49 protein-coding genes and 1 pseudogene (1 of these 50 running past the window's edge) are annotated in these 57,671 nt (G+C 61.9%); 17 read left to right on the top strand and 33 right to left on the bottom strand.

Annotated features, from left to right (window positions below; genetic code table 11):
• The 16 genes from tssH to F8N96_RS19980 form a co-directional block, all read right to left on the bottom strand.
• Positions 1-1,276: the beginning of a type VI secretion system ATPase TssH gene (gene tssH / locus F8N96_RS20055; RefSeq protein ID WP_150799280.1), read on the bottom strand. 1,391 nt of this gene lie to the left of the window's left edge; only the first 1,276 of its 2,667 coding nucleotides appear in the window; the start codon lies at positions 1,274-1,276; its stop codon lies beyond the left edge, outside the window.
• A gap of 152 nt (positions 1,277-1,428) precedes the next feature.
• Positions 1,429-1,920, bottom strand: coding sequence for a type VI secretion system tube protein TssD (tssD, locus tag F8N96_RS20050; RefSeq protein ID WP_150799279.1), 492 nt, complete (start codon positions 1,918-1,920; stop codon positions 1,429-1,431).
• A complete protein-coding gene (locus tag F8N96_RS20045; RefSeq protein ID WP_150799278.1) occupies positions 1,886-3,676 on the bottom strand; it encodes an OmpA family protein in 1,791 nt (596 codons plus the stop codon). Before F8N96_RS20045 ends, tssD begins: the two co-directional genes overlap by 35 nt.
• Positions 3,677-3,686: 10 nt before the next feature.
• The gene (gene tssL / locus F8N96_RS20040; RefSeq protein WP_150799277.1) at positions 3,687-4,370 is read right to left on the bottom strand and encodes a type VI secretion system protein TssL, short form; all 684 of its coding nucleotides are present in this window, start codon (positions 4,368-4,370) and stop codon (positions 3,687-3,689) included.
• Positions 4,367-5,722: a type VI secretion system baseplate subunit TssK gene (tssK, locus tag F8N96_RS20035; RefSeq protein WP_150799276.1), complete on the bottom strand. Its 1,356-nt coding sequence runs from the start codon at positions 5,720-5,722 to the stop codon at positions 4,367-4,369. The genes tssL and tssK overlap by 4 nt, the downstream gene beginning before the upstream one ends.
• A 24-nt stretch (positions 5,723-5,746) precedes the next feature.
• Positions 5,747-7,285, bottom strand: a complete 1,539-nt coding sequence (gene tssC / locus F8N96_RS20030; protein ID WP_150799275.1) for a type VI secretion system contractile sheath large subunit — start codon at positions 7,283-7,285, stop codon at positions 5,747-5,749.
• Between the two features lie 34 nt (positions 7,286-7,319).
• Complete coding sequence (gene tssB, locus F8N96_RS20025; RefSeq protein WP_150799274.1) at positions 7,320-7,823, bottom strand: type VI secretion system contractile sheath small subunit; 504 nt, start codon at positions 7,821-7,823, stop codon at positions 7,320-7,322.
• A gap of 328 nt (positions 7,824-8,151) precedes the next feature.
• Positions 8,152-8,553 (bottom strand): ExbD/TolR family protein, encoded by a 402-nt coding sequence (locus tag F8N96_RS20020; RefSeq protein ID WP_150799273.1) that lies wholly within the window; start codon positions 8,551-8,553, stop codon positions 8,152-8,154.
• 1 nt (position 8,554) lies between these two features.
• Positions 8,555-9,277 carry a MotA/TolQ/ExbB proton channel family protein gene (locus F8N96_RS20015; RefSeq protein ID WP_128869505.1) on the bottom strand — a complete coding sequence of 241 codons (723 nt, stop codon included), beginning with the start codon at positions 9,275-9,277 and terminating at the stop codon, positions 8,555-8,557.
• 86 nt (positions 9,278-9,363) lie between these two features.
• The gene (locus F8N96_RS20010; protein ID WP_150799272.1) at positions 9,364-10,185 is read right to left on the bottom strand and encodes an energy transducer TonB; all 822 of its coding nucleotides are present in this window, start codon (positions 10,183-10,185) and stop codon (positions 9,364-9,366) included.
• Positions 10,186-10,317: 132 nt separating this feature from the next.
• Positions 10,318-13,074: a cystathionine beta-lyase gene (gene metC, locus F8N96_RS20005; protein WP_150799271.1), complete on the bottom strand. Its 2,757-nt coding sequence runs from the start codon at positions 13,072-13,074 to the stop codon at positions 10,318-10,320.
• A 43-nt stretch (positions 13,075-13,117) separates the two neighbouring features.
• Positions 13,118-13,714, bottom strand: coding sequence for a cysteine dioxygenase family protein (locus F8N96_RS20000; RefSeq protein WP_150799270.1), 597 nt, complete (start codon positions 13,712-13,714; stop codon positions 13,118-13,120).
• A 17-nt stretch (positions 13,715-13,731) separates the two neighbouring features.
• Positions 13,732-14,568: an amino acid ABC transporter ATP-binding protein gene (locus F8N96_RS19995; RefSeq protein ID WP_150799269.1), complete on the bottom strand. Its 837-nt coding sequence runs from the start codon at positions 14,566-14,568 to the stop codon at positions 13,732-13,734.
• A complete protein-coding gene (locus F8N96_RS19990) occupies positions 14,555-15,343 on the bottom strand; it encodes an amino acid ABC transporter permease (RefSeq protein ID WP_150799268.1) in 789 nt (262 codons plus the stop codon). Before F8N96_RS19990 ends, F8N96_RS19995 begins: the two co-directional genes overlap by 14 nt.
• A complete protein-coding gene (locus tag F8N96_RS19985; protein WP_150799267.1) occupies positions 15,333-16,067 on the bottom strand; it encodes an amino acid ABC transporter permease in 735 nt (244 codons plus the stop codon). The genes F8N96_RS19990 and F8N96_RS19985 overlap by 11 nt, the downstream gene beginning before the upstream one ends.
• A gap of 11 nt (positions 16,068-16,078) precedes the next feature.
• Positions 16,079-16,921, bottom strand: coding sequence for a transporter substrate-binding domain-containing protein (locus tag F8N96_RS19980; protein WP_150799266.1), 843 nt, complete (start codon positions 16,919-16,921; stop codon positions 16,079-16,081).
• 253 nt (positions 16,922-17,174) lie between these two features.
• On the opposite strand from F8N96_RS19980, the gene F8N96_RS19975 reads away from it, so the two are divergent.
• Positions 17,175-18,035: a LysR substrate-binding domain-containing protein gene (locus tag F8N96_RS19975; protein WP_150799265.1), complete on the top strand. Its 861-nt coding sequence runs from the start codon at positions 17,175-17,177 to the stop codon at positions 18,033-18,035.
• Position 18,036: 1 nt separating this feature from the next.
• Here F8N96_RS19975 and F8N96_RS19970 read toward each other — a convergent pair.
• From F8N96_RS19970 to F8N96_RS19955, 4 genes and pseudogenes are all read right to left on the bottom strand, one after another.
• Positions 18,037-18,144, bottom strand: a pseudogene (locus F8N96_RS19970) (peptide-methionine (S)-S-oxide reductase); the annotation flags it as partial.
• Between the two features lie 14 nt (positions 18,145-18,158).
• Positions 18,159-19,079, bottom strand: a complete 921-nt coding sequence (locus F8N96_RS19965) for a homocysteine S-methyltransferase family protein (RefSeq protein WP_150799264.1) — start codon at positions 19,077-19,079, stop codon at positions 18,159-18,161.
• On the bottom strand, positions 19,076-20,053 hold the full coding sequence (locus F8N96_RS19960) for a glycine betaine ABC transporter substrate-binding protein (RefSeq protein WP_224794116.1): 978 nt from the start codon (positions 20,051-20,053) through the stop codon (positions 19,076-19,078). The genes F8N96_RS19965 and F8N96_RS19960 overlap by 4 nt, the downstream gene beginning before the upstream one ends.
• An 87-nt stretch (positions 20,054-20,140) precedes the next feature.
• Positions 20,141-22,204, bottom strand: coding sequence for an ATP-binding cassette domain-containing protein (locus F8N96_RS19955; protein WP_224794115.1), 2,064 nt, complete (start codon positions 22,202-22,204; stop codon positions 20,141-20,143).
• Between the two features lie 380 nt (positions 22,205-22,584).
• Here F8N96_RS19955 and F8N96_RS35090 point away from each other — a divergent pair, with 380 nt between their 5' ends.
• On the top strand, positions 22,585-22,743 hold the full coding sequence (locus F8N96_RS35090; protein WP_191635376.1) for a hypothetical protein: 159 nt from the start codon (positions 22,585-22,587) through the stop codon (positions 22,741-22,743).
• 47 nt (positions 22,744-22,790) lie between these two features.
• Positions 22,791-23,387 (top strand): helix-turn-helix domain-containing protein, encoded by a 597-nt coding sequence (locus F8N96_RS19950; RefSeq protein ID WP_191630759.1) that lies wholly within the window; start codon positions 22,791-22,793, stop codon positions 23,385-23,387.
• Positions 23,388-23,514: 127 nt separating this feature from the next.
• Here the strand turns inward: F8N96_RS19950 and F8N96_RS19945 are convergent, their stop codons facing one another.
• The 4 genes from F8N96_RS19945 to F8N96_RS19930 form a co-directional block, all read right to left on the bottom strand.
• A complete protein-coding gene (locus F8N96_RS19945) occupies positions 23,515-24,018 on the bottom strand; it encodes a hypothetical protein (protein ID WP_191635375.1) in 504 nt (167 codons plus the stop codon).
• 305 nt (positions 24,019-24,323) lie between these two features.
• Positions 24,324-25,334 (bottom strand): ABC transporter substrate-binding protein, encoded by a 1,011-nt coding sequence (locus tag F8N96_RS19940; protein WP_150799260.1) that lies wholly within the window; start codon positions 25,332-25,334, stop codon positions 24,324-24,326.
• A gap of 37 nt (positions 25,335-25,371) precedes the next feature.
• Entirely contained in the window at positions 25,372-26,172 is an 801-nt protein-coding gene (locus F8N96_RS19935) for an ABC transporter ATP-binding protein (protein WP_150799259.1), read from the bottom strand.
• Position 26,173: 1 nt separating this feature from the next.
• A complete protein-coding gene (locus tag F8N96_RS19930; protein WP_150799258.1) occupies positions 26,174-27,055 on the bottom strand; it encodes an ABC transporter permease in 882 nt (293 codons plus the stop codon).
• A gap of 382 nt (positions 27,056-27,437) precedes the next feature.
• Here F8N96_RS19930 and F8N96_RS19925 point away from each other — a divergent pair, with 382 nt between their 5' ends.
• Positions 27,438-28,526 (top strand): LLM class flavin-dependent oxidoreductase, encoded by a 1,089-nt coding sequence (locus F8N96_RS19925; RefSeq protein WP_150799257.1) that lies wholly within the window; start codon positions 27,438-27,440, stop codon positions 28,524-28,526.
• Between the two features lie 444 nt (positions 28,527-28,970).
• Here the strand turns inward: F8N96_RS19925 and F8N96_RS19910 are convergent, their stop codons facing one another.
• Both F8N96_RS19910 and F8N96_RS19905 read right to left on the bottom strand, forming a co-directional pair.
• Positions 28,971-29,765 carry a class II aldolase/adducin family protein gene (locus F8N96_RS19910; protein ID WP_150799256.1) on the bottom strand — a complete coding sequence of 265 codons (795 nt, stop codon included), beginning with the start codon at positions 29,763-29,765 and terminating at the stop codon, positions 28,971-28,973.
• A gap of 122 nt (positions 29,766-29,887) precedes the next feature.
• Positions 29,888-30,793: a LysR family transcriptional regulator gene (locus F8N96_RS19905; protein WP_150799255.1), complete on the bottom strand. Its 906-nt coding sequence runs from the start codon at positions 30,791-30,793 to the stop codon at positions 29,888-29,890.
• A 230-nt stretch (positions 30,794-31,023) separates the two neighbouring features.
• Here F8N96_RS19905 and F8N96_RS19900 point away from each other — a divergent pair, with 230 nt between their 5' ends.
• The 13 genes from F8N96_RS19900 to F8N96_RS19840 all read left to right on the top strand — a co-directional run bounded on the left by F8N96_RS19900 (position 31,024) and on the right by F8N96_RS19840 (position 48,699).
• Positions 31,024-31,632: a cysteine dioxygenase gene (locus tag F8N96_RS19900; protein WP_150799254.1), complete on the top strand. Its 609-nt coding sequence runs from the start codon at positions 31,024-31,026 to the stop codon at positions 31,630-31,632.
• Positions 31,629-33,212, top strand: a complete 1,584-nt coding sequence (locus tag F8N96_RS19895) for a rhodanese homology domain-containing protein (protein ID WP_150799253.1) — start codon at positions 31,629-31,631, stop codon at positions 33,210-33,212. Before F8N96_RS19900 ends, F8N96_RS19895 begins: the two co-directional genes overlap by 4 nt.
• A gap of 183 nt (positions 33,213-33,395) precedes the next feature.
• Complete coding sequence (locus tag F8N96_RS19890; protein WP_150799252.1) at positions 33,396-34,265, top strand: TauD/TfdA dioxygenase family protein; 870 nt, start codon at positions 33,396-33,398, stop codon at positions 34,263-34,265.
• Positions 34,266-34,457: 192 nt separating this feature from the next.
• Complete coding sequence (locus F8N96_RS19885) at positions 34,458-36,932, top strand: TonB-dependent receptor plug domain-containing protein (RefSeq protein WP_150799251.1); 2,475 nt, start codon at positions 34,458-34,460, stop codon at positions 36,930-36,932.
• A gap of 277 nt (positions 36,933-37,209) precedes the next feature.
• Complete coding sequence (locus F8N96_RS19880) at positions 37,210-38,172, top strand: ABC transporter substrate-binding protein (RefSeq protein ID WP_150799250.1); 963 nt, start codon at positions 37,210-37,212, stop codon at positions 38,170-38,172.
• Positions 38,173-38,199: 27 nt separating this feature from the next.
• Entirely contained in the window at positions 38,200-39,546 is a 1,347-nt protein-coding gene (locus F8N96_RS19875; RefSeq protein WP_150799249.1) for an LLM class flavin-dependent oxidoreductase, read from the top strand.
• A complete protein-coding gene (locus tag F8N96_RS19870) occupies positions 39,543-40,226 on the top strand; it encodes a peroxiredoxin-like family protein (protein ID WP_150799248.1) in 684 nt (227 codons plus the stop codon). Before F8N96_RS19875 ends, F8N96_RS19870 begins: the two co-directional genes overlap by 4 nt.
• A 13-nt stretch (positions 40,227-40,239) precedes the next feature.
• On the top strand, positions 40,240-41,250 hold the full coding sequence (locus F8N96_RS19865) for an ABC transporter substrate-binding protein (RefSeq protein WP_150799247.1): 1,011 nt from the start codon (positions 40,240-40,242) through the stop codon (positions 41,248-41,250).
• Positions 41,251-41,441: 191 nt separating this feature from the next.
• Entirely contained in the window at positions 41,442-42,629 is a 1,188-nt protein-coding gene (locus F8N96_RS19860) for an acyl-CoA dehydrogenase family protein (RefSeq protein ID WP_150799246.1), read from the top strand.
• A complete protein-coding gene (locus F8N96_RS19855) occupies positions 42,626-43,585 on the top strand; it encodes a D-isomer specific 2-hydroxyacid dehydrogenase family protein (protein WP_150799245.1) in 960 nt (319 codons plus the stop codon). The genes F8N96_RS19860 and F8N96_RS19855 overlap by 4 nt, the downstream gene beginning before the upstream one ends.
• A gap of 491 nt (positions 43,586-44,076) precedes the next feature.
• Positions 44,077-45,651 (top strand): flavin monoamine oxidase family protein, encoded by a 1,575-nt coding sequence (locus tag F8N96_RS19850; protein WP_150799244.1) that lies wholly within the window; start codon positions 44,077-44,079, stop codon positions 45,649-45,651.
• Between the two features lie 24 nt (positions 45,652-45,675).
• Positions 45,676-46,173 (top strand): RidA family protein, encoded by a 498-nt coding sequence (locus F8N96_RS19845; RefSeq protein ID WP_150799243.1) that lies wholly within the window; start codon positions 45,676-45,678, stop codon positions 46,171-46,173.
• Between the two features lie 36 nt (positions 46,174-46,209).
• Positions 46,210-48,699 carry a TonB-dependent receptor plug domain-containing protein gene (locus tag F8N96_RS19840; protein WP_150799242.1) on the top strand — a complete coding sequence of 830 codons (2,490 nt, stop codon included), beginning with the start codon at positions 46,210-46,212 and terminating at the stop codon, positions 48,697-48,699.
• 823 nt (positions 48,700-49,522) lie between these two features.
• Here the strand turns inward: F8N96_RS19840 and F8N96_RS19835 are convergent.
• The 7 genes from F8N96_RS19835 to F8N96_RS19805 form a co-directional block, all read right to left on the bottom strand.
• Positions 49,523-51,793 (bottom strand): molybdopterin guanine dinucleotide-containing S/N-oxide reductase, encoded by a 2,271-nt coding sequence (locus tag F8N96_RS19835; RefSeq protein WP_150799241.1) that lies wholly within the window; start codon positions 51,791-51,793, stop codon positions 49,523-49,525.
• 217 nt (positions 51,794-52,010) lie between these two features.
• Complete coding sequence (locus tag F8N96_RS19830; protein ID WP_150799240.1) at positions 52,011-52,805, bottom strand: ABC transporter ATP-binding protein; 795 nt, start codon at positions 52,803-52,805, stop codon at positions 52,011-52,013.
• Complete coding sequence (locus F8N96_RS19825) at positions 52,799-53,797, bottom strand: ABC transporter permease (RefSeq protein WP_150799239.1); 999 nt, start codon at positions 53,795-53,797, stop codon at positions 52,799-52,801. Before F8N96_RS19825 ends, F8N96_RS19830 begins: the two co-directional genes overlap by 7 nt.
• Positions 53,784-54,857, bottom strand: a complete 1,074-nt coding sequence (locus F8N96_RS19820; protein ID WP_150799238.1) for an ABC transporter substrate-binding protein — start codon at positions 54,855-54,857, stop codon at positions 53,784-53,786. The genes F8N96_RS19825 and F8N96_RS19820 overlap by 14 nt, the downstream gene beginning before the upstream one ends.
• Positions 54,858-54,885: 28 nt before the next feature.
• Positions 54,886-56,211: an LLM class flavin-dependent oxidoreductase gene (locus F8N96_RS19815; protein WP_150799237.1), complete on the bottom strand. Its 1,326-nt coding sequence runs from the start codon at positions 56,209-56,211 to the stop codon at positions 54,886-54,888.
• A gap of 9 nt (positions 56,212-56,220) precedes the next feature.
• Positions 56,221-57,162, bottom strand: coding sequence for an aliphatic sulfonate ABC transporter substrate-binding protein (locus F8N96_RS19810; RefSeq protein WP_150799236.1), 942 nt, complete (start codon positions 57,160-57,162; stop codon positions 56,221-56,223).
• Between the two features lie 242 nt (positions 57,163-57,404).
• Complete coding sequence (locus F8N96_RS19805; protein WP_059404251.1) at positions 57,405-57,620, bottom strand: TOBE domain-containing protein; 216 nt, start codon at positions 57,618-57,620, stop codon at positions 57,405-57,407.
• Positions 57,621-57,671: the final 51 nt, after the last annotated feature.

Raw genomic sequence — 57,671 nt, 5'->3', positions numbered from 1 at the left:
GCAGGTCGACGGCTTTGTCCGGCAGTTGCCGGCCGGTCAGGTAGCGCCGCGACAAGCTGACCGCGGCCTGGACCGCCGTGTCCTGGATGTGCACGCCATGGTGACTGGCGTAGCGCGCCTTGAGGCCCCGCAGCATGAGGCAGGCGCCGGCATCGTCCGGCTCGTCCACCTTGACGGTCTGGAAGCGTCGCTCCAGGGCGGCATCGCGCTCGAAGTATTGCTTGTACTCGCTCCAGGTGGTGGCAGCGATGGTGCGCAGTTCCCCGCGGGCCAGGGCCGGTTTGAGCAGATTCGCCGCGTCGGCGCCGCCCGCCTGGTTGCCGGTGCCGATCAGGGTGTGGGCTTCGTCGATAAACAGCAGCACCGGGCTGGCTGATTGCTGCACGGCGTCGATGATGTTTTTCAGGCGCTGTTCGAATTCGCCTTTGACCCCGGCGCCCGCTTGCAACAGCCCCAGGTCGAGGGTGCGCAAGCTGACCGGCTTGAGACTGTCGGGGACATTGCCCTGGGCGATGCGCAAGGCCAGGCCTTCGACCAGAGCGGTCTTGCCGACCCCGGGTTCGCCGACCAGCATCGGATTGTTCTTGCGTCGGCGACTGAGGATGTCGATGACCTGGCGGATCTCATCGTCACGGCCGAACACCGGGTCGATCCGCCCTGCCCTGGCCTTGGCGGTGATGTCCTGGGTGAATTTGTCCAGCACCGCCTGCAGGGCATCCTGCATGTCGGCACCGGATGGCGGGGTAATCGGTTGGCCAGCAGACACGTCCATCTGGCCCAAGGCAGCTTCTCGCTGAACTTGCGGACGCTCTTCGGAGTGTTGATCGAGCAGCGCAGACAAACGCTGCAATTGAACATCACTGAGGCTGAGCAGCGGCCAGGCGGCGTCGCACGCGAGCAGGCCTGGAGTGTCCAGCAACGCACCGAGCAGATGCGCGGAACGCAGGCGCTCGTGGTCGTCGTCCAGGGAGGCGCGCAGCCACGCGTTACTGATCAGTTGCTGCAACTTGCCACACAGCTGCGGCTTGCCCTGCACACTGCGTGGCAGGCTGTCGAGATGGTCGAGCAGCCCACGCCAGAGCGCGTCCATATCCCATTCGTAGCGACGGGCGATGAGGGTCAGGTCGCCCTCGCCCTGCTCCAGCAGCTTAAGCAGCCAATGCTCGATGCTGATCTGTCCATGGCCGCGGCTTTGGCACAACGAAGCCGCCGCGCTCAGCGCCTGGGCGCAATAGGGGTTGAGGCGGCGGAGCAAACGGGTGGGATTGGGGGCCATGGGGGCGCGTCCTTGTTCTTGAGACTCGGTGTGTTCGATGGCGCAGGCGATGGGCCTGTAACTTGATGTAGTTGGATGAACGTCCGCGAACAGACGCTCAGCCAAACACGGCGGGTGCCGGCAGACAGAAGCCCGTCCGCCGGCTTTTCAGGTCAACCTGATTTGCGCTCGCTCCAGGAATCCGAGTGCATGATGTTGCCCTCACTGAAGGTCCAGGTGATCTTCTCGTAGCGCAACTCAACCTCCTCCAAGTGATCGCGTTTGCTATTGCTGGGGTCCTTGATGTCGTACATTTTCGAAGCGACATTCACCACTTTGACGTTCTCAAGCAAAGCGCTGTATTTCACACCTTCCAGGCCATTTTCGCCGGTGTGGTACCACTTGAACTCGGCACTCTTGAGGGTCTGGCCCGTGGTCGCGGCCTTGAACAAGTAGACAGTGGAAGAATCGACGCTCTTGGTGAACATAAACGGGGAATGAATCCGCGTGCCTGTCAACTTGCCTGTGTTGTCGTCGGTGGGGATGGACACTTCATGATCCAGGGATAGCACCTCGACGCTGCCCTCACGTTGATACACATCCACCGAACCTTTGATTTTCGCGCCGCCGTCATCTTGCAGCCATAGGTAAACGGGATTTGCCATGTAAAGCTCCTTCTCTCAAAACATGAATGTCGCGCAATGCGACAGGGGGTTGTACGTCCGGCCCCGGCATGGGCAGCACGCAGGCCCCCACTTCCGGCACCAGACGGATATCGACGCGACGGTTGGCCGCGCGCCCGGCCTCGGTGTCATTGCTGGCAACCGGCTGGCTGGCGCCAAAACCCTGCACCGCAAAACAGCTGTCAGGGATGTCGCCCATATGCTTCATCCAGTCATGCACCGCGGCCGCCCGGGCCCGGGACAACTGCAGGTTGTGCCCGGCATTGCCCGTGGCATCGGTATGCCCGGCAATGACGATCAGCCAGCCGGGCTGGGCCTTGATGCCGACCAGGGCATTGACCAGCACCTTGGTCGAACCCGGCTTGAGCCGGGCGCTTCCGGTACCGAACAGCGACAGGCTGTCCAGGCGCACCGGCCTGGGGCTCCCGGCGGGGATCGGCGCCGTCGCCGGATGACGGTGACCGGCAATCGTCGCCAGCACCTGCGTGCGCAAAGGCTCACCGCGATACAGGCCCAGGCCCAGCGCCAGCGGTGCGCCTTGTCGGTAGTAGTGATCCAGTCGCAGGGCGTCCTGGCGCAGTTGCGCAAATGCTTCCTCGCGCAGGGCGAATTCGGGCCGGTCACGTTGCCCTGTCGGGGGAATCGAGGTGTACCGCCGCAGGTCATCGGTGATCTGGCGCACCAGCAAGGTGTTCTGCCAGGCCGAGCTGGCCAGGGCGACGACGCCGGCCAGTGCGAACAACCAGGACGCGATGACACTGGCACGGCGTAAGGGGGTAAACCGTCCCTGGACCGGCAGCAGATGCAGCAAGGGATCAGGGAACGGCAAGCGCGTGCCCTCCCCGGGCTCCGCCTGCCTGGTGTCCACCAGCGCCACTTTGTTACGCAGCCATTGTTGCCACAGGTTGCCCGCCACGGCCTGAGGCAGTACCGGTACCAGCGTCATGGCGCAGACCCACGGCAGGCTGCCGCAATGACGGGTTTCACCGCGGGCGAAATGGGGCAGTACCGCTTCATTCAGCCAGGCTGCAACGCTGTTCAGCTGGACGCTGGTGTGCAACCGGCCAGCACGCGTTGCGCTGTCGGCGGACTGCTGCTGCCAATCCGCCAGGCTGACGCACGCTCCCGCCGCGCGCACGCTGGGGCTGCCCTCGCCGGCCTGCCAGCTGAACCAGGGACCCTCGCCCCGCGAGGCTTGCAGGTAACTCGCCAGCAGTAGCGGCAACACCACGCCGCGCTTGCGAACCAGCCCGACCTGATAACTGAAGGCACGTATCTGTCCAGCCAGCACGGCGGTGTCGGTATGCTCGGCGGGGTTGACGACGAACATGACGCTGAGCTGCGCGCCCCATTCCGGACGCAGGGCCATCAAGCCCGCGGTCACCGACGGCAGCTGTTCCAGCTCGGGTACCCGCACATAGCAACCGTCTTTAGTGAGGTGCAGGGTCAATTGTTCGACGGCCGTTGCGCCAAACAGACTCGCCAGACCATCACCACACACCAGGACCACCGGCTTAGGGTAGGCCGCAGGCGGCAAGGAAGCATGACCGGCCAGCGTCAGTGATTCGCCCAGCGCCGCCGCACGTCGTCCCGCCCGACGCCAGGCAAGGGCGACAAGACTCAGGAGGGTAAGGACCGCGATTGCACGGGTCCCGGCGGTCAACGGAAAAACCGCCAGCAGCGCAAGGGCGAGCGAACCCGCCCACAGCCAAAGACCCCGTGTCAGCTTGAGCGCCATCGGCCTCATCTCAGGCTGCACCGGGCAAGAGTGTAGTGATCAGACCGCCCAACAGACGGTCCAGCCCCCACCAGACAGCGACGAGCAACAAGCCCACCGCCAGCACATGCGGCAGCGGTGATCGCAGCCCGCGCAGGCGGCCGATCCGGTGAGCGCCACTGGCTTGGGTCTTGATGCCAAGGCGCAGCTCCATCGGCGCGACGTGCCCATTCAGAACTGTCAGCAGTTGCTCGCGCTCGGGATCATTCAGTTCGCGATATCGACCTTTGAAGCCCAGCATCAGCACCCGGTGGAAGGCCGTCAGCACCTGCGGATCGGGCGCCGGTTCGCGCAGCACTTCGCGCATGTCTTCATACAAAAACTCACCGGCCTGGTGACGATTGAAGAACCTGGCCTGCAGCGGTTCGCGGGCCCATTTGGCATGGGCATCGGGTTTGGCGCAGCTGAGCACGGTCTCGTCGAGCAAGGCACATTGGGCGTGGCTGATGTGGTCGATGCTGCGCTGGCCCAGGCCGGCCTGCTCGAGCATCTGGCGAACGAACTCGATCTGTCCGGCGCAACGATCCCACAGTTGCTCGGCATTCTGCGCCGAAGCCCCTTGGCGCAGCTCTACCACCAGCAGGAAGCTGTCCTGCAACAGCGCGTCGACATCCGTTGCAGTGGCGGTCGGTGTGTTGGCGATAACCCGGTTCATGTGCGCAGCACCGCGAACAGTTCCAGCTTCACATCGGCCAGCGTGCTCGGAACATAGAAGGCACAGACCCCTTGGGCCAACACGGCCTGGCCCTTGGCATGCCTGAGATCGAGGGCGAAATACTGGTTTTCCAGACGTAGCGGAATGGCTGCCGGCACGTGGCTGAGCGACTGCAACGGAACACCGTCCAGTGCGGCGTTGACCAGGTGATCGACATCATCCGGTGTACCGACCTTGCACAGGCGCGGGAACTGGCTTTGCAACTGTGCGGCCGGCATACGGCAACGCACCGACAGATAGAAGTCGGCACCGTCATCCTCACGCAGGCGCGCATCATTGATCGTGACCTGCCAGCGATTGGTACTGATCTCCTGCAGTTCCAGGGCAATGACCCGCGACGGCAGGCTGGCCTCCAGCAAGGTGGAAATCATGCGCATCAACGGCGGGAACACGGTCTCCAGCTGTTCGTGTCGATACGCCGGAATCTGATCGATATCGTGTTCCAGCGAAAAGGTCAGCAGGCTGCCGGCCAACTTGGCCAGTTCCAGATAGACCTGCTCTGGATGTCGCGCAGGATAGGCCTTGAGATCAGCCAACACCGGTTGGTAAGTGTTCAAGGCATTGAGCAGCCAGAACAGCGAGACATCGGCCACGGCGAAGTCGGCCATGCGCTGGTTGCTCTCGCGGCGCATGCCCATCAGCCGTTGCCGCTTGGCGGACAACTGCGTCAACAGGTTATCAAGCTGTGACAGCAGGCCGGGATGAGCCGCGAAGTCGAGCAGCGGCGGCACATAATCCGGATCGAGGCTCCAGCCGCCCTGCCCGTCACGCACCAGGCGCGCAATCGGGCAGGTCAGGTAATCGCCGTTTTCGTCGTGATCAAAACGCAGACTCAGCATGTGCTCGAGAACGCCGATCGATTGCACCTCGTCGGCGTAGACGTCCTGGACGTCACGCCAATCCTGGCGATAGCGGGTCGGCCGTTCAGCCTTGCCAGCGTCGAACAGGCAGTTGTTGCCATTGGCCTGTTCCAGCGGCAACGCCAGGACCAAGGTGGCGCCCTGGACGTCATCCGCCAGCAGGCGGGCCAACTCCAGGGCAGAGGGCAGTCGATCCACCTGATCGGTATCGATCAAGGTACCGTCAGGCATGCGCAGGCGCAGCTGGGTGGCCTTGAGCTTGCCCAGCCGCAGGGCTTGCGGGTCGAACCCCACCCCCTGGACACCCCAGGGGTGCACCATGGACAGGCGGGCCAGACTTTCGTTGGCCCAGGCCTCCCAGCGCGCCTGCTGTTGGAATTGCTGCGGGCACAGCAAGGCTCCCGCGGCCCACAGGGGGCGGTCGATTTTCATGACGTTGTTTCCCTAGGGGTTGATTCAGGCTTTCGCTTTGGGCATCTGCGACACCAGCGACAGGTTGACGTCCATGCCTTCCACCTGGAAGTGCGGCACGGCGTACAGCTTGACGCGGAAGAAGCCCGGGTTGTCTTCGATGTCTTCCACTGTCACCTTCGCCTCACGCAAGGGATGCGACGCCTGCAGATCGTCGCCCGGATCGGTCATTTCGGTCACCAGCCCACCGACCCACTTGTTCAACTCCAGCTCGAGCAAACGACGGTCCTTGGTCGTTCCGATGTTCTCGCGCTGGATCATTTTCAGATAATGCGCAATGCGCGAAAGCAGGAAGATGTAGGGCAACCGTGAATTGATACGGCTGTTGGCGGTGGCATCGGCGGTGTCATACAACGCCGGTTTCTGAGCCGAGTTGGCGGAGAAAAAACACGCGTAGTCGCGGTTCTTGTAGTACGACAATGGAATGAATCCGAGGTTGGCGAATTCGAATTCACGGGTCTCCGGAATCATCACTTCCGAAGGGATCTTCACCTGGCTGCCCGTGCCCAGATCGTACAAGTGAATCGGCAGCTCGGTGACCGCACCGCCCGACTGCGGTCCGCGAATCTGCACGCACCAGCCGTTGGCGATGAAGCTCTTGACCATGTTTGCCGCGAAGGCGAACGAGGCGTTGGTCCACAGGTACTTGTGATGATCAGGTCCCTTGACGCTTTCGATATAGTTGAAACTGCGCACTGGCACCGTGTCCGGGCCGTAGGGCAAGCGCCCCAGCACCCGCGGCATGGTCAGGCCGATGTAACGGGCATCGTCACTGTCGCGGAATGACTTCCACTTGAGGTATTCGGCGCGGTCGAAGTAATTGCCGATGTCCTTGATCGCAGCCACCTCCTCCATCGACTCCTTGCCGAAAAACGCCGGGCCGACAGCACCAATGAAAGGCATGTGCGCCGCTGCTGCAACTTTGGAGATATTGCGCAGCAGGGTGATGTCCTGCGGGCTGCGATCGAACTCATAGTTGGAAACGGCCGCCGCGATCGGTTCACCACCGGGGGTGTCGTACTCCTGGGTGTAGGTATGCACATACAGCCCGCTCTGGGCGATCTCCGGTGCATCTTCGAAATCCTGGATCAAGTGATCCTTGCTCAGATCCAGCAGTTCAATGCGCACGTTCTGGCGGAAGTCGGTCTGATCGATCAACGATTTGACGCCGCGCCAGGTCGACTCGACGCGCTGAAAATCCGGATGGTGCATGACCGCATCCAGTTGACGACTGATCTGTGCATCCAGCGACGCAATGTGTTCATCCAACAGTGTCTTGTCCAGGCGCTCGACTTTCTTCGACGATTGCTTGAGCAACTTCAGGAATACACTGACGGCGGCGGTCACTCGCTCATCGGTGGACGCCTCGGACAATGCTTCAGTATTCTGAAAAACGTCTATTGCACCCAGCTCTTTAACCGGACTGAGGTTGATCTTGCTAAACAAGCCACTGTATACAGTTTTATTTTCTTCAGACAACACTGCAGCGCCACGCGATTGCGCGGAAGAGTTTTCTACGGACATTGTGCAAACTTCCCTTTAAACCAACCGAGGTGAATTAACGATTTTGTTCTGGCGCCAGAGCGGCCAATTCGGCTCTCAACTCGTCACTCAGCGCGTCATCCTTGAGAATGCGCTCCAGTTCGTGGCGAAAGGTGACGTTGTCCAACAGGTTCGACTTGAGGTCGCGCAACAGGTTACGCATCGCCAACAGCGCACGTAGTTGCGGTATCTGCCGCGCCACTTGCTCCGGTTCAAAATCCTTCATGCTCTGGAATTGCAGCTTGACGCTGGCATCGGAGCCATCGTTGACCAAGGTATTTTCCACGGCCAGCGTCAGGCGTGGCGAGAACTCGGCCAGCACGCTGTCGAAGTTGTTCTTGTTGACATCGACCTTGCTTCTTTCCGACAGAGAACGCTGTTCCCTACCGTTACTGTAATCCCCCATCACCATCAACTTCAGCGGCAATTCGACTTTCTTCTGTGCACCACCGGTGTGCAGATCGAGCTTGATATTGACCCGAGCCTTGGGTACTTCGTTTTGAAAACTGCTTGAAGCCATAATCCCTCCAGACACTTCAAGTAACAGCATGCGCCATCACCCAAAATAATAACGACTGGAATCCACGCCATTAGCCGATTCGATAGTTTCCGCCAGCAGCCTGTAAATTCCCTTTTGATACCACGAGTAATGCGTGTGCGGTACAGCTGTAGTTCAGCAACCTACAAACATACTGAATCATCTCAGGCTGCTATTCCATACCTCGAGGCATCATTAGGACGTTTCCGACGCATTTACAGAAACTGCCTACAAACTGAAACATACAGCCATAAAAAAGGCCGCTCGAGAGCGGCCGGAAGAAACAAGCAGGGTCTTGCCGTAACATTTCCTACTTCGCCGTAATCACCGACAACTTGGTAATCCCCGCCCGCTCAATCGATGCCATCGCCCGGGCTACCTCGCCATAATTCACCCCATTGTCCGCCTGCAGCTGCACCCGCACGTCAGGGTTTTTCGCCTTGGCCGCCTGCAGGTTGAACTCGAGCAGCTCCGCCTGGATCTCGTCCTTGTTGATGAACACCTTGCCCTTGTCGTCGATGCTCACCACCAGCGGATCCTTCTGTTCCACTGGCGCCACCGACTCGGTCTTGGGCAGGTTGATCGGGATCGCGTTGGTCAGCAGCGGCGCGGTGACGATGAACACCACCAGCAGCACCAGCATCACGTCCACCAGGGGCGTGACGTTGATCTCGCTGAGCACTTCATCGCTGTCTTGTGTGGAGAAGGCCATATCAGGACGCCTCCTTGACTTTCTGCCCGGCGACGGTGGCGCCGGACTTGCTCAGCACCGGGTGCAGCAGCACGCGGAACGCGTTTTTCTGCGCCAGGCTGTAGAAGTCGTGGGCGAAGTCGTCGAGGTCGGCGGCGGTCAGTTTCAGGCGCCGCAGGAAGTAGTTGTAGACCAGCACCGCCGGCACCGCGACGGCGATGCCGACGCCGGTGGCGACCAGTGCCGCGCCGATCGGCCCGGCCACGGTTTCCAGGCTCGCCGAGCCAGCCGCGCTGATGCCTTTCAAGGCCGACATGATGCCCCAGACGGTACCGAACAAACCGATGAAGGGTGAGGTGCTGCCAATACTGGCCAGGATCGCCAGGCCGCTTTCCAGCGAGCGCCGTTCACGCACGATCTGCTGGCGCAGTGCACGCTCGAGGCGGTCCTGGTGGTTGATCGACTGACTGAGGTCAGTGCCCGGCTGATCGCTGACCTGGATCGCGGCGTAACCGGCCAGTGCGACGCGAGCGGCGGCGCCCGGTTGGCTGTGGGCCAGTTCAGCGGCGGAATCGAGACTGGAGGCGGCCCAGAAGTGTTTGTGGAATTTGCGGTCCTGGGTCTTCAGGCGGGTGAACTGCACGCCCTTGAGCAAGGCGAGGCCCCAGGTCGCGACGGAGAAGATAATCAACAGCCAGATGACGGCGTGTTCGATGGATTCGAAGGGGGATGCGATCAGGTTCATGGTCAGGCTCTCCAACAAGGCATGGAATCGGTTGTAGCGATGCGCCTTTTGTCAGGTGGCCCGCGGTCTGTTTCGATAGGGTTGAGTTACTTGATCTTGAAGTCGATGGGCACGCTGACCCAGCCGTCCTGGGCGACATTGCCCTGCTTGGCCGGGACGAAACTCCAACGCTTGACCGCCGCCAGGGCGGCGTCGTCGAGTTGATCGCGGCCACTGCTTTTCTGGACCTGGATCTCGCCGGGTTTGCCGCTCGCCAGGACATGCACCCGCAACAACACCGTGCCTTCCCAGCCGCGACGCATCGCCAGGGACGGGTATTCCGGTGCCGGGTTCTTCAGGTACCCGGCGCTGGCCGATGCCGGGGTCACCGGCTGCGGTGCGGGTGGTGCGGGTGGTGCAGGTGGCGCTGGCGCGGCGACCGGTTGTGGCGGCGCAGGAGGCGCAGGCGGCTGCTCCACCGGTTTGGCCACAGGTTTAGGCACCGGTTTAACCACGGGTTTGGGTTTGGGGACGGGTTTGGGTGGCGGTGGTTTCACAGCCAGCTCATCCTCGACCGGCGGTGGCGGTTCGACCACTGGCTGGGGAATCGGCTCGGGGGGTGGCGGCACCACCACCGGTGGTGCCGGCTGCGAAAACTCGATGGTCATCGGCGGAATTTCCGGTGGCACCACTGGCAATGCCGGCGGTGGTGTCTGGTTGACCCAGACAATCACCGCGCCATGCAGCACCAGCGCGAACACGCCCAGCAAGACCCCTTCGCGGCGACTCAACACCCGCTTGGGCGTGCTGTGCAGCCGCGACAGCGCCAGGGGCTCGCGGAAAACCCGGCCAAGGTCGAGCAGCTCGCCACCGGGTGCCGGGTGCCGAAACACCTCTAGGGCACTTGCGGCGCTCTGGACATTGCCCATTCATTAACTCCTGTAGACTTTGAATTTATCTGCCTACAGGCATCATCAACGAAAGTTTTTATCTCTTAAAAGAATATTTAATTATCCTGATATGCAATTAGTGCATAAACCACATCACGCGAGGGCGTGAGTTCAGGTTGCAGCCGCGAATCCGCGCTGCAAATCTTCGATCAACGCTTCGACATCCTCGAGCCCGACGTGCAGGCGCAGCACCGGGTTCAATGCCCGATCCACAGCGCTGTGGCGATCCTGGGTATCGGCAACGGTAATCAGACTTTCGTAGCCACCCCAGGACGCGCCCAAGCCGAACAACTGCAATGCATCGATGAAGCGCTCGACATACGTTGCGTCTGCGTCGCGCAGTTCGAACGAGAGCAAGCCGTTGCTGCCGTTGAAGTCCCGTTGCCACAGAAGGTGACCGGGATGATCGGGCAAGGCTGGATGGAAAACCCGTTTGACTTGCGGTTGCGCCTGCAGCCAATGGGCGACTTGCAGCGCCTGGCGTTCGTGCACTTCCAGGCGTGGCGCCAGGGTCCGGGCACCGCGCAGCACCAGGTAAGCGTCGTCGGGACTGACGGCACTGCCGAAGGTGTCGCTCATGGCCGCCAGTGCCGGCCAGACCTCTTGCCGGGTGCAGACACTGCCCATGACCACGTCGCTGTGGCCGCACAGGTATTTGGTCAATGCCATGATCGAAATGTCCGCGCCCAGGGTCAGCGGTCGATACAGGTAGCCCGAGCCCCAGGTGTTGTCCACCGCCAGCAGAATGCCGCGTGGCTGGCACAGCGCCGCGATGGCCGGCAAGTCGCAGAGCTCATATAGCAAGGAACCCGGGACTTCGGTGTAGACCATTTTCGTATTGGCTTGCAGTAGCGCTGGCAGGTCGTTGCCGTCCGGCGCGAAGTAGCCGACCTGAATGCCGAAGGGCTCGAGGAATTCCCGGGCCAGACGCCGCACCGGTGCGTACACCGCATCGGTGATCAACACCTGATCGCCGGGACGCAGGCAGGCCAGGAAGGTCTGCGCCACCGCGGCCAGCCCGGTGCCGAACAGGCGGGTGCGATAACCGCCCTCCAGCTCCGTCACCAGATCTTCCAGGGCGAAGCCCGTCGGGTTGCCCCGGGCGCCATAGCTCAAGACCCGTTCGCTGTCGCGACGGGCACGGGCGTCGCGCATCTGCGCCAGGTTGTCGAACAGCACCGTGCTCAAGCGGCTGACCGGTACGTTGACCGACCGCGCGCCGCTGCCTTTTTCGCTGCGCGCCGAATGGACCAGACGGGTGCGGACCCGCGCATGTGCAGTGGTTTCAGGTTGCGCGCGCAGCGGCTTGAGACTGGCGATTTCATCCTCGTTCATCTGCGCCAGCAAGCCGATTTCCCAGGTCAGGTACTGGCGCGCCGCGTCCTTGTTGCCGGAATGACGATCGTGGGTGAAGAACAGAAAATCGATGCACCGCTCATTGGCCAATGTGTTGCCCTCCTCCTGCAGCGCCAGGCCTGCCGCGCGCCAGGCCCCCAGTCCGCCGTCCAGCAGGCGGACCTGCGCGCGCTGAGTGTCGGGCAACTCCAGTGCCGCAAAAGCCGCCAGCAACGGATCATCGGCTAGCAGCACCAGCGGCCGCTGTTCGTCCGCCACTTCGCTCGCCAGCGTTGATCGGATCGACCAACGTGCCCCGGCAATATGACCCTTGCGATAAGCCATGCTCGGGCGCAGATCGATCAGTGCTACCGCGTCGTCCTTCAACGCATCGGCCAAGGCTAGCACCGTGATCAATGATAGCGTTTCCGGTACCGCGATCTCAGGCGCGGGCAACGCCAGACCACTGCTTACGCCCCCCGCCAGCACATACGCCTCATGCCCCAGCTGTCGCAGCCAACTGGCAATGATCGGTGCGCGCACGCCATCACTGTCGATCAACACCAGTCGCGCCTGGCGCACGCCGACGTACAGGTCGGTGGATTGAATCAATTGCCCGCCCGGCGTGTGCTGTGCGCCCGGCAGACTGCCTGCGGCAAACTCCTCGGCAGTGCGCACATCACACACAAACAGGCTGCGCCCGGCGTCCCTGGCCCACTGCTCGACCTGCCCGGCCTCGACGGCTTTCACTCCGGCGCGCTCGGCCAATTGCGCGGCGGCCAGACGTTGCGCCGGCAATGTCGCCGTCGAGACCTCATCGGCATAGCGGCGGTTGCTGCCATGCTCCAGTTGAAAGTCTTCCAGGTACCAGCCCTGGGTACCGTTTTCCAGGGCATAGACCGGGTTCTTCAGCCCCAGATCAATCAGCGTCTGAGCGCCGATAATGCTGCGGGTGCGGCCGGCGCAATTGACCACGATCGGCGTGTGCGCGTCCGGTACCAGATCATGCACGCGATAGCCCAGTTCGCCATTCGGGCAGCAGACCGAACCGGGTATGGTCATCTTGCGGTACTCATCGAACGGGCGCCCGTCGAGCACCACCAGCGGCTCGCCACGGGCTTGCCATTCGGCCAACTGCCGAGCAGTGACATGGGGCGTATGGCTGGCCTGTTCGACCAACTCCCCGAAAGCTTTCGAGGGTACGTGCACCCCGGCAAACAGCTGCAAACCAGCGGCCTGCCAACCCTCGGCGCCCCCTTGGAGAATATGCACCTGGCGGTAACCCAGTGCCTGCAGGCGCCGGGCCGAACGCGTCGCGACGTCCCCACCGTCCTGGTCATAAATCACCAGCCGCACCTGAGGATTCGGCGCCAGACGCCGGACCTCCAGCTCCAGGCGGCTATAGGGCAGGTTCACCCCGAAAAACAGGTGCGCTTCGCCATACTGGCCATGCTCGCGCACGTCAAACAGGGCAATTTCCTGCCCGTCGAACAGCCACTGCTGCAGTTGCCCTGGGGTTACGGTCTGGCTCATGGGAGTCCCGTTGGAAAGATGGAAAACCAAACGTGCAGTTCGATCACGCGTAAGCCTTGATCGACGGCGCCATTTGCGAGGCGTTGTAATTGAGAATGCGCCCGTCGGCCTCGACGCCGTAACGGCCGTCGAGCGATTCCAGCGGCAAGCCGTAGAGGTGGAAATGCAGGGTCGGTTGCTCGCCGTCGACCCGAATGCCATGCAGGTCTTCGCCGAGGAACGAGATGGAAGTGCCAGGCTGCACGATCACTTCGTGCTCCAGGTGCAAGGTGGTGAAGCCAGGTTCGCGACCTTCGTCATCACGACGGTAGACGTAGTTGATTTCCTGGCCTTCGACGGCACTGATGATCGCCCAGGTTTCGTGGTTGTGGGGAATGGTGCTTTTGCCCGGCAACAGCGAATTCAGGTACAGCGTCGGCGTGTCGCCGTCGTCGTTGAGACGGTAGCGGAACGCGGTGCCGCCCTGCCCCGGCACCGGGGCCGGGAACTGGTCGAAATTGAACAGATCGCGGCGCTCGGCCAGGGCTTCGAGCAAGGCAACGATGTCCGCCAGCGCGGCGCGGTCGACGCCCCGTTGATGGATGACGCGGATTTTCTTCAGGAAATCCTCAATGACAGCGGCACGGTTAACGGTACTCATGGACAGGCTCCTTGGTATCAGACGGACAGGCTGTAGCGACTCAGGTTGCTCAACAGATACGGATCATTGGCGAGGGGCGGCCGGCGGCCCGGATCGCCCAGGGCATGGCGCAGAAACTCGCGGGTCCGCTCGCTGGTCGGGTGCTGGAAGATCTGCGCGGCGCTGCCATGCTCGACAATCACACCGTTCTCGGTGAAGTAGACGATGTCGCTGATCTCTTCGGCGAAGCGCATTTCGTGGGTGACCAGCACGCAGGTCATGCCCTCCTCGGTCAACTCGCGAATCACCGTCAACACCTCGCCGACGGTTTCCGGATCCAGGGCCGACGTCACCTCGTCAAACAGAATCAATTCCGGACGCATGGCCAGGGCGCGGGCAATCGCCACCCGTTGTTGCTGGCCGCCGGAGAGTTGCCCCGGCCAGGCATCGGCCTTGTGCTCCATGCGCACCTTGGCCAACAGGGCCCGGGCGTCTTTCTCGGCGTCGATGCGGTTGCGCCCCAGCACCTTGCGCGGGGCAATCACCAGGTTTTCCAGCACCGACAGATGCGGGAACAGGTTGTACTGCTGGAACACAAACCCCACGCGTTTGCGCAACTCGATGCGCTGGGCTTCCCGTGCCAGGGTGTGGACCTCGGTACCGCCGACGCGGATGCTGCCGCGTTGCGGCTGCAACAGGCCGGTGATGCAGCGCAGGATGGTCGACTTGCCGGAGCCGGACGGGCCGATGATCGACACGGCCTGGCCGCGGTGCACGTCGAGGTCGATGCCCTTGAGCACCGGGTTGGTGCCGAACGACAGGTGCAGGTCGCGCAGGCTGACCAGGGGCTCGGCGACGGTTTCAGTAGAAGGCATAACGTCGCTCCAGGCATTGGGTGAGTCGGGAAATCGGGTAGCAGTAAGCAAAGAACAGCACCAGCAGGCTCAGGTAAATCACCACGGTGAAGCCGGTCAGGTTCACGGTGTTGCTGGCGATCTGCGCGGTGTCGATCACGTCGTGCACACCCACCAGGGACGCCAGCGCAGTGCCCATGGTGATCACCGCATAGAGGTTCATCCACGGCGGCAACATGCGCTTGAAGCACTGCGGCAGGATGATCGAACGGAAAATCTGCCCGCGGGTGAATGCCAGGGAACGCGCCGCTTCCCATTGAGTGCTGGGGATCGAGGCGATGGCCCCACGAAAGATCTCCGCGACGTTGGCACTGGCCGGCAACGCCAGGCCGATGGTGACCTTGACCCAGTCCGGGAACGGGACATAGGTGCTGCCGACGTGGATCTCGAACGGGAACACGTAGGTGGTGAAATAGATCAGCACCAGCCACGGCGCGTTACGGAACACCTGAACCCAGATCCGCGCCGGCAAGCGCATCAAACCCAGGGGCGACAGCGCCAGGGCACCCACCAACAGCCCCAGGAACGAGCCCAGGCCGATGGCGACCAGACTGATCAGAATGTTCTGGCCAAAGCCTGCGGCCAGCGCCGGCGACCATTGCAACAAGGCCTTTGACACCGGGCTTTGCGGGGCGAACCAGAGCAGCCAGAGCACGGTGCAGAGCAACAGCAACAACTTGCCGACATGCCGCCGGGGCCAGGCCAGCGTTGCGCCGACGGACGATTCAATGGCCATAGCCGGGCATCCTCAGGCGCGCTTCAAGGTAGCGCCCCACACAGTTGACGATAAAACTCAGCAGTCCGAAAAAGCTCAGGATCAGAATCATCAGCTCCAGCACGTTGTCGCTCTGGGTCCAGATCATGATCGCCGCGTAGGTGATATCGCCCACGGCAATGGCCGAGGCCACGGCGGTCATCTTCACCAGGTCGATCAGGTTGTTGATCAGCGACGGCAGGGCGAAGCGCAGGGCCAGTGGCAGTTGCACATTCCATAACAACTGGCGGCTGCTGAAGGCCAGGGAACTGGCGGCTTCCATCGTCACGCTCGGCACCGCCTCGATCCCGGCACGCAAGGCTTCCGCGTGAAATGCCCCCTTGTGCAGCGAGATCACGATCACCACCCAGGCGAACGGCGTCAGCGGGTTCGCCGCGCCGACGGCCTGGGTCAGCAGCATGTTCAGCACCAGAAACGCGCAATACAACTGCACCAGGGTCGGCGTATTGCGGGTGACTTCGATGAACACCCGTGCAGGTTTCGCCAGCCAGGGTTTGCCCGAGGTCAACATCGCCGCCAGGCCGACCCCGGCCAGCAGGCTGCCGACGATGGTGAACAGGCACAACAGCAGCGTGGTCAGCGCGCCCTGCTCCAGGCTGCCGCGTTGATAGGCGTCGAGCACAAAGCCGTAGTTCAGGCCAACCCCGGCAGTCCAGTGGACAAAAAGCTCCAGCCAATGACTCATGGCTCGCTCCGTCAGGCGCCATTGGCCTGGAACTGTTTCTGCAACTCCACCAAGGCCGGTGACGCGGGGGTGATGCGGTTGCGGGTCTGGGCGTCGATCAGCCAGCCGCTGCGATGCAGCTCCTTGACGATGGAATCGAGCCTGGCCTGGGTATCGCCTTCGCCACGGCGGGTCCAGATCACCGACGGGGCCGGGTTGAGTTCCGGGCTGAGCGCGCGATAACCCTGCCATTCGGCGGTGTCGGCGAGCAACGGGTTGATCAGCGTGGCGTCGTGCACCGCCGCGACGCAGTTGTTGCCACGCAACGCCAGCAAGGATTCCGACGAGCTCTTAAAGGCCTTGATCTCGACGCCCAGCTCAGTGAGCGGCTTGACGTAGCTGCTGCCCTGGGAGGTGCAGACCGGTTGATCTTTCAAGTCTTCCCAACGGCTGATCTTGCTGTCTTTCAACACTGCAGCGGTACCGCCGACACGGTAGAACGGCGTCGGCACAAAGCCGAGGATCTCGCCGCGTTCGGCGGTCCATTCCATGTTGGCGATCAGCAAATCGACTTTGCCCTGCTGCAGGAATTGCACGCGGTTGGCAGGCAAGACCGGCACCAGTTGCACCTCGGCACCCAGTTGCCGTCCCAGCTCCTGGGCGAGGTCGACGTTCAGGCCCCGGGGTTTTTGGGTGGTCGGGTCGATCCCGCCGAACGGGCCGCCGGACAGCAACACACCCACCACCAGCACATGGCGCTGCTGGATCTTGTCCAGGGTGGCATCGGCCTGGGCGCTGGTCATGCCGACCATCGAGATCAAGGCGCCCAGCATCACAGGCAACAATCTTTTAACAGGCGAGCGCTCGAGCAACATGTTTTTCCCCTCATGGAATGGTCGGCGTACCCCGACCTGATGGGTGGGCATCCTAGGTACAGCGCCGAAGTAACGGAAATTCAAATATCTAATATCGTTATAACTTGCAGTGTCAAAATTGACAGGCGCGCTCCTAATACCCCGTATTTATGTGGTATTACGTGGGAGCCGAGAAAACCCCTCGAAAAATACATAAAGAACTGTGATATTTATGTTTGCAGTCTTGATGTAAAAACAACGATGGGAATGGCCAATGTCGACCTCACCTACCCTCGACCTCGAATTACTGCGCACCTTCATCGCCGTGGTGGATCACCACAGTTTTGCCGAAGCCGGCGCGCAACTGGCCCGCACGCAATCGTCGGTCACCCAACACATGCAACGCCTGGAACAACTGGTCGGGGTCAGCCTGTTCGAAAAACGCGGGCGGCACAAACAACTCACCGAAGCGGGCCTGCAGTTGCTGCGTCATGCGCGGCAAATGCTCTCGCTCAACGACGACGCCCTGAACTCATTGCGTGAAAGCAGCTTGAGCGGCGTGCTGCGCATCGGCTCGCCCCATGACATCGCCGACACCATCCTGCCGCCGATCCTCAGCCACATCGCCCGCTCGGCACCGCGCCTGCGCCTGGAGATCGATGTCGGCCGCAGCCCGTTCCTGATGGACGACCTGCACCGGGGCAAGGTCGACATGGTGATCTCCACCCGCGAAGACCCCAGCCTGGAAGGCTTTGCCTTGCGCACCTCACCGGTGTGGTGGATCTGCTCGGCGCAGTACATTCACAACCCCGGCGAACCCTTGCCGCTGATCCTGGTGGATGAGCCCAGCATCTATCGCCGCTATGCCCTCGAGGCCCTGGAGCGCGCCAACATTCCCTGGCGCCAGGCGTACCTGGCGTCGAACCTGATCGGCATCAAGGCAGCCACCCGTGCAGGCCTCGGCGTTACCCCGCGAAGCATGGAGATGCTCGGCCCGGACATGCGCGTGCTCGGCGAAAACGATGGCTTGCCGCGACTGCCGGACGTGACCTATCACCTGTGGATCAGGCCCAATACCGTCAATCCGCTGGTGCGTCGGGCTTATGAGTTGATCAAGAGCAGTCGCGGGCACTGAGTCAGAGTGAGCAGCTGCTTGCCCCGTGCTTTTCCAGGTATCGCTGCTGTCCTTCTTCCGCCAGTTGAAACGCCCCCAGCGGCACGATCACCGTGGCAACCGGTTTGTGTTGTTGAAGATCACTCATATTCCAGCAACCTCTCTGTGCGGCAATAGATGCCGGCGTAATTGCGCGATGTGTTCTGGCCCGATACCGCAGCATCCGCCAACAATACTTGCACCTGCCGCGACCCAGGAGCGAGACCAGTGCAAATACGCCTCGGGGCCCAGATCGCGACGAATCTGCAACAGCGTGCTATTTGCCTTGGCTTCGGTACTGACCGGGGGAAACGCGTTGGCGTACACCCCCAGCTCAATGGTTTGAGCAAGGCTCTGGATGACACTTCGGGCCTCGGCCAGCGCCGCCGCCATCACTTCCGGTTGGCTGCAATTGAACAGCACCGCGCTCGCCCCCAGCTCGACCGCCACGCGAACCGCGTCGGCCACCGGCTCGGATGAACGCAGTCGCGGTGGCTCGCCGAGGTCATCAAGCAGGGTAAAGGACACCCACAACGGCTTGGAATCCTGCCCCAATGCTTCGACCACTGCCCGGACTTCATCAGTGGAACTCTGGGTTTCCGCCAACCAAAGGTCCACATGCTCCTGCAGGCCAGCGATAAGCACGCGATGGATGTCGACAGAGCGCTGATGATCGAACAGGTCCGGACGATAGGACCCGAGCGCTGGCGGCAACGAACCGGCCACCGTGACCGGTTCGACGCTATCGCTCGCAGCCTGACGAGCCAGGTGCCCCGCCCGTTCGGCCAGCGAGCGCCCCTGCTCGGCAAATCGCTCGTCACCGATATGAAAGGGCACCACCGCGTAGCTGTTGGTGGTGATGATCCGGGCACCGGCATCGATGAACGCCCGATGCGCCTGCAGCACGAACTGCGGCGCTTCGATCAGCGCCAGCGCGGACCATTCCGGTTGGCGAAAAGGCGCACCGATACGCTGCAGCTCGCGCCCCATGCCGCCATCGAGCAAACGCAAGGAAGCCTGGCTCATTGGCTGGAACTCACTGTCGGTGCCGACGCCGCGAGCCATTGATCGACGGTGGCGCTGTTCGCCTGGACCCACGCCTTGGCGGCCACGTCAGCCGGCAGTTTTTCCTTTTCGATTTTCAGGATCAGCTCATTGAGCTGCGCCGGCTCGATCGCGACATTGCGCAAGAACCCGGCAATTTTCGGCGCACGTTTCTGCAAGGCAGCCGAGGCCAGGACATGGACTTTGGCGTCCGGGAAGGCGCAGGTAATCCGGCTCTTGTTCAACCAGTCCGGGTCGACCGTCGGGCTGATGAACTTCCAGCAGCCATCGGCCTTGTACAGCGGGTCATCTTTTTTGTTGTCTTGGGCATAACCGTCGAACGCGGGCTCTTCCAGTCGACGCAGGTCAAAGGCCGAAAAAATCCAGTCCGGCGTATAGGCATAGAACACCACACCGCGCTGCGCCTTGTAAGCCGCGGCCAGTTTGGCGTAAGTGACGGCGGCCTCGGTCGAAACCGCCTCAAATTTATCGGCGAATCCGTAATCCTTGGCCTTGATCTGGCCAATGTAGGTCGACTCCCAGCCTGCCGGCCCGACCAGCAGATGCGCCTTGCCACCCCCCAGCGGTTCAAAGAGCTTGGCCACTTCCGGCTTTTTCAGGTCGTAGATGGATTTGACGCCGTATTTGTCCTGCAAATACCCCGGGATATAAAACCCTTGCTCGCCCGCATAGGCGTGAATATTCGGGACCAACGACCGGGTGCCGCCGGTGACGTACTTGGCCCAGGCAGCCGACTGATTCGGCAGCCAGATGTCGGTCAGCACATCAACCGAACCATCGCCTTTCGCCGCGGCACTGAACAGCACCGGGACATCCCCCGCCAGATACGACACATCGCCATCCAGACGGGTTTTGATCACTTCGCCGAGGATGTGCTGGATGGCGATAGCCCCCGTCCAGTTCTGCTCGCCAATGACGATTTTGTCCTTGGCCATTACCGTTGCGGGAAGCGTCAGGGAGGCCAGCAGCGCGGCTGCGCCCAGGGTGCGCGACAAGTGGGTTTTCACGATAATTGTCTCTGTTTAGTTAGGCAGGTGATCTTGCTTGCGCAAGCTCGATTGAATGATTCGATCCGGAATCAGCGCGCACAGCACGATCGCCGCGCCGGCCAGCATGCCCTCGCCGCCCTTGATGTTGCGCAGCGCTGTCATGACGTCATACCCCAGGCCGCCGGCACCGATCAGCGCGGCCACGACCACCATCGACAGGCTCATGACGATCGTCTGGTTGATCCCCAGCAACAGTGAGCGGCGAGCCAGCGGCAACTGCACCTTGATCAGGGTCTGCCAGGGGCTGGCACCGTGCGCGACCGCCGCCTCGATGGCGTCCTTGGGCACTTCCTGGATGCCCAGGGACGTCAGGCGGATCATCGGTGCGAGGGCGAAAATCACCGTCGCGATCACGGCAGGCGTCTTGCCGACGGAGAAGAACGCCACGGCAGGAATCAGGTACACGAAGGTGGGAAGGGTCTGCATGACATCCAGCAAAGGCGTGATCAAACGCCGTATCAGTGGTCGCCTCGCCAGCAAAATACCCGTCGGCACGCCGATGGCCAGGGCGATCAGCACCGAAGAGCCGACCAGGGCCAGGGTGGCGATGGTGCGCTCCCAGAAACCGAACAGGCCGATGTACAGAAGAGCCGCGCTGCTGGTCAGGGCCAGCGCCAGGCCTGCCGAACGCCAGGACAGTAATACCAGCGCCAGCGCCGAAACCGGCCACGGCAACCAGCCCAGCAGGTTTTCGATGCCTTCGATGACGGTGCGTACGGCAACAATCACCCCGACAAATGCGCCCTCGAACGTCACTTGCGACCAGCCGATGAACTGGTCGATGCTCTCTGCCGCCAGGAGCAGCGCCTGGCGGTTGGCCGGGAACTGCAGCAACGCGTTCGTGGTGTCCGGTGTAATGACTCGCCAGACCACCAGGGCCTGGCTGATCAGCAGTACACCCAAAGGCAGCGCCCATCCCGAAATGTCGCGCCGCACGGGCTGGCTGCTCAGCGAGAGCACAGCGAAGCGGCTGGCCGCGAACACGACCAGTGCCGCCAGCACCACCCGCCACGACGAGTCGACAATGCCCTGGCTGAAAACTGCCAGGGCGGCGAGCTCACTGGCGAAGGTGATCCAGAACACTCCACCCTTGCCCCGGGCCGCCAGCGCCGCTGGCCCCAACAACAGCGCTTGCCACCAGGGCAAGCCTGGCGTGTGCGGCAGCTCGCGCGGTTCGCTGTGTGATGCCTGGAGGCGGACCTCGCCTGCGCTGCGTGGTGCAGAGGGCGTTACGCCGCAGTCACGGAAAAAATCCGCCACCTCGGTATCGGCAGGATGCTCGAGCAACTGCTCCGGGGTGCCCAACTGCACCAGCCGCCCCTGGCGCATTACGGCAATGCGATCGGCCAGGCGCAGGGCTTCAGCCGGGTCGTGCGTGACCAGCAGGGTGGTGATACCGCGTGCGCGGGCCAGGGCCAGGAAATGACTCTGCAGATCGCGCCGGATCGTCGGGTCCAGGGCACTGAAAGGCTCATCCATCAGCAGGATGTCCGGCTCGGTGACCAGGGCCCGCGCCAGGCCGACACGCTGACGCATGCCACCGGACAGCTCATGGGGATAATGTTCGCCCCAGCCCCCCAACCCTACCGCCTGCAACTGCACGGCTGCCGCCGCATGCCGAGTCGATTCCGGTTCGCCGCGCAACTCCAGTGGCAGCGCAACGTTGTCCAGCACCGTTCGATGGGGCAGCAAGCCGAAATGCTGAAACACCATGCCGATGCGCCGGGACCTCAAGTCACGCAACGCTTTGCGGTTCAACCCGCCGATCCCGTGGCCTTCGATCAGGACCTCACCACTGGTGGGCTCGATCAGACGGTTGATATGGCGCAACAACGTTGACTTGCCGCTTCCGGAAGTACCCATCAGGCACAGGACCTCGCCCCGACGCACCTTCAGGCTGACATTGCTCACTGCCGGCGACGCGGGCGAGCCTTTTTTACGCCGGTACGTCTTGGTGACCTCACGCAACTCGAGCACGACATCGCCCTCGTTCAGTGCGCCGCCCCCCGGTGGCGCCAGCCGCTGAGCAGACTCGATCCATGGCGTGGTCAAAGAGGTTTGAATGATTGTCACGCAAGCTCCCGGCAAACAGCTCTCGGGCACGTCGCTCGCACCCAAGGCCAGAGAATCGAATGGGCGTCAGGCAATGACGGCAACACCGGATGCCTGGCGCAAAACAGGCGTTACGCCAAGGGCGCAACACTGCAGAGGCATAAAGCTAATCGATCTTAAAAACCATCTGTAAATACTTTTTTGGAATTAGCTTAGGTGATCCGATACCTGCGTTTCGGGCGTCTTCTTTCTCATGCTCATAAGAACTAGAAAGAATTAATAAATACAAAATCAGTATTTATCGTTATAAAAATATCCGAGTACTCTCAGCCCATCCCGTCATTCATTACACAGTGAAGTGCCCCATGAATCCGACTGACAACCTCAGCGACTTCGCCAGCTACCGCAAACGCAAACAAGCTCAGCAACGGGCACGGGCCATGTGGGAAATGTATGCACGCAACGCAGGCCTGGCCTTTCAATGGGTGCAAGCGAGCAAAGCGACCGAGACGCGTCACGCGTGAACGTGCAGCAACCCTCGCGCTTTCTGGCGAGCGCCGATGAGCCGGTAATGGATTTGAATAACCTGGAGCCACTGGAAGAAGACCCGATCTGCGAGCGGGTCGCGCAAAACCTGCAACGCCTGCGGGGCAAACGGCATCTGTCCCTCGACGCCCTCGCCCGCCAGTGCGGCGTGAGCCGGGCGATGCTGGCGCAGATCGAATCCGGGCGCAGCGTGCCGTCGATCAAGGTGCTGTGCAAAATCGCCAAGGGCTTGAAGGTATCGGTGGCGGCGTTTCTCGAGCACCGGGCATTCGAAGGGGTGGCGGTGTTGTCGGCCAGCCAGAGCAAACGCCTGGTCAGTGCCAATGGCGCTTTTGTCAGCCGCGCCCTGTTTCCTTTCGATGTGGCGCGCCAGTCGGAGTTTTATGAGCTGCGTCTGAGCCCCCTGGGGGAGGACCAGTCCGAGGGGCATGGTCCGGGGGTTCAGGAGAACCTGGTGGTGGCCCAGGGCGTGCTGGAAATCAGCGTCAACGACGAGCGATATCTGCTGTCCACGGGGGACTCGATCCTGTTCTATGCAGACCAACCCCACCGCTACCGCAACCCGGCCGACAGTGAGGCGGTGGCGTATCTGGTGGTGACCTACCCGGAACGCCTGGACTGAACCGCAGGAGCCAGGCTTGCCGGCGAAGGCGCCCCCAATGACGCCTTCGCCGGCGAGCCTGGCTCCTACAGAAAGCCAATGCAAACGCCCGGCTAATCTGCATTAGCCGGGTCATTCAATGGCCTGATCAGCAGGTGCAGCACATCAACGGCATGCCGTTGCAGCTCATCATCATCGGCATGCTGCAGTCGTTCATCATTTTCATCATCAGGGCGCAGCAGTTTTTCATCATGTCCATGTTCATGCCGGCCATCGGCATGATTTTGCACATCATGCAGTCGTCCATCAGGGTGCATTCCATCACGCACTTCATCGACGGCATCGGCATGCCCATCATCGGCATCATCATGTTCGCCATCGGCATGGTCATGCTCGCCTGGGACATGCACATCATGCTCATGTTGCCGCAGTGCATCATCATCTGCATGCCGCAGTTCATCATCATCTGCATCATTTCAGCGCTGTTCTTGAACATGGCCATGTCCATGCCAGCGGCCGGCATCATCTTGCACATCATGCCGTCGTCCATCATGTCGCAGGTCATGGTCGCCATCATCATCGGCATGCCCATCATCGGCATCATCGGCATGTTGGCATTCATCGGCATTTGCATCTGCATGGCGTTCATCATGGTGTTGTTCCCTGGAGTATGGAGAGTTGGACAAAGCTGATGGGGCCGATTCTAAGCAATGGTCCAAGCGCAACAAGATGACGATCGAACAGCTGGAATGAATGCTGGAGCGACCTTAGCGGAGTGGATGGAACGATTATGTCTGCTACCGCGAACATTTGGCTTCAGTGACAGACGTATTGCACACGACAGCAGATATTTCTTGGTTATGGATATGCAATTTGCATCTATATAAATAACCGAAAGAAATAATCGGTCTAAACAGGGCCAGGTAATTTCAACCGAACGCTCTACTGCACAGGTTTTTACCGGTTCAGGACCAATGACTCGGCCGAAAACACTTCAGCGTCCGTCAGCTTTTGCACATCGACACGATGGGGAAAGATCTTCTTCTCCACGAACAGATCATCGACCTGCTGCAACGCCTGAACATCCCGCGGCTCGACCGGCAACAGTGATTCGTCACCCCAACTGCGCAGCCGCTGCGAGACGTCCAGCGGGATGTCGTTGACCTTGGCGAAGACCCGGGCGTACTCGTCCGGATTCTGCTGCGCCCACTCGAACGCCCTGGCGAAACGCTGCAGCACGTCGCCGAGCGCCTTGCGTTTCAGCGGGTCGGTCAGGACTTCGTCCGAGGCGGTGATAAAGGTCAGCCCGGTATTGATCCCCTCGCCGCTGATCAACACCCGCGCGCCCTGCTGCTCGGCAAACGCCTGGTAGATACCGAAGGTGGCCCAGGCTTCGATCTTGCCGGCGTTGAACGCGGACAAGGCGTCGGTCGGCAGGACGAAGCCGACCTTGACGTCCTTCTCATCGACCCCGGCGTTGGCCAGTGCACGAATCAACAGGTATTGGGAAATGCTGCCGCGGGCCGAAGACACCACGACATTGCGGCCTTTCAAATCGGCGACGGTGCGGATGTCCGAATCGGCGGGAACCAGAATCGCAATGCCCCTCGATTGACTGCGCCGAACGGCGACGATGCGCAATGGCGTGCCCCCGGTCGCGGCGGCGAGCACCGGGGTGTCACCCGCCGGCCCCAGGTCGACGGCGCCGGCGCGCAAGGCTTCGAACAACGGCGCGGCGCCCTGGAAGTTGGCCCACTCGACCTTGTAGTCGATGCCCTCCAGCGCATTCGCCGCCTCGACTACCGTGCGCAGGCCCTTGGCTTGATCGCCGAGCACCAGCGTCACGCCGGACAGGTCTGATTGGGCGGTGGATGAGGACTTTGACTCGACGGCGTCACCGCAGCCGCCGAGCAATAGCGCGACGCCAGACAGCAACAGCATTGCGGATTTCCAGACGCGAATCGGCATGACAGTACTTCCCTGTATCAATGGATTGGCAGCGATTTCAACCATGGGCAAAACGCCGGACAGTAGCCTTTGTGGACAGACGCTCGGTAACCGGTAGGGTTTCCACTTCAACCCCCAGCAAACTCAGCAGCCGCGCACGGATGGCCTGGAAACCCTCCTGCCCGGTGTCCCGAGCCCGGGGCAGATCGATGGTCAACTGTTCGGCGATCTTGCCGTTGGCCAGCACGATGACCCGGTCGGCCAGCAGGATGGCCTCGTCCACATCATGGGTCACCAGCAACACGGCGGGGTTGTGTTTGCGCCACAACTCGATGATCAACCGGTGCATGCGAATCCGCGTCAGCGCATCCAGCGCGGCGAACGGTTCATCGAGCAACAACAACTTGGGCTCGCGCACCAGGCCACGGGCCAGCGCCACCCGTTGCGCTTCGCCACCGGAGAGTGTGGCCGGGTAGGCTTCGAGCCGATGGGCCAGTCCCACTTCGGTCAGTGCCTGCACCGCACGTGCCTTGGCATCCGGAATGTGCAAACCGAGAACCACGTTCTTCCAGGCCCGCTTCCAGGGCATCAACCGAGGCTCCTGGAACACCGCGGCGCGGGCCTTGGGCACCCGCAGCTGACCGCTGTCGATACTGTCCAGGCCGGCCAGGCTGCGCAGCAAGGTGGTCTTGCCCGAACCGCTGGCCCCGAGCAACGCGACGAACTCCCCCGGGGCGATGTCCAGGTCCAGGCCGTCGATGACCCGCTGCTGGCCGAACTGACGCACCACATTGCGCAGTTGTACCGGCGCCGATGAGTGCAGGTTTTTTGCCGCGTCGGAAAAATCGATGCTCGACATATCAGTTCCTCACAAAAGATGGGCGCCAGGCCAGGGCGAAACGCTCCAGCGTGCGGATCAGGCCGTCGATCAACAGACCGAGGACGCTGTAGATAAGCAGGCAGATCACGATCACATCGGTGCGCATGAAGTCCCGCGCGTCACTGGCCAGGAAACCGATGCCGGCGGTGGTATTGATTTGTTCGACGAACACCAGGGCCAGCCAGGAAATCCCCAGGGAATAACGCAAGCCGACAAAGAATGAAGGCAAGGAGCCCGGCAGGATCACATGCCAGATCAGCTCGCGACGATTCAGGCCCAGGGTGTTGGCAGCCTCGATCAGCTTGGGGTCGATGTTGCGAATCCCGGCGAACAGGTTCAGGTACACCGGGAAGGTGGTACCGGTGACGATCAGCGCGATCTTGGTGAATTCGCCGATGCCGAACCAGAGGATGAACAACGGCACCAGTGCCAGGGAAGGAATGGTGCGCAGCATCTGCATCGGCGAATCGAGGATCACCTCACCGCGCTTGGACAGGCCGGTAATCAGTGCGGCGACGACTCCGACGCTGACCCCGATGCTCAAGCCCAGCAACGCGCGCTGCAGGGACACCAGCAAATGCTTGCCCAGCTCCCCGGAAACGATCATCGCCCAGAGCGTGCCGCCGATCTGCGACGGCGCCGCGATCACCCGTTGCGGGATCAGCCCAGCCTGGGAGGCCAGCTCCCACAACAGCAGCAGCGCGATCGGGCTGAGCAAACGCAGCAAGACTTCGGGGGTGCGCCAGTTGCGGACCCAGTTGGGGGTCAATCTCGAGGCGCCCAGCAAATCATCTGTACGGCGCGCGGCCTTATCGACGGAAAACGAGCTGGCGCTCTGGGTTTCGAAGGTCTTCTCAGTCATCAGGCTTCCTTCCTTATCAAGAACATGGCTGGAGGCGCCATGCGTCAGCTTCGGATTCATGCTATTCGCATAAAAAAACGCAGTGAAATTCTTTTTAGGAATAACCTAATATGATTAGAACTCAGATAAAAAATGCTCCAGATAAATTATTTGCATAATTAATGGGTCGAGGCCCCGCCCTTTCAGGGCTGTGGCGTTGACCCAGGTTAAAATGCGCATTGCTGATATCTAGCATTTATAAAAATTCATTAATTTAATAATTAACTTAGAACAAAACGGCATTTCACAGGCCCGCCCTGCTGCGCCTACTTTCGTCACACCAGACCGACCCCCTGCCAGGCGGAGGCTTGAATCACGTCCAGACAACGACAAGGAACTCACCATGAGTATTGAATTCATCGGTTACATCGGCGGCCACCATTCTTCGGAAATCCACCCCCGTAGCGGCCCTGTCCTGCAACCCGAGTACGTGGAAAAAGTCGCTCGCGCCCATGACGAGGCCGGCTTCGATCGCGCCCTGGTGGCCTTCCACTCCAACAGTCCGGACAGCACGCTGATTGCCTCGCATGCGGCCAGCGTGACGAAAAACCTGAAATTCCTGATCGCTCATCGGCCGGGGTTCGCTGCGCCAACCCTGGCCGCGCGACAGTTCGCCACCCTGGATGTGTTCAATGGCGGGCGCACCGCCGTGCACATCATCACCGGAGGCGATGATGGCGAATTGCGGGCTGACGGCAGTTATATCGGCAAGGACGAGCGCTATGCGCGCACCGATGAATACCTCGATGTGCTGCGCCAGGAGTGGACCAGTGAAAAACCCTTCGACTATCAAGGTCAGTATTACCAGGTCGAAGGCGCGCACTCGGCGGTGAAGTCGCCGCAACAGCCGCATATTCCGCTATATTTTGGCGGCTCGTCGACAGCAGCCATCGAGGTTGCGGGCAAGCATGCGGATGTCTATGCGTTGTGGGGTGAAACCTATGAACAAGTGCGCGAGGTGGTGAGGCAGGTACGCGCCGAGGCGGCCCGGCATGGCCGCGAGATTCGCTTCAGCCTGTCATTGCGCCCGATCCTGGCGGACACCGAAGCGCTGGCCTGGGAGCGTGCCGAGCGTATCCTGCAACAGGCTACCGACCTGGCCGAACAGAATGGTTTTGTACGCCGCGAACCGCCGAACGAAGGCTCCCGGCGCTTGCTTGCGGCAGCGGCCCAGGGTTCGCGCCTGGACAAGCGCCTGTGGACCGGGATCGCCGGTTTGCTGGGCGCACAAGGCAACTCGACGTCACTGGTGGGCACCCCGGAACAAGTGGCCGAAGCCCTGCTCGACTATTACGACCTGGGCATCACCACCTTCCTGATCCGCGGCTTCGATCCGCTCGACGATGCCATCGACTACGGCAAGCGCCTCATCCCGCTGACCCGCCAACTGGTGGCGGAGCGCGAACGGCAGGCGGCGGAAAAAGTGGCCTGAAAGCACTGACTGTATAACGTGGGTGTTCACAAGGATTGTGTCCAACACCTCACCCTTGTGGAAGCGAGACCGGCTTGCCGGCGAAGACGGCGGCACATTCGGTAGAGGTGTTGACTGACAGACCGCTTTCGCTGGCAAGCCAGCTCCTACAGGGGGATCTTCAGCGAAAACGACATCGACGAACGCCAGCGATCCCGTGTAGGAGCCGGCTTGCTGGCGAAGACGGCGGCACATTCAACACATGCGTTGGCTATCAGGACGCTTTCGCTGCGGTGCGGCGATCCGACAAGCCAGCTCCACAGGGGGATCTTCGGCGAACACGACATCGCCGAACGACGCCGATCCCCTGTAGGAGCGAGGCTTGCCCGCGAAGACGGCGGCACATTCAGCAAGGATGTTGACTGACCCACCGCTTTCGCCGGCAAGCCGGCTCCTACATTTGGCTCAGTTCTTGTACTCGATATCCGTGCGCTCCAGCTGCCGGATCAGCGCATTCCAGTGCCGCGCCACGCCCGGCCCATCCCCACTCTTGAACACCTCGGCCTGCTTCTCGACCTTGGCCACCACCTCCGCCGGCGGAAAGATCAATTCTGCGTTACCGCCAGCCTGCGCCGCGATCTGGATGTTGCAGGCGCGCTCCAGACCCTGCAGCTGCTGAAACGCATGCTCCACACTGATGCCCGCGGTCAACAGCCCATGATTGCGCAGGATCAGCACGCTTTTATCCCCCAGGTCGGCCACCAGGCGTTCGCGCTCGTCCAGGTCCAGCGCCACGCCTTCGTAACCGTGATAAGCCACCCGCCCGGAAAATCCGATGGCGTGCTGGGAGATCGGCAACAAACCGTCACGCTGGGCAGACACCGCGATGCCGTCGCGGGTGTGGGTATGCAGCACCGCTTGCAGGTCTGGACGGGCACCATGGATGGCGCTGTGGATCACGTAGCCGGCGTAGTTGATGCCCAGCCCCGTCGGGTCGTCGACGAGGGTACCGTCGATGTCCACCTTGACCAGGTTGGAGGCGGTGATTTCATCGAACAACAATCCGAAGGCATTGATCAGGAAATGCTCGTCCGGCCCCGGCACCCGCGCGGAGAAATGGGTGTAGATGTGGTCGGTCCACTTGAACAGGGCCGCCAGCCGATAGGCCGCGGCCAGTTTGACACGCACTTCCCATTCTTCGGGGCTGACGCGCTGGCGAACATTTTTCGAGACACTGGATAACGGACTGACGCTGCTCATGGCAAAACTTCCTGGATGGCCTTAAGGTCTCCAGCAAGCCTATGGCACGGCAAAAAATAATAAAAAGCACATTTTAATCTAAGCTAATTATCATTTTTTTTTATTATATTCCGCCGCCTCCTTCACGCCGCACTCTTGATTTTCTGCAATGATCCGGCGACCAGTTTGCCGAAGGCGTCGACCGGCCCCTGCAGGTTGCCGAGGAAATGCGGATAGATCAGCCACAAATCCATCACCGGTTTGAAATCCTTGAGCGGCATCACCGCCAGCTGATCGAAATGCGCGCTGCGCTCCAGCAACGGACGCGGCACCAAGCCCAGTCCCAGGCCGTCAGCGACCAGGCCCAGCTGCAATTCGGTGCCGAAGGTTTCCAGGTTGACCCGCAGGGCCAGGCCCTGGTCCGACAGGGTGCGTTGCAAGCCGGCACGGAAGCCGCAGCCATCGGGATTGAGAATCCAGCCATTCTGGTAGACGTCGGCCAGTTTGCAGGGACGCTTGGGCATTTGAACCTTGGCGCACACCACCACCAGCTCCATCTTGCCGATCGACTCACCGACTATATTGTCAGGGAAAATCTTGCCCGCCGGGAACAGCGCCGCGGCCGCGTCCAGCTCCCCGCGCTCGATCTTGCCGACCAGTTGACTGCCCCAGCCCGTGGTCACCCGCGCCCGCAAATCGGGGTATTCGATGCGCAGATGCTTGAGCGCATCGAGCAGCACCACATCACCGATGGTTTGCGGAACACCCAGGCGCAATTGCCCGGTAGGCGGCGCGTCGGTGGCCACCAGTTCGCGCAGCGCATCCATTTCCCGCAGGATCAAACGGCACTGCTCATACACCCGGGTCCCGATCAGGGTGGGCTTGAGCGGCTTGGTGTTGCGGTCGAACAGCTCCACGCCCAACGCCTGCTCAAAGTTCTGCACGCGCCGGGTGATGGCCGGCTGGGTCAGTTGCAACGACTCGGCGGCATGGCTGATGGACTGGCAACGAATCACTTCGACAAAGGCGTCGATATCATCAATTTTCATTTGGCCCGCACATAGAGAACAGTCAATAAGATGTCTGAAAAGCATAGTTCTATTGTTGGAGTCTGGATAGCCCGCCGTGTTGCGCAGCACCTTTCACCTGCGCCTTAGGCCATGTGGCCGGGCTATTAATTCCATTCAGCTATAACCTAATCATTAAACAATCGCATATTGATATAAAACATTATGCTTAAATCAAAGGGTCAACTTTCAAACGAACAATGGAAATCGCCATGACCCAGGCCCGACACCCGGAACGACTCAGAGCATTCATAGGCGCCCTGGCGGAATTGATCGACGGCAACCCCCGCGAGGGTGATCTGCTGCATCGCGGCGGCAAGCTGCTCGCGCAACTGGTCAGCCACGACGACTGGCTGCCTGAGGATTTTGCCCAGCCAGACCCAGAGCGCTATCAACAGTTTTTGCTGCATGCCGATTCACGCCAGCGCTTCAGTATCGTCAGTTTCGTCTGGGGGCCGGGACAACGCACGCCGATCCATGATCATCGGGTCTGGGGCCTGATCGGCATGTTGCGCGGTTCGGAGTACTCGCAAGGGTTCGCCCGCAACCCGGACGGCAGCCTGGTGCCCGAAGGCCCGCGTATACAGCTGGTGCCGGGTCAGGTCGAGGCGGTGTCGCCGAAGATCGGCGACATTCATCAAGTCAGCAACGCCTTCGATGATCAGGCCTCGATCAGCATCCATGTCTACGGCGCCAACATCGGTGCCGTGCGTCGCGCGGTGTACCAGCCCGATGGCAGCGAGAAATTGTTTATCTCCGGTTATTCCAACGCCTTTCTCCCCAATATCTGGGATTTGTCCAAAGAGAGCCAAGCCCTATGAGCACTGCACCTACCCGCTCCTACTCCGAGATCCGCCAGGCCCTGCTGAACCATGAAGAACTGGCGCTGGTGGATGTGCGCGAAGAAGCCCCCTTCGCTGAGGCACACCCGCTGTTTGCGGCCAACATTCCACTCTCAAAACTGGAACTGGAGGTGTACTCGAGAATTCCACGGCTCGATACCCAAGTGACCGTCTACGACAATGGCGAAGGCCTGGCGCAGATCGCCGCTCGGCGCTTGCAGGGCCTGGGCTACGTGAATGTCAGCCTGCTGGAAGGTGGCCTGGAAGGCTGGCGCATCGCCGGCGGCGAACTGTTCATCGACGTCAATGTACCAAGCAAAGCCTTTGGCGAACTGGTGGAAAGCCAGCGCCACACGCCGTCCCTGGCGGCGGAAGAGGTTCAGGCGCTGCTCGACAGCCAGGCCGACGTGGTGGTGCTCGATGCCCGGCGTTTCGACGAATACCAGACCATGAGCATTCCCACCGGCATCAGCGTACCGGGGGCGGAACTGGTGCTGCGTGCCCGGGAGCTGGCACCGGACCCGGCGACGCGCATCATCGTCAACTGTGCCGGGCGTACCCGCAGCATCATCGGCACCCAATCGCTGATCAATGCCGGCATCGCCAACCCGGTGTCAGCTTTGCGTAACGGCACCATCGGCTGGACCCTGGCCGGTCAAACACTGCAACACGGCCAATCGCGGCGCTTCGCCCCGACCAGTGAAGAGCATCGACAAATCGCTGCCGGCGATGCCCGTCGCGTCGCCGATAAGGCGCTGGTGGGCCGCGCCACCCTGGCCGACCTGCAACGCTGGCAACAGGAGCCGGCACGCAGCACCTACCTGTTCGATGTGCGCACGCCGGAAGAATTCGAAGCCGGACACCTGCCCTCGGCCCGCTCGACTCCGGGCGGCCAGCTGGTGCAGGAAACCGACCACTTCGCCAGTGTGCGTGGCGCGCGCCTGGTGCTGGTCGACGACGATGGCGTGCGCGCCAACATGTCGGCCTCCTGGCTCGCCCAACTGGGCTGGGAAGTGCACGTACTGGATGACCTGCAGCCGGCACACTTCAGTGAAAAGGGTGCCTGGCAGGCGCCGGTCCCTGCGCCGCAACAGGCTGAGGAAATCAGTCCCGAGACCCTGGCCGACTGGCTGACCCATGGCGACACCGCGGTGCTGGATTTCACCAGCAGCGCCAATTACGTCAAACGCCATATCCCCGGCGCCTGGTGGGTATTGCGTGGCCAACTGCGCGACGCCCTGGCGAAGGTGCCGACGGTGCAACGCTACGTGCTGACCTGCGGCAGCAGCCAGCTGGCACGGCTGGCGGTCGCCGAGGTCGAGGCGCTGACCGGCAAGGCGGTGTTTGTGCTGGGTGGAGGCACCGCCAGCTGGATCGCTGCCGGACAGGCACTGGAAGAAGGCGAGACTCACCTGGCTTCACCGCGCATCGACCGTTATCGCCGTCCCTACGAGGGCACAGATAATCCCCGCGAAGCGATGCAAGCCTATCTGGACTGGGAGTTCGGACTGGTCGAGCAACTGGCCCGCGACGGCACCCATGGCTTTTTTGTGATCTAACCGCCGGCTTCCGGCGGCCTTTGTATCTGTGGGAGCGAGCTTGCTCGCGAGAACACCAAAAGAGCCGCCGGGCATCTGGTTTTACGCGTTATCGTTCACGACCTTCGCGAGCAAGCTCGCTCCTACACACATCCGACCCCTCTCCAGGCGGAGGCTGAACCCATAATCGAGAGGATTCACATCATGTCCGCTGTCTTGCACCACGCCCCTTCACACGCCACCAACACACTGCAGGTCACCCGCCTGGAACCGACCATCGGCGCGGAAATTGCCGGCATCGATCTGCGCCAGCCGCTGACCCCGGCGCTGCGCGACGAACTGCGCGGATTGCTGCTGGAGCATAAAGTGATTTTCTTCCGCGACCAGGCCATCAGCACCGAACAGCAGATTGCCTTCGCTCGCGAATTCGGTGAGCTCTATGTTCACCCCACCACCCAACAAAACGACCCGACGCGACCGCAAGCACATCTGATTCAGGCCCAGGACGAACGCAAACTCTACGGCCCGAGGATCAGCGGCCGTTGGCACACCGATACCAGCTGGCTGTTGCAGCCGACCCTCGGTGCCGTACTGCGTGCGGTCGACTTGCCCCCGGTCGGTGGCGATACCCTGTGGGCCGACACGGCCGCGGTCTATCGCGCCTTGCCCGACGAGTTGCGCGAAGAAATCGATGACCTGCACGTGGTCCACGACTTCAAGTCTTCGCTGGACAAAGTCGGCTACGACTACCCGATCCTGGCCCACCCGCTGGTGCGTACTCATCCGGAAACCGGCGAGGATGGCCTGTTCATCAACTTCTCGCAAAACCCTTCGGTGATCGGCTGGACGCCGGAACAGAGCAAGCAACTGATCAATCGCCTGCTGCTGGAGTTCAACAAGCCCGAACACCAGGTGCGCTTCAAGTGGCGGGAAAACTCGGTGGCGTTCTGGGACAACCGTTCGACCCTGCACTACCCGGTCTACAACTACGGCGATTACCCGCGCCGCATGGAGCGGGTGCTGATCGCTTATGACGACATTCCTCATCGGGTAAGACGCGCCAACGCGGCGTGATCCCCCTCAACAAACACACAAACCTGTAGGAGCCGGCTTGCTGGCGAAAGCGGTGTGTCAGTAGATACATGTATTGACTGACACACCGTCTTCGCCAAGCCGGCTCCTACAACATTACCCGCCAGCCCCTGCTATTCGCGAACGTGCGCGAAGGGGTTCGCCTGTGCGTGCAATCTTTCAGGAATTCGCGTCATGCGCTCATCCAGCCCCCGAGTGAAATACGATTATTACGCGGCCGCCGCCTTCAGCCTGCTGGCCGCCAGCACCCAGGCTCATGCAGAGAACGCTGAACCGGACAAAACCCTGAGCACGGTGGTGGTCACCGGCAACCGCGGCAGCCAGCCACGCACCATCACCGACAGTCCCTCGCCGATCGATGTGATCAGCGCCGAACAATTGCAGGCCAGCGGCAAGGTCGGCCTCAAGGAATTGCTCGCGCGCCTGCTGCCTTCGTTCAACCTGCCGGCGATCAATGGCGGCGGCACCTCCTGGTCGGTGCGCGGGGTGACCATGCGTGGCTTGTCCGGGGATCAGGTGCTGGTGCTGGTCAACGGCAAACGGCGGCACAACACCGCACTGATCAACAACCTGGCGCGCATCGGCACGGCGGCGGTGCCGGTCAACCTCGACCTGATTCCCGTCTCGGCGATCGACCACATCGAGGTGCTGCGCGACGGCGCCTCCGCGCAATATGGCTCGGATGCCATTGCCGGGGTGATCAACATCATCCTCAAGGAAAACGACAGCGGCGGCAGCGCCGAGACCTCGTTCGGACGCTACGGCAGCGGCGATGGCGACACCGTGCACCAGACCATCAATTACGGCCTGGCGCTGCCCAACGACGGCTTCGCCAACCTGGCGCTGGACAGCAAGACACAGGAACCCTTCGACCGCTCCGGCAGCGCCACCGGCAACCTCTATTCTTTGCCCGGCTTCCCCGATAGTCGCGACCAGACCGTCAATCGCCACGGCTGGAACCCGAGTTACGGGCTGGGCCGGGAAAAGGTCACCAACGCCAGCTACAACCTCGAACTGCCGATCCAGGATGACCTGACGTTCTATTCCTTTTCCACCGCCAGCTACATGGAAACCACCAAGATCACGGGCAACTACCGGCCCAATGACATCTACTCCCTGGCCGGCGACCCCAATACGCCCTACCCAGATGGCGTCCACGCCCAGCGGCGCAATCGCACCATCGATTTTCAGGTGGCGGGTGGCTTCAAGGGCGAGGTTGGCGGCTGGAACTATGACGCCAGCTCGACCTGGGGCGAGGACGACTCGACGCTCAACGCCAGCAACACCCTCAACCCTTCCTGGGGACCGACCAGCCCGACCTCGTTCCACCTGGCCTCGCAGATCTTCGATCAGTGGACCAACAACCTCGACTTCAGTCGCGGCTTCGACATCGGCCTGAAAAACCCGCTGCAAACCGCGTTCGGTTTCGAATACCGCTGGGAGAAGTATCAGATCGAGCCCGGCGACTATGCGTCCTATACCCCCGGCAACTACGTCATCCCGACCGGCCCCTTCGCGGGCAGGACACCCCTGCCCGGCCTCGCTTCCTATAACGGCACCAGCCCCGCCGACGCCGGGGAAATCAGTCGCAGCAACGTCGCCAGCTATGTCGACCTGGGCCTGGATGTGACGGACCAATGGTACGTCGGCGTGGCAGCGCGCTACGAGCGCTACACCCAGGACATCGGCAGCACCTGGAGCGGCAAGTTCTCCACCCGCTACCAGTTCACCGACGCCTTCGCCTTGCGCGGTACGATCAATAACGGCTTTCGCGCACCGTCCCTGGCGCAAACCATTTATGCCTCCTCGACCTTCACTTCCGGCGGGGTGGTCAACGGCCAGCAGGTCTCGGTGCCGGTCAAGGTGCTGCCGGTGGACACCACCGAGGCCCAGGCCCTGGGTGCGGAAAAGCTCAAGCCGGAAAAGTCCCTGAACTACAGCTTCGGCTTCACCTACGAGCCCACGCCGAACTATCGCCTGACCACCGACCTGTATCAGATCGGCATCCGCGACCGCATCGTCTCCACCAGCCTGCTCGGCGGCCCGGCGGTCTCGCAGATCCTCGCCGCCAACGGCCTGTCTCCCGGCCTGTATGCCCAGTACTACACCAACGCCGTCGACACCCGCACCCGCGGCATCGACATCATCAACGAGTATCGCCAGCAACTGGACGGGTACGGCCAGATCCGCTGGAGCGCAGCCTATAACTGGAACCAGACCAAGATCGAGAAACTCCAGGACAACCCGCCAGAACTGAGCAGCCTGGGTTCGGGCTACCAACTGTTCGACCGGCGCCTGCAAAAGGACCTGACCGTCGCCACGCCGCAATCGAAACTGATCCTGGCGGCGAACTGGAAGGTCACGGACTACAACCTGAACCTGGCCGTCACCCGTTTCGGCAGCTATATCGAAGGCGACAATAACCCGGTGAATGACCGCAAGTTCAGTGCCAAGTGGATTACCGACCTGGATGTGGCCTACGACCTGAGCAAGCACCTGACGGTGGCGCTGGGGGCGAATAACCTGTTCAACGTGTACCCGGACAAGAATGGCATCCAGGATTGGGCCGGGGGCTACAAATACGGCCAGTTCTCACCGTTCGGGTTTGGCGGGGCCTATTACTACACGCGGCTGGCTTACAACTTCTGAGGGCAGTTGTAGGAGCGAGGCTTGCCCGCGAAGAACGATGACGCGCAATGCATGAAAAACCATGGTGCCTGTTTCGCGGGCAAGCCTCGCTCCCACAGGCTGACCATTAAATGCATTTATTTGATAATCATCACATTCATAATCACTTAACTTAATAATTAGCTTATAACCATAAAGAATTTCACATCGAGTTTTTATAGAGATAACGTCAACCACAGACCGACCCCTTCTCCAGGCGGAGGCCACACGAAGCGCAACAACCTGCCTGGAGTTCCACATGTCATTCAAACCCCTGTTGTTGAGCCTGATCTGCACCCTGGGCTGCACCGCATTCAGCCACGCCGCCGACCTTCAACCCTTGCTGGTGGCCAATCAGAAGTCCTCGATCAAGGTGCTGCTGGAGGTCTCCGGTGAACTGAAGAACGTGCCCTACGACATCCAGTTCTCCGAGTTCCCGGCCGCCGCCCCGTTGGGCGAAGCGCTGAATGCCGGCGCCGTGGACATCGGCGCCCTGGGGGATGCGCCCTACGTGTTCGCCCTCGGCGCCGGTGCACCGATCAAGGTGGTCAGCATCGTGCATGCCGAGGGACGCTACACCACCGCGATCCTCGCGCCCAAGGATTCACCGCTGAACGACGCCAGCGATCTCAAGGGCAAGAAGATCGTCACCACCCGCGGCTCCATCGGCCACTTCCTGGCGATCAAGGCCTTGCGCAGCGTCGGCCTGAGCACCAGCGACGTGCAGTTCATCTACTTGTTGCCAAGCGAGTCGCGCATCCTGCTGGACAACGGCAGTGCCGACGCCTGGTCGACCTGGGATCCCTACACCACCATTTCCACCACCCAGAATCAGGCCAAGGTCCTGGCCAGTGGCGCCACCCTGCTGACCAACCATTTGTACCTGGCCGCCACCAGCCAGGCCATCGCCGGCAAACGCCAGCAACTCGAAGACTTCGTCGCCCGGGTCGATCGCGCCTACCGCTGGACCAACGCCCACCCCGAGGAATACGCCGCCGCCCAGGCGCGAGTGACCGGCTTGCCGCTGGCGGTGCATGTCGCCGTGGCCAAAGGCACCCACATGGAACCCGTGGAGATTGACGACAAGGTCATCAGCGGCCTGCAAACCACCGCCGACATCTATCAGGAAGAGGGAATCCTCAGCAAACACATCGACGTCTCCCAAGGCTTCGACAAGAGCTTCAACGCCAAACGCGCCCAACTTAGCCAGGCATCGCGCTAACGATGCGACTGAACCAGGAGTAGAACCATGAGCAAGCAACGCCAACTGAAACTCGGTGCGATGGTCCATGGCGTCGGCCATGGCTGGGGCGAATGGCGCCACCCGCAGGCCCTGGCCAATGCCAGCGTGAACTTCGATTTCTACAAGCAGCAGACGCAACTGGCAGAAGCCGCGAAGTTCGACTTCGTGTTCATCGCCGACAGCCTGCACATCCATGAGAAGTCCAGCCCGCACTACCTCAATCGCTTCGAGCCGCTGACCATTCTCTCGGCCCTGGCTGCCACTACGCGGCACATCGGCCTGGTGGCAACCGTGACCGTCAGCTACACCGAACCCTTCCAGGTCGCGCGCCAGTTTGCGTCCCTGGACCACATCAGCGGCGGTCGCGCCGGCTGGAATGTGGTCACCTCCTGGCTCAGCGGCACCGCCGACAACTTCGGCAAGGCCGAGCACCCGCCGCATGCCGTGCGCTACCGCATCGCCAGGGAACATGTGGCGGTGGTCAAGGGCTTGTGGGATTCCTGGGAAGACGACGCCTTCGCCTACGACAAGCAGAGCGGCGAGTTTTTCACCCCCGGCAAGCTGCATGCCTTGGAACACAAGGGTGAATTCTTCTCGGTGAAAGGCCCGCTGAACATCGCCCGTTCCCGGCAAGGTCAGCCGGTAATTTTCCAGGCCGGCACCTCCGAGGCGGGACGCAATTTCGCCGCTGAAAACTCCGATGCGATTTTCGTCAGCCCCGAGTCCTTCGACGAAGCCCGTGCTTACTATCAGGACCTGAAACAACGGGCCAGCGGCTTCGGCCGGGAGGCCCAGAAGCTGTCGATCCTGCCGGGCATCCGCCCGATCGTCGGGCGTGATGAAGCGGAAGTTGAAAGCCGTTATCGGCAAGCCGTGGAACTGGTGACCATCGAGGATGCCATCGTCGCCCTCGGCCGGCCGTTCAACGACCATGACTTCAGCCAGTACCCGCTGGATGCGCCGTTTCCCGAGCTGGGCGACCTGGGTTCCAACAGCCAGAAAGGCGGATCGGACCGGATCAAGCAGCTTGCCCGGGAAGAAGGCCTGACCTTGCGCGAAGTCGCCCTGCGCTTCTCCCGGCCACGGCGTGATTTCGTCGGCACGCCCGAACAGGTGGCCGATGCCCTGCAGACCTGGTTCGAACATGGCGCCGCGGACGGTTTCATCATCAACTCGCTATTGCCGGATGGCCTGCAATATTTCACTGAACTGGTGGTGCCGGTGCTGCAACAGCGTGGTCTGTTTCGCGATGAGTACAGTGGCAGCACCCTGCGCGACAACCTCGGTCTCGAGGTACCGGCCAACCGACATTCCGTCACTCAGGTTGAAGAGCACAGCGAGGCACTGGCATGAGCGAATCCCTCAACCGCCTGTTGGCGAACCTGCATGCCGAACGCGTGGCGAGCTGGGAGCCGGCGGCCCTGCAAGTCAATATCGATCAACGCCAACGCCTGGTGGACGAAGCACGGGTCGACGACTTCGTCAGGGCCGGCGATTCGCTCGAGCCCTTCACCCTGTTGAAGGTCGAAGGCGGCAGCCTGAGCCGCGACGAGTTGCTCGCCAACGGTCCGGCGGTGCTGATTTTCTTCCGGTTCGCCGGTTGCCCGGCCTGCAATATCGCCCTGCCCTATTACCAGCGCCGGCTCTATCCGCACCTGCAGGCGCTGGGGGTGCCGCTGGTAGCGGTCAGCCCGCAGGTGCCGGAAAAACTGGTGGCGATCAAGACCCGCCATAACCTTGGACTGCAAGTGGCCAGTGACCCGGACAATAGCCTCGGCCGGCGCCTGGGCATTCTCTACAGCTTCGATGAAGCGTCACGTAAAGCGGCACTGGCCAAGGGCAAGGGCATCGGCGAAACCACCGGCACCGGTACCTGGGAATTGCCGCAGCCCACCGTGGTGGTCATCGCCCGGGACGGCACGGTGGCCTTCGCCGAAGTCAGCCCCGACTGGCTGGTGCGCACCGAAGCCGACCCCGTGTTGCGCGCGGTCGAACAGCTGCTGGGGCAAACACCCTTGCGACTCGCCATCTGACAAGAGCCTGACCGTGACGAAAAAGATCACACAGGGACAGTTCAATCGTCGCGGCTTCCTTACGGCCAGTTCCATCGCCCTTGGCGCATTGGGGCTGTCTTCCCTGGGACTGGCACCGCGTGCATTCGCCCAAGCCAACAGGTTCTCGGACCTGACCCTGGGCGTCGCCACCTATCGCGGCCAGGACTCGTACTTCACCGAAGACGCCGGCACCGCCCATACCCCCTACAAAGTCGATTACTCGGAATTCGCCGGCGGTAACCTGATCGTCGAAGCCTTGGCCTCGGGCAGTCTGGACGTCGGCGGCATGAGCGAGATTCCACCGATCTTCTCGATCCAGAGCCATCGCCAACCGCGGCTGATCGCGGTGCTGCAAGGCGATGTGAACAACCAGGTGTTCCTCATCCCCAAGGATTCGAACCTGGAATCGGTGGCGCAACTGCGCGGCAAGCGGGTCGGCTACGTGCGCTCCACCACTTCGCACTATTTCCTGATCAAGGCGCTGAAGGAACAAGGCCTGACCCTGAAGGACATCACCCCGGTGGCGCTCACGCCCCAGGATGGTTTCAGTGCGTTCCAGAGCGGCCAGCTCGATGCCTGGGTGATCTACGGCGTGTTTATCCAGCTGGCGAAATTCCGCAGTGGCGCCCGGGTGCTGAAGACCGCCCTGGGTTATCTGTCGGGCAACTATCTGATCGCCGCGCGCCCCGCCGCCCTGGAAGACCCGTTGCGCAAGCAGGCGATCCAGGACTACCTGCAGCGCCAGGCCCGCACGCTGGAATGGATCAACGACAACCCCGAGCCCTGGGCGGCGAAATCGGCGCAATTGCTGGGGGTGGACAAGGCGGTGTTTCTCGACATGTACAACAGCCGTAGCCAGGCGTCGAAAATCATCGCGGTGAACGATCAGGCCATCGCCTCGCAGCAGGAGGTTGCCGATCTGTTCTTCGATGCGGGCGTGTTGAGCGAACGGCTCGATGTCAGTCCGTTGTGGGACAAGAATTTTCCGTTGTTGCCGCTTTAAAGCCATGAGGCCATACACAGAAGGTGTGAACAACACAGACCAACTGTAGGAGCCGGCTTGCCAGCGAAAGCGGTGTATCAGGCCACATCGATGGTGTCTGACCCACCGCTTTCGCCAGCAAGCCGGCTCCTACAGGGGGCTGTGTCGCACAAACAGATACCGGCTCTCTCCTTTTTTCGAGTAAATCCACCATGAGTCTTTCTCCCCAACATTCCCCACCCCTGCGATCCGTCGACGTGGCCAATTTCGAAGCCTTGCTCGAAAACATCGGCGCACAACTGGCCGCCACGGCCCACCTGTATGACGAGAGCGGCGCCTTCCCCCACGACAACTTCAAGCTGTTGCACGAGCATGGCCTGGTGGCGCTGACCGTGCCCAAAGCCCTGGGCGGTGGCGGCGCGAACCTGGCACAGGCACGCAAGGCCATCAGCGCCATCGCCAAGGGCGAGCCCTCCACCGCCTTGATCCTGGTGATGCAATACCTGCAGCACTCCCGTTTGCAAGACAGTCGAAGCTGGCCCGACGCGCTGCGCCAGCAGGTGGCCCGGGACGCCGTCGAGCATGGCGCGCTGATCAACGCCTTGCGCGTCGAACCAGACCTGGGCACCCCGGCCCGCGGCGGCCTGCCGGCGACCATCGCCAGGCGTACCGCGGCGGGCTGGCGGATCAGCGGGCGGAAAATCTACTCCACCGGCAGCCATGGCCTGAGCTGGTTCAGCGTCTGGGCGCGCAGCAACGACGAAGACCCGCTGGTCGGCGCCTGGCTGGTGCACAAGGACACGCCGGGCATCAGCATCATTGAGGATTGGGACCATCTGGGCATGCGCGCCACCTGCAGCCATGAGGTGGTGTTCGACAACGTGCTGGTGCCGCTGGAGCACGCGGTCAGCGTCAGCCGCTGGAGCGCGCCGCAACCGGAACTCGACGGCGACGGGTTGCTGTGGATGTCGGTGTTGCTGTCCTCGGTCTACGACGGCGTCGCCCAGGCCGCCCGCGACTGGCTGGTGGGCTGGCTGGAAACCCGCGTACCGTCCAACCTCGGCGCGGCATTGGCGACCCTGCCGCGCTTTCAGGAAACCGTCGGCCACATCGACACCCTGCTGTTCGCCAACCGCAGCCTGCTCGATTCCGCCGCCGAGGGCCGCACCTCGGCCGGTCACGCGGCGCAACTGAAATTCCTGGTCACCGGCAACGCCATCCGCGCCGTCGAGCTGGCCATCGAGGCCTCCGGCAATCCCGGCCTGTCTCGCACCAACCCACTGCAACGGCATTATCGCGACGTGCTCTGCAGCCGGGTTCACACGCCGCAAAACGACGCCGTCCTGCAAGGCGTCGGCAAAGCGGTCTTCGCCCAGCGCCAGCCAAAGGAACGCCCATGAGCCCGCTCGTCATCGCCAGCCAACTGGATGAAGATTTCAACGAAGTGATCCGCCAGCGCCTCGCGCACAGCCACCCGGGAGCCCGTGTCATAGGCGTGCCGGCTGGAGTGCCGAGCGACCTGCCGGCCGAGGTCGGCATCCTGCTGGCGCGGCCGATCAATGTGCGCGGTTATCAAGCGCCGGATACGCCACCACCAGGTTGGCCCTATGGCTTGAAGTGGATTCAGGTGGTGTCCTCGGGCATCGACTTCTACCCGAAATGGCTGTTCAACGGCCCACCGGTGAGCACCTCCCGCGGCAGCGCCGCGGAGAACATCGCCGAGTTCGCCCTGGCCGCGATTTTCGCTGCGGCCAAGCGTCTGCCGGACATTTGGGTACATGACTCGCAATGGAATTTCACCGCGTTGACGCCGCTCAAGGGCACCACCCTGGGGATTCTGGGGTTCGGCGCGATTGGCCGCAGCCTGGCGACCAAGGCCCATGCCCTGGGCATCAAGGTGTTGGCGTTGCGCCAGAGTGAAACGCCGTTCGAGGTTGAAGGAGTCGAAGCAGCAAGGGATATCCATGATCTGTTTGCCCGCGCCGATCACCTGGTGCTGGCCGCACCCTTGACCACCTCGACCCGGCATATCGTCGACCGCGCCGTGCTCGCCAGCGCCAAACCCGGCCTGCACCTGATCAACATCGCCCGGGGTGGCCTGCTCGACCATGGGGCGCTACTGGAGGCGCTGGACACGGGCAGCGTCGGCCTGGCGTCACTGGACGTCACCGAACCCGAGCCCTTGCCGGACGGGCACCCGCTCTACGCCCACCCACGGGTGCGCCTGTCGCCCCATACCTCGGCGATTTCCAGCAACAGTCGCCACGAGATTGCCGACAGTTTCCTGGCCAATCTTGAACGCTTTCTCAATGGCCTGGCGCTGGAGAATCAGGCGAACGTACAGCGCGGGTATTGAGTCCAGCCCCTTAGGGTAAGGGCACTGCAATCCATGTGGGAGCGGCGGTGCGACGATTCGACTTGCTCGCGAAGAGGGAGTGTCAGTCGACATCAATGTTGTCTGATACACCGCCTTCGCGAGCAAGCCCACACACACATTGGCTCCGTGCAGCCGTTAGAAAACAACATCAGCTTTACGCATTTACATCAGACATTTAATGCCTATTTTTTATAATTACCTTATAACTATTTGGACTTTTACAGCGCCTGTTTATACAAATATTGTTACAACCATAACCGACCCCTGACCAGGTGGAGGCCCACGGAACTGCACGTTTTTCCGGCCGACATCACTCCACGGTCACTGCGACACCCAAACCCGAATCCGGCTCAAGCCGCCCCCGCCATGGCTTGCAAACCCTGGCTACGGCAACGCTTTGGCCAAAAAACATAACGACACAACGCTGCACCCATTTTGAACGATGTGCAGGCAGCCCAAGGAGCAACACTATGGCTTTCACCCGCAGGGAACTGATCTCCCGCATTGCCGCCGTCGGTGGCTATTCCGCCGCTGTCAGCGCCCTCGGTGCACTGGGGCTGACGCCTCAGGCCGTGGCGGCAAGTTTCAACCCGCTGCAACTGGGCAGCAGCGGCAAAGGCAAGCATGTGGTGGTGGTCGGGGCCGGTATTTCCGGGCTGGTCAGTGCCTACGAACTGCGCAAGGCCGGCTTCACCGTGACGATTCTCGAAGCCCGCGAGCGGGTGGGCGGGCGCAACTGGACGTTGCGGCGCGGCAGCAAGATCGATTTCGACGACGGTGTCAGCCAGACCGTCGACTTCGATGACGGGCAGTTTTTCAACGCCGGCCCCGCACGCATTCCCAGCCATCACCAGACTATCCTCGGCTACTGCCGCGAGTTGGGTGTAGAGCTGCAAGTGCTGGTCAACAGCAGCCGCAACGCCTTGGCCTTGCCGGACCCGAAAAAACCGGCGTTCCAGTTGCGCCAGGCGGTCAACGACACCCGTGGGCAGCTCTCCGAATTGCTGGCGCGCACCGTCAGCCGCAAAGCGCTGGACCAGGACCTGACTGCCGACGACCGTCAGGCGCTGTTGAGTTTCCTCAAGGTCTACGGCGATCTGAATGCCGACTTGCAATACAAGGGTTCGGTGCGCTCCGGTTACACCCGCGTGCCCGGTGCCGGCGACCAGACCGGCATCACCCGCGCGCCGCTGGAGCTGCAGACCCTGCTCAACCCCAAGCTCTGGGGCGCGCTGGTGTTCGATGAAATCCCCGAATTCTCCTCGACCATGTTCCAGCCAGTGGGCGGCATGGACCGGATTCCCCATGCGTTCCATGAACAGCTCAAGGACGCGGTGCGCTTCAACGCCGAAGTCAGCGACATCCAGACCGCAGAACTTGGCAGCCGCATCACCTACCGGGATCGCAAGACCGGTGCCACCCAGACCCTCAACGCCGATTACGCCATCGTCACCGTGCCCCTGCCGCTACTGGCCAAACTGCCAAGCAATTTCAGCCAGCCCTTCAAGCAAGCGATTCTCAGCGCGCAGAGCGATCAGGCGAACAAGGTGGCCTGGCAGTCGCCACGGTTCTGGGAAACCGACTTCAACATCTACGGCGGGCTCTCTTACCTGGACCATGAAGTCAAAGGCTTGTGGTACCCCAGCGATCGTTTGAACAGCGCCCAGGGGATTCTGGTGGCGGCCTACAACACCAGCGAGTCGGCCCAGGCCTTCAGCAGGAAATCCCTCGCCGAACAGTTCGCCTCTTCCCGGCAAGCGGTGGAACTGCTGCATCCCGGACACAGCACCAAGTTGCAAAAACCGGTGGCGATCAACTGGGCCAAGGTGCCTTTCAGCAACGGCCCGTGGATCGTCAATGACGAGGTCGGCGAGAGCGCTTATCGGATCCTCAACGAGCCTCAAGGTCGCACCTATCTGGCCAGCGATGCCCTGGCTCATGGTGGCGTCGGCATCTGGCAGAACAGCGCCGCCGACTCGGCGCGGCGCATCGTTTCGCTGATTGGCCGCCATGCCGAACGTCAGCAACCGGGCGTTGCCGCCTGACTTTGTTAATTAAAGGACTGAACGATGAAAACCATGACGTTGCTCACAGGACTCCTCATGACCGCCACCGCTCTCACCAGCCACGCCGACGAGATCAAACGCATCGCCCTGCCCAATTCCAATTTTCCGATATCCCTGGCGGTGTCGGTGCCGGCGCAAACCGACCTGTTGTTCGTCAGTGGCCTATTGGCCGACCTGCATGACCCGAAAGCACCCAAGGACTCCTTCGCCGCCTATGGCGATACCGCAACCCAGACCACCTCGATCCTCAACAAGCTCAAAGGCGTGCTGCAGGGCCAAGGGCTGGACCTGGGCGATGTGGTGCAACTGCGAGTGTTCCTGGTGGGTGACCCGGCCAAGGGCGGCAATCTCGACTTCGCCGGACTGCAGGAAGGCTATACGCCATTCTTCGGCAGCGCCGCGCAACCGAACAAACCGGCACGCACCGCGGTTCAGGTGGTGGCCCTGCCGCTGCCCGGCGGCCTGGTCGAAATCGAGGCTGTCGCCGCGCGCAAGCAATGACATGGGCATCACCCGACTTTCAGGAGCTTCACCCTCATGTTCAAACGCCAAGAGCGCCGAATAGCGCCAACCTGCCGTCCCTTACTACTGCCACTGTCGATTGCCTGCGGTCTCGCCTCGTACAACGTGGAAGCCGCCGACACCAGCGCTCCCACCCTCAATACGGTGGTCGTCACCGGCAACCGTGGCACCGAGCAACGCACCGTGACCACCAGCCCGACGCCGATCGACGTGGTCACCGGCGAACAACTGCGCTCGGTGGGCAAACCGAGCCTGCTGGAGGCGCTGAGTAAATTCATCCCCTCCTTCAACCTGCCCGACCGCGCGGGCTGGGATGCCAGCGGCGTAGTGCGCTCGGCCACCCTGCGCGGCCTGACCGCGTCCCATGTGCTGGTGCTGGTCAATGGCAAGCGCCGGCACACCAGTGCGACGTTGAACATCAACGGCATCAACAGCGGCGCGGCGCCCAGCGACCTCGACCTGATTCCGGTGGCGTCCATCGATCATATCGAGGTGCTGCGCGATGGCGCGGCGGCCCAATACGGATCGGATGCGATTTCCGGAGTGATCAACATCATCCTCAAGCAAACCACCGGCGGCAGTTCCGATACCACCCTGGGGCAGAACTACGACGGCAAGCGCGGCACCGGAACTGAAGCGCTCAATTACGGTTTTGAAGTCGGCGAGGCCGGCGTGCTCAACGTCTCGCTCGACACCCGCTACCAGGAACGCGACAACAAGGCCGGCAGCAACGGCTACAGCTCGCATTACTATCCACTGGCCGACGGCTCGCCCGACCCGCGCGAAGCCACCGCCAGCCATCACACCTACAAAGGTTATGGCTTGCCGCGCAGTCAGTTGGCCGATGTCGCCTATAACCTCGACCTGCCACTGAACGATGCCGTTACCCTGTATTCGTTCTCGACCCTGGCTACCCGAGAGAACAACGACGGCCAGAACTTCCGCCTGCCGAGCGGGCGCAACACCATCACCACCGGCCCCAACGGTTATCCCGATGGTTACAGCCCGTACTGGCTGATCAACGAAACCGACTTCCAGTCCGCATTCGGGGCCAGGGGCGACGATATCGGCGGCTGGGCCTGGGACCTGAGCAGCACCTATGGCCGCAACTACGCCAAGCAACGCACCTACAACAACCAGAACCCGTCGCTGGGTGAAAACACCCCCAACAAATTCACCTCCGGCATTTACATCGCCGATCAGCTGACCAGCAACCTGGACCTGAAAAACAGCTACGAGATCGGCCTGGCCAAGCCACTGGACGTGGCCTTCGGCTTCGAGCATCGGCGTGAAAGCTACGAGACCCGAGCAGGGTCAGAAGCCTCGTATATCGACGGTGGCTACGTGTTTCCGGCCGGCCATCCACGCGCCGGGGAACGCCCCGATCCGGGCGCCCAGGTCACCAACGGCATCACCCCGAACGATGCGCAGAAGATAAGCCGCAACAGTGTCGCCAGCTACATCGACCTGGGTTTCTATCCGGTCGAGCAGTGGTACCTGGGGGTGGCCGCACGTTATGAGCATTACAACGAAGGGGTCGGCGCAACCCGCAGCGGCAAGCTCAGCACCCGTTACGAATTCAACCCGGTGTTTTCGCTGCGCGGCACTATCAGCAACGGCTTTCGCGCGCCGTCGCTGGCCAACCAGATCTTCACCGCGCGCTCGACCGGGTTCGATACCATCAATGGCGTCTACCAGTCTTACAACTACGTGATTTTGCCGGTGGATTCGGCTGGCGCCCAGGCGCTGGGGGCCGAGTCGCTCAAGCCCGAGCGCTCGACCAACTTCAGCCTCGGTTTCGCCCTGACCCCCAGCGACGACCTGAGCCTGACCGTGGACGGCTACGTGATCAACCTGCGCGACCGCCTGGTGCTCAGCGAACGCTTCCAGGGACCGGGCGTCGCCGCCCTGCTCGACAGCATCGGCGTGCCGGCCACCGCCGGGGCGCAGTACTTCAGCAATGGCGCCAACACCCGCACCTCGGGGGTCGATGTGGTGGGTAACTATCGGCAGGACCTGAACCGGTTCGGCTCGGTGCGCTGGACCGCGGCGCTGAACTACAACCACACGCAAATCCTCAGCGTCAACGAAACCCCATCGCAGCTCACGGCTTTGGGCAGCAACTTTCAATTGCTCGGGCGCCAGTCGCGGGCGTTGATTACCAAGACCTCCCCCAGCAGCAAGATGATTTTCTCCGCCGACTGGGCGATCCGCGACTTCGACGTCAACCTGCGATTGACTCGTTATGGCACCTACACCGAGGTCAACAGTTCAAGCGATCCGAGCCTGGATCGCGAATATTCGGCGAAATGGATTACCGACCTCGACGTGGCGTATGCGATCAACAAACAGCTGACCGTGGCTGTGGGTGCGCAGAACCTGTTTGATAAATATCCCGATCATATCGGCGTGCCCAATTCTTCGTTTGGTGATAACTGGGGCAGTTATTCGCCGTTTGGTTTTACGGGAGGCTATTACTACACCCGCCTGCAGTACGCGTTCTGATTCCTCCTAGCCAATATCTGTAGGAGCCGGCTTGCTGGCGAAGGCGTCTGCATGGGCGCTGCAAGGCTCGAGGCCGCTTTCGCTGGCAAGCCAGCTCCTACAGGGGGTCTTCTGTGAACACGAATTCGGTGAACGAAACTGATTACGTGTAGGAGCCGGCTTGCTGGCGAAGACGGCGGCACATTCAACAGAGGTGGTGGCTGGCAGACCGCTTTCGCTGGCAAGCCAGCTCCTACAGGGGGTCTTCTGTGAACACGAATTCGGTGAACGAAACTGATTACCTGTAGGAGCCGGCTTGCTGGCGAAGACGGCGGCACATTCAACAGAGGTGGTGGCTGGCAGGCCGCTTTCGCTGGCAAGCCAGCTCCTACAGGGGGTCTTCTGTGAACACGAATTCGGTGAACGAAACTGATTACGTGTAGGAGCCGGCTTGCTGGCGAAGACGGCGGCACATTCAACAGAGGTGGTGGCTGGCAGACCGCTTTCGCTGGCAAGCCAGCTCCTACAGGGGGTCTTCTGTGAACACGAATTCGGTGAACGAAACTGATTACGTGTAGGAGCCGGCTTGCTGGCGAAGACGGCGGCACATTCAACAGAGGTGGTGGCTGGCAGACCGCTTTCGCTGGCAAGCCAGCTCCTACAGGGGGTCTTCTGTGAACACGAATTCGGTGAACGAAACTGATTACGTGTAGGAGCCGGCTTGCTGGCGAAGACGGCGGCACATTCAACAGAGGTGGTGGCTGGCAGACCGCTTTCGCTGGCAAGCCAGCTCCTACAGGGGGTCTTCTGTGAACACCAGATCGGTGAAGGACGCCGATCACCGTCAAACCATCGACGGCGGCTCGAACGCCGTGACCGGGGGTAACGCCTGATCCCACTTCACGATCTCCACCGACGCGGTTTGCGCCGAGCAGCCCTGGGACAGGCTCGAAGCTCCGACATCGGCGGTGATCATGTTCGGGTTGCCATGTTTTTCCAGGCTGTTGCGCTCGCCAGGCATCCATGGATCGAACCAGGCCCCGGTGGCGATCTGCACCACGCCGGGGCGAATGCCGTCCGAGACAATCACCCCGGCCAGGAACGCGCCGCGCTCGTTGAACACCTTGACCACGTCGCCATCGACCAGGCCCCGGGCACGGGCGTCCGCGGGGTTGAGGGTCAGCGGTTCGCGCTCGCGTATCTTCGAGGAGCGGCTGTAGGCGCCGTGATCATATTGACTGTGCAGGCGGGTCTTCGGCTGGTTCGACAGCAACTGCAACGGATACGATGCCAGCGGCTTTTCCAGCCATACCGGATGACCGGGGCAATCGGCGTAGCCGAAGCTGGCGATGCGTTCAGAGAAGATTTCGATCCGTCCCGAAGGTGTCGGCAGCGGATGGGCATCCGGGTCTTCGCGGAAAGATTTGAGCAGAACAGTATCGTTGTCGGGGTAATCGATTTCGAACAGGCCGTCACGCCAGAAGCTATCGAAGTCAGGCAGTTCGATCCCGTGTTCCTGCGCCCGGCCCCGGGACTCGTCATAGGTAAAGCGCAGCCAGGCCTCGGCGTCGCGACCTTCGGTGAAGGCGTCGCTGAAACCCAGCCTTCTGGCGATATCCGCCAGGATCGAATAATCGTCCCGTGACTCGCCCACCGGCTCGATCGCCTGGTGCATCGCGATCATGAAACGGTCCGAGGCGGCGCTGCCGATATCGTTGCGCTCCAGGGCCGTCGTCGCCGGCAGCACGATGTCCGAGTACTTGGCCTGGGCGGTCCAGAACTGCTCATGGACGACGATGGTTTGCGGCCGCTGCCAGGCCTCCAGTAGACGGTTGAGGTCCTGATGGTGATGGAAGATATTGCCCCCGGCCCAATAGACCAGGCGGATGTCCGGGTAATGCAACTGCTTGCCGTTGTAGTCGAAGGGCGCGCCTGGGTTGAGCAGCATGTCGGTGACCCGCGCCACCGGGATGAAATCCTTGACCGGATTGACCCCTTGGGAAAAGCGCGGTCCGGAAAATGCCTTGCGCCCGCTGCCGGTGTTGTTCATGCAGCCGTAACCCAAACCGAAACCACCGCCGGGCAGGCCGATCTGCCCGAGCAGCGCGGCCAGGGTCACGGTCATCCAGAACGGCTGTTCACCGTGCACCGCGCGCTGCAGGGAATAGGCAACGTTGATCAGGGTGCGCTGGCGAGCCATGCGCCGCGCCAGGTCGATAATCTGCTGTGCCGGAATGTCGGTCAGGGCCTGCGCCCACAGCGGGTCTTTGGGCTGACCGTCGACATGCCCGAGCAAGTACTGGCGAAAGGTCTCGTAGCCGACGGTGTAGCGCCGGACGAAGTCCTCGTTGTGCAACCCTTCGCTGACCAGCACGTAGGACAGCGCCATCATCAAAGCGGTGTCGCTGCCGGGGCGAACCGGCAGCCATTGAATATTTTTCGGCCCGGTCAGATCGTCGCGCAAGGGGCTGACGTTGACGAACTGCACGCCGGCCTCGGACATCTCCTCCAGCGCACGGGAGAGCAGATGCTCACTGGCGCCACCGGGGCTGGTCTGGGCGTTTTTTGCCGGCAGGCCACCGAAGGCGACGAACAGCTCGCAATGGCGGGCCAGGTTTTTCCATGAGGTATGGGCGGCCAGCAGCCAATCCATGTTGCCGACGATGTGCGGCATCAACACCCGCCCGGCGCCCAAGCTGTAGCTGTCCATGCTGAACACATAGCCGCCGAACAGATTGAGGAAACGGTGCAGCTGGCTTTGCGCATGGTGGAAACGCCCGGCGCTCCCCCAGCCGTAGCTGCCGCCAAAAATGGCCTGGTTGCCCTGCTCGGCCTTGACCCGTTTCAGCTGCCCGGCGACCAGGTCCAGGGCGACCTTCCACGACACTTCGACAAAGGGCTCCTGGCCGCGCAGCTCGGGGTGAGCACCGGGCTGCGCGAGATAACTGCGGCGCACCGCCGGTCGCAGGATTCGCGTCGGTGATGTGAGGGCGTCGGGAATCGAAGCGCCGATAGGCGACGGATCCGGGTCCCACTCCACCGGGTCCATCGCTTCCAGCTTTCCGTCGACGACCTGCGGGCGGTAGGCCCCCCAATGCATGGAAGTGAAACTCATGGGGCGATGATCTCCTTGGCGCTGCATCTCTTGTTCGCTGAAAAGGCCCGGCCCCTGTAGGAGCGAGCTTGCTCGCGATGGGCCTGAGGACGCCGCGATTAACCAGAAAACCCGCGTCATCGTTGACGTCCATCGCGAGCAAGCTCGCTCCTACAGGGTGCCGTGTTTAACCGGAAAATCCGCGTGATCGTTGACGTCTCTGGCATTCAACCCATGATTACCAGCTTTCCCCCAAGCCAAGCAAGCCCATGATCTGGCGACGCAGGTCCACCAGGTAAGGATCGTCGCGATGCCGCGGATACGGCCGTTCGATGGTCAATTGCGCCTTGATCGCCGCCGGCCGGTCGCTGAACACTATCACCCGATTGGCCAGCAGCAAGGCTTCTTCGACATCGTGGGTCACCAGCAGCGCGGTGTAGCCCTGGCGTTGCCATAAATCAATCAGCTCTTTCTGCATGGTGATGCGGGTGAGGGAGTCGAGTTTGCCCAGCGGCTCGTCGAGGATCAGCAGGCGCGGTTCGTTGACCAGCGCCCGGGCCAAGGCCACACGCTGGGCCATCCCGCCTGACAGCTGCCGCGGGTAAGCGCGGGCGAACTGGCTGAGGCCGACTTTTTCCAGGGCTGCATCGACCTTGGCCGAATGGGTTTTCAGCAGGCCCTGGGCTTCCAGGCCGAGGGCGACGTTGTCCCATACCCGGCGCCAGGGGTACAGCGTGGGATCCTGGAACACCACGACCCGACTCGGGTCTGGGCCGGCAATCGACACTCCGTCCGCCAGCAACCGGCCGGAATCGGCTGGCTCCAGCCCGGCCACCAGCCGCAGCAAGGTGGACTTACCGCACCCTGAAGGCCCGAGCAAGGCGACGAATTCGCCAGGGGCAACGTCAAGGGAAACCCGCTCCAGCACCGGCAAGTGCTGACCGTCCAGGGCGAACCCGTGACTCAGATTGTCGATGCGCAGGGCCAGTCCTGCCGAAGCCGACTCCGTTGTTGTTTGTGCCAGCGCTACCATTTCATCGCTCCTTTTTGCCACGCCAACAACCGGTCACGGACCAGGAACAGCGCGGAGATCAACCCCGAGCAAGCCAGTGCCATGATCAACAGCGCCGCATACATATTGGCGTAGGCCGCCCAGCCCTGGGCCCATTGCAGGTACCAGCCGATGCCAGCCTTGACCCCCATCATCTCCGCGACCACCAGGGTCGAGAACGAAGCGCCCAGCCCCATGAACAGACCCACGAACACGTGGGGCAACGCCGCAGGGATCGCCACTTTGAAAATCAGAAAGCCCTGCTTCGCACCCAGGGTCCGGGCCACGTCGTAATACGCCTTGTCGACGCTGGCCACGCCGGACCAGGTCAGCACCGTCACCGGGAACCAGGTCGCCAGGGCGATCAGGAACACGCTGGCACTCCAGCTGGTGGGAAACAGAAAGAAGCACAGCGGCAGCAAGGCCGTGGAAGGCACCGGCCCGAGAATGCGCAACACCGGGTGCAGCCAGTAGCCGATGCTGGTCGACCAACCGATGGCGACCCCGGCGACAAAACCCGTCGCAGCGCCCAGCGCTACGCCCGTGCCCAGCAGCAGCGCCGAATGCAGCAGGCTCTCGGCCAGGCGCGGCCAGTCTTCGACGTACACCGCGAGCAGTGCTTGCGGCGGTGCGAAAAATGGCACCGGCAGCAAGCCCAGCTTGGCAGTGAGCAACTCCCAGATAGCCAGCAGGAGCGGCAATGCGATCAACCAGGCGCCGGCTGCACGAATGCGCGTGGCGACCTTTGCCGACCAGCGACTGACAATGCCCAGCAGACCGATCAAGGCCGCCACCGCCAGGCACAGATTCGCCAGGCCCTGGGTCATCGGCCAGACCCGCGTGGCGTTGGGCCAATAGCTGATCAACAGCGCCACCGCGACCCAGGCCGTCACCGCCACCGCGCCTTGGCGCCACACCTTCAACGCCCGCGACGTCGCCGCTGGGGCCAGGGTTGAAATCTCAGCTGAAGACATCGGCGGTGATCTCCTTGGCAAACTCGCCGGCGTCAGTGCTCTGGCGAATGACTTCCACGGTTTTCAGGTCGCTGACGTAGGTGGTGATTTCCTGGGTCAGCAGCGCACCGACAGCATGATGGCCGTGGGTATGATCGTGCAGGATCGCCTCGACTTCCTCGACCGAGGTGTTCAGGGCATAGGCCTGGAACCCCTTGGCCACGGCCCGGGGATTTTTCACCGAGTAATCGTGGGCCTCGAGAATCGCCTGGGTCAGGGCCGCCGCCACGCGCTTTTCCTCACGCACCAGTTTGCCGGTCACCCCGACCACGCAGCAGCTGAGGTTGGCGTACTCCTCGACCAGGTTGGTCGACAGCTCCCGGGCCTGGCCGGCCTTGATCAGGCGGTACATGAACGGATCGCTGCCGCTGACCGCCTGGACTTCACCGCGCTCCAGCGCCGTGCCCAGCAGGTCCGCCGGGAACAGTCGCCAGTCGACATCGCGCACCGGATCGATGCCGTGCTTTTTCAGCAGGATCGAGAAGAAATTGCGATCGGGACTGGCCATGTCGGTGACGCCGATGGTCTTGCCCTTGAGGTCTTCGAGTTTATGCACGTCGCCATTGACCGCACTGAGCAAACGCAGGCAACCGCCGTGAGTGCCGGCGGTGAGCTTGACGTCGAAGCCCTGTTCCAGGGCCTTGAGCCAGCGCAATGCCATGCCGACGCCAGCATCGGCCTTGCCGGTGGCGATGGCTTCGAGCAGGACTTCGGTGGAGTTGCCAAAGTTGACCAGCTCGACATCCAGGTTGTGCTTCTTGAAAAAGCCTTGCCCATGGGCGATGACCACCGGCGCCAGGCACACCGCATTGAGGTTGACCGCCAGCTTCAGCGCCCGCGGTGCGTCCAGGCGGATGAACTCACCGGTGCCACCGGGTTCGCTTGCGCTGTCGACAGCGTGTCCGGCGTGTTCATCGGCGGCCAGGCTGGCGCGCGGCAACGACATCAGCAACGGACTCGCCAGGGCGACGCTGGCCAGGCCCAGCAGGTGACGACGGGTCAAACGATCGAAAACAGCCATGCAAATATCCCTTTGATTGATGGAGGTACTAGTCCTTCAGTCCGGCCAGCCCCAGATGCTCACGCAAGGTCGAGCCCTCGTAGGCGCGGCGGAACAAGCCCTTGCGTTGCAAATGAGGAATCACGCTCTCGACGAATTCGCTGAACGAGCCCGGCAGGTAAGCCGGCGAGATCACGAAACCGTCGCAGCCTTCGCCCAGGAACAGCTCGGCCAGTTGATCGGCGATTTGCGCGCCGGTGCCCACCAGTTGCGGTACGCGCACGCTGCTGGCGAAAATCCGTCCCAGTTGCTCCAGGGTGGTATCCGGGCCCTGCATCAGCAGCTTTTCGGCGGCGGCCGGATGGATCAGCGGCGACCGGGCGATCTCGGCCAGGGTCGCGGATAAAGGAAAAGGCGACAGGTCGACATTGAGTTGCGAGGCCAGGGTCACCAGGCCCAATTCGGGACGGGCCAGGGCGTTGTGCCGATCACGCTTGGCCCGCGCTTCGGCTTCACTGCCGCCAATGAACGGCATGACCGCCGTCAGCACTTTGCAGCTGTCGGCCTCGCGCCCTTGCTGCACGACCTGCGCCCGCACGTCGTCACGGAAGGCGCGCATGGCGTTCAAGTGCGGGTGAATGGTGAAGATCGCCTCGGCCCAGCGCGCGCCAAAACGCCGACCACGCCCGGATGAACCGGCCTGGATCAGCACCGGTCGCCCTTGTGGGGTGCGCGGAATATTCAGCGGGCCTTCGACCTTGAACCATTCCCCCTGGTGCTGCACCGACTGGATCAGTGACGGATCGGCCAACACCCCGCTTTCGCGATCGAGCTTGAGCGCATCCGCCCCCCAACTGCGCCACAGCTTCAACGCCACATCGACGAATTCGTCCGCGCGGTCGTAACGCAGGTCATGCTCCAGGTGTTTGTCCTTGCCGAACAGACGCCCTTCGCTGTCGTTCATCGAGGTCACGATATTCCAGGCCGCGCGGCCCCTGGACAAGTGATCCAGGGTGGCGAATTCCCGGGCGATATGCGCCGGTTCGTAATAGGTGGTGGAACGGGTGGCGCCCAGGCCCAGCTTGCGGGTCTGGCCGACCAGGTAGGACAGGATCGGCAACGGATCCAGGCGCGTCGCATCCTGGGCGCCGTAGCGCAAGGCCAGGTCCCGGGAGCCGCCCATCTGGTCACCGACTGCAAGGCGATCGGCGAAAAACAGAAAGTCGAACAAGCCCTCTTCCACCACTTTCGCGACGCGGGCGTAGTACTCGGGCTCAAGGTAGTTGCCGACGGTTTCAGGGTGACGCCACACCGCATGGCTGTGGACCACAGGCCCGGTCAGCAAAAAGGCGGACAGGTGAATTTGACGACTCATAACGCCCCCTTACTGCGCCTTCGGCGTCCAGACAGCGATGTCGGAGACCTTCAATGGCTTGGGCGTCAGCTTCGCCGCGTAATAGGTGTCGGCGATGCGTTGCTGCTCGGCCAGTTCATCGACCTTGACCGGCACGATGTCGTAGCTGCGGCGGGTGTTTGCCAGCTCCACCGTGGCCGGGGGAATGTTGCCCCACAGCGGTCCGAGAATCCTGGCCGCCTCTTGCGGGTGTGCTTTGACCCACTGCCCGGTCTCGCGCAGGGTGTCGAAGGTGACCTGCAGCACGTCCGGGTGCGCCTTGGCGAACTTCGACGTTGCCAGGTAGAAGCGGTTGTAGTTGGCGACCCCCTCCTTGCCATCGGCCAGCACGCGCACCTGATGCTCCCGTTGCTGGGTCGCCAGGAACGGGTCCCAGATGGCCCAGGCATCGACACTGCCGTTGGCGAATGCCGCGCCGCCGTCCGGTGCTTCCAGGTAACGCGGGGTGATGTCGGCGAGGGTCAGGCCGGCTTTTTTCAACGCCGAGATCAACAGGAAGTTGCTGCCCGAGCCCTTGGAAACGGCGACTGTCTTGCCCTTCAGATCAGCAACACTACGGATCGGTGAGTTGTCCGCAACGATGATCGCCTGGGCGCTGGACGATGGATTTTCCCTGGCGTAATACGTCAGCGGCGCATCGGCAGCCTGGGTGAACAGGGCAAAGGCGTCGGCGACATCGGCATGCAAATCGACGCTGCCGGCATTCAGGGAGCTGAGCAGGCCAGTGCTGAATTCATGCCAGTTGACGGTGAAGCCCATGGGTTTGAGGCGCTCCTCCAGCTGGCCGTTCTGCTTGAGCAGAATCCACAGGGTCGAGGAACGCTGGTAGCTGATATCGATGGCTTGCTGTGCATGAGCCCCGGCTGCGGCGAACAGCAGGCTGGCGGCGACGATGAGTTTTTTCAACTTCATGAAAGACCTTGGTGTGGGTTGGTTCGAAGTGGCCGAGCAAAAAACCGGGTCAGCCGTGTTGCGTCCAGCGAGGTTCAGAGGACCAGCCAAAAAGTAATTTTGATTATATTAGCGATGAATAATTATGAAAGAATCATATAATTATATGGTTATGCAGATTGCGCTGGACACTGATGAACGGCTTCGATATCTGCCCGACCGATCGCGGGAAAAAGAGTGTCGAAGCCGCGGGTCCGGCCCGGTCAGAGTTTGGCGATCGAGACCTCGGTAGATTTGACGAAGGCAATGACCTCGCTGCCGATCTTCAATTCAAGATCGCGCACCGAGCGGGTAGTGATCACGGAGGTGACGATGCCCGAGGCGGTTTGCACATCGATTTCGGAAACCACTTCGCCTTCCACGATTTCCTTGATGACACCCTTGAACTGGTTACGAACGTTGATCGCTTTTATGGTCATGGTGAGGCTTCCTGTCTGGTGTTGGGCGCACTGATGTGCAGGCCTCTAAGG

This window comes from Pseudomonas fluorescens (assembly GCF_902497855.1).
Classification (GTDB): domain Bacteria; phylum Pseudomonadota; class Gammaproteobacteria; order Pseudomonadales; family Pseudomonadaceae; genus Aquipseudomonas; species Aquipseudomonas fluorescens_BI.
Note: the sequence above shows the minus strand (reverse complement) of the source record. Positions and strands in the feature narration are given on the sequence as shown.

Coding starts and splice junctions, on each gene's coding strand:
- tssD (WP_150799279.1), bottom strand. CDS start 1,920: ATGGCAAATCCCGTTTACCTATGGCTGCAAGATGACGGCGGCGCGAAA.
- F8N96_RS20045 (WP_150799278.1), bottom strand. CDS start 3,676: ATGGCGCTCAAGCTGACACGGGGTCTTTGGCTGTGGGCGGGTTCGCTC.
- tssL (WP_150799277.1), bottom strand. CDS start 4,370: ATGAACCGGGTTATCGCCAACACACCGACCGCCACTGCAACGGATGTC.
- tssK (WP_150799276.1), bottom strand. CDS start 5,722: ATGAAAATCGACCGCCCCCTGTGGGCCGCGGGAGCCTTGCTGTGCCCG.
- tssC (WP_150799275.1), bottom strand. CDS start 7,285: ATGTCCGTAGAAAACTCTTCCGCGCAATCGCGTGGCGCTGCAGTGTTG.
- tssB (WP_150799274.1), bottom strand. CDS start 7,823: ATGGCTTCAAGCAGTTTTCAAAACGAAGTACCCAAGGCTCGGGTCAAT.
- F8N96_RS20020 (WP_150799273.1), bottom strand. CDS start 8,553: ATGGCCTTCTCCACACAAGACAGCGATGAAGTGCTCAGCGAGATCAAC.
- F8N96_RS20015 (WP_128869505.1), bottom strand. CDS start 9,277: ATGAACCTGATCGCATCCCCCTTCGAATCCATCGAACACGCCGTCATC.
- F8N96_RS20010 (WP_150799272.1), bottom strand. CDS start 10,185: ATGGGCAATGTCCAGAGCGCCGCAAGTGCCCTAGAGGTGTTTCGGCAC.
- metC (WP_150799271.1), bottom strand. CDS start 13,074: ATGAGCCAGACCGTAACCCCAGGGCAACTGCAGCAGTGGCTGTTCGAC.
- F8N96_RS20000 (WP_150799270.1), bottom strand. CDS start 13,714: ATGAGTACCGTTAACCGTGCCGCTGTCATTGAGGATTTCCTGAAGAAA.
- F8N96_RS19995 (WP_150799269.1), bottom strand. CDS start 14,568: ATGCCTTCTACTGAAACCGTCGCCGAGCCCCTGGTCAGCCTGCGCGAC.
- F8N96_RS19990 (WP_150799268.1), bottom strand. CDS start 15,343: ATGGCCATTGAATCGTCCGTCGGCGCAACGCTGGCCTGGCCCCGGCGG.
- F8N96_RS19985 (WP_150799267.1), bottom strand. CDS start 16,067: ATGAGTCATTGGCTGGAGCTTTTTGTCCACTGGACTGCCGGGGTTGGC.
- F8N96_RS19980 (WP_150799266.1), bottom strand. CDS start 16,921: ATGTTGCTCGAGCGCTCGCCTGTTAAAAGATTGTTGCCTGTGATGCTG.
- F8N96_RS19975 (WP_150799265.1), top strand. CDS start 17,175: ATGTCGACCTCACCTACCCTCGACCTCGAATTACTGCGCACCTTCATC.
- F8N96_RS19965 (WP_150799264.1), bottom strand. CDS start 19,079: ATGAGCCAGGCTTCCTTGCGTTTGCTCGATGGCGGCATGGGGCGCGAG.
- F8N96_RS19960 (WP_224794116.1), bottom strand. CDS start 20,053: ATGGCCAAGGACAAAATCGTCATTGGCGAGCAGAACTGGACGGGGGCT.
- F8N96_RS35090 (WP_191635376.1), top strand. CDS start 22,585: ATGAATCCGACTGACAACCTCAGCGACTTCGCCAGCTACCGCAAACGC.
- F8N96_RS19950 (WP_191630759.1), top strand. CDS start 22,791: ATGGATTTGAATAACCTGGAGCCACTGGAAGAAGACCCGATCTGCGAG.
- F8N96_RS19945 (WP_191635375.1), bottom strand. CDS start 24,018: ATGATGAACGCCATGCAGATGCAAATGCCGATGAATGCCAACATGCCG.
- F8N96_RS19940 (WP_150799260.1), bottom strand. CDS start 25,334: ATGCCGATTCGCGTCTGGAAATCCGCAATGCTGTTGCTGTCTGGCGTC.
- F8N96_RS19935 (WP_150799259.1), bottom strand. CDS start 26,172: ATGTCGAGCATCGATTTTTCCGACGCGGCAAAAAACCTGCACTCATCG.
- F8N96_RS19930 (WP_150799258.1), bottom strand. CDS start 27,055: ATGACTGAGAAGACCTTCGAAACCCAGAGCGCCAGCTCGTTTTCCGTC.
- F8N96_RS19925 (WP_150799257.1), top strand. CDS start 27,438: ATGAGTATTGAATTCATCGGTTACATCGGCGGCCACCATTCTTCGGAA.
- F8N96_RS19910 (WP_150799256.1), bottom strand. CDS start 29,765: ATGAGCAGCGTCAGTCCGTTATCCAGTGTCTCGAAAAATGTTCGCCAG.
- F8N96_RS19905 (WP_150799255.1), bottom strand. CDS start 30,793: ATGAAAATTGATGATATCGACGCCTTTGTCGAAGTGATTCGTTGCCAG.
- F8N96_RS19900 (WP_150799254.1), top strand. CDS start 31,024: ATGACCCAGGCCCGACACCCGGAACGACTCAGAGCATTCATAGGCGCC.
- F8N96_RS19895 (WP_150799253.1), top strand. CDS start 31,629: ATGAGCACTGCACCTACCCGCTCCTACTCCGAGATCCGCCAGGCCCTG.
- F8N96_RS19890 (WP_150799252.1), top strand. CDS start 33,396: ATGTCCGCTGTCTTGCACCACGCCCCTTCACACGCCACCAACACACTG.
- F8N96_RS19885 (WP_150799251.1), top strand. CDS start 34,458: ATGCGCTCATCCAGCCCCCGAGTGAAATACGATTATTACGCGGCCGCC.
- F8N96_RS19880 (WP_150799250.1), top strand. CDS start 37,210: ATGTCATTCAAACCCCTGTTGTTGAGCCTGATCTGCACCCTGGGCTGC.
- F8N96_RS19875 (WP_150799249.1), top strand. CDS start 38,200: ATGAGCAAGCAACGCCAACTGAAACTCGGTGCGATGGTCCATGGCGTC.
- F8N96_RS19870 (WP_150799248.1), top strand. CDS start 39,543: ATGAGCGAATCCCTCAACCGCCTGTTGGCGAACCTGCATGCCGAACGC.
- F8N96_RS19860 (WP_150799246.1), top strand. CDS start 41,442: ATGAGTCTTTCTCCCCAACATTCCCCACCCCTGCGATCCGTCGACGTG.
- F8N96_RS19855 (WP_150799245.1), top strand. CDS start 42,626: ATGAGCCCGCTCGTCATCGCCAGCCAACTGGATGAAGATTTCAACGAA.
- F8N96_RS19850 (WP_150799244.1), top strand. CDS start 44,077: ATGGCTTTCACCCGCAGGGAACTGATCTCCCGCATTGCCGCCGTCGGT.
- F8N96_RS19845 (WP_150799243.1), top strand. CDS start 45,676: ATGAAAACCATGACGTTGCTCACAGGACTCCTCATGACCGCCACCGCT.
- F8N96_RS19840 (WP_150799242.1), top strand. CDS start 46,210: ATGTTCAAACGCCAAGAGCGCCGAATAGCGCCAACCTGCCGTCCCTTA.
- F8N96_RS19835 (WP_150799241.1), bottom strand. CDS start 51,793: ATGAGTTTCACTTCCATGCATTGGGGGGCCTACCGCCCGCAGGTCGTC.
- F8N96_RS19830 (WP_150799240.1), bottom strand. CDS start 52,805: ATGGTAGCGCTGGCACAAACAACAACGGAGTCGGCTTCGGCAGGACTG.
- F8N96_RS19825 (WP_150799239.1), bottom strand. CDS start 53,797: ATGTCTTCAGCTGAGATTTCAACCCTGGCCCCAGCGGCGACGTCGCGG.
- F8N96_RS19820 (WP_150799238.1), bottom strand. CDS start 54,857: ATGGCTGTTTTCGATCGTTTGACCCGTCGTCACCTGCTGGGCCTGGCC.
- F8N96_RS19815 (WP_150799237.1), bottom strand. CDS start 56,211: ATGAGTCGTCAAATTCACCTGTCCGCCTTTTTGCTGACCGGGCCTGTG.
- F8N96_RS19810 (WP_150799236.1), bottom strand. CDS start 57,162: ATGAAGTTGAAAAAACTCATCGTCGCCGCCAGCCTGCTGTTCGCCGCA.
- F8N96_RS19805 (WP_059404251.1), bottom strand. CDS start 57,620: ATGACCATAAAAGCGATCAACGTTCGTAACCAGTTCAAGGGTGTCATC.